The organism is Pseudomonas sp. NFACC16-2 (assembly GCF_900119205.1).
GTDB lineage: Bacteria > Pseudomonadota > Gammaproteobacteria > Pseudomonadales > Pseudomonadaceae > Aquipseudomonas > Aquipseudomonas fluorescens_Q.
Genome location: NZ_FPIX01000029.1, coordinates 1 through 57671, shown reverse-complemented (window position 1 = coordinate 57671; position 57671 = coordinate 1). Strand labels below are relative to the sequence as shown.

The window sequence follows — 57671 nt, the reverse complement described above, 5'->3', positions numbered from 1 at the left end:
AGCCTCCAGCGCGGCCTGATCGCCGGCATGCCAGCACCAGCCATGGGCCTCTGGCAAACGGCCGAGCAGGTCGTCGGCGGGCAGGCCGGCCAACAACACCGAGCCCTGGAATAACTCGGCCTGACGAAGCAGTACTTCACTGCGCGGATCCATGGTCTGCTCCTTGATAAAGCGGGTAAAAAAAAGTGCGGCAGTTTATCAACTGACGACACGCCGCGCTGTACCGCTGAAAAAGCCCTGGGCGTTTTCACTCATTTGCCCGACGATCCGTTGCCGCGCCTCGCGGCTGCCCCAGGCGTTGTGCGGTGTGACGATCAAGCGTGGAATATCGCCGGCCAGCAGCGGGTTGCCTTGGGCCGGCGGCTCCACGCTGAGCACGTCGGTGGCGGCGCCCCCCAAGTGACCGTTGCGCAGGGCTTCGGCCAGGGCCTGTTCGTCGACCAGGCCGCCACGGGCGGTGTTGACCACGAATGCGCCGGGCTTGAGCTGCGCCAGTTCGCGAGCGCCGATGAAGTTCCGCGTGTGCTCGTTGAGCGGGCAGTGCAGGGTCAAGGCATCGACTTGCGGCAACAACTGCTCCAGCGGCAAGCGGTCGGGGCGGGCCGGGCGCCCGGGGATCTGCCCCAGCAGCACACGCATGCCAAAGGCTTCGGCCAGCCGCCCGACGGCGCTGCCCAATTCACCATGGCCCAGCAAACCCAGGGTCTTGCCTGCCAGCTCGACAATCGGATAGTCCAGCAGGCAGAACTGCGAAGCCTGTTGCCAGCGACCTTCTCCCACCGCTTTTTGATAATCGGCCAGGCGCGTCGCCAGGTTCAGCAACAGCATGATGGTGTGCTGGGCCACCGACGGTGTGCCGTAACCCTGGCAATTGCACACGGTGATGCCATGGCTGCGTGCGGCGACCAGATCGACATTGTTGGTGCCGGTGGCGCTGATCAGGATCAGCTTCAGTTCGGGGCTGGCCGCCATGGCCTGTGCATCGATCACGACTTTGTTGGTGATCGCCACGGTGGCGCCCTTGAGCCGCTCGATGACCTGGTCCGGTGTGGTCCGGGCGAACAGTTGCAGGTCGCTGAAGCAGTTGCGCAGCGGGCCCAGGTCCAGGTCGCCGAGGTCCAGGGAAGGGTGGTCGAGGAAGACTGCGCGGGCGGTGTTCGTCATCAGCTGTACCTTTTATCTCAAGAATCGAAGGCGTAATGTGGCGAGCCTACCAGATGGGTTGTAGCTTTGGTCTTGCGCAATATTGGGGGGATCATGAAGAACCTTGTGGCGAGGGGATTTATCCCCGCTGGACTGCGAAGCAGTCCCAAAAGCTCTGGAAATGATTTTTGCCTGACACCCCGAGTATTCAAGTATCAGGGCTGCTTTGCAGCCCAGCGGGGATAAATCCCCTCGCCACATACCCACTTTCCAAAAAGTTGATGTTTGTTTCGAGATTGCGTTAGCCAAGGAGCTCCACCATGTACCTCACCGAATTCCTCACCGTCGCCCTGATCCACCTGCTGGCCGTTGCCAGCCCCGGGCCGGATTTTGCCGTGGTGGTGCGCGAAAGCGTGACCCATGGCCGCCGCGCCGGAACCTGGACGGCGCTGGGCGTCGGCACGGCGATTTTCCTGCATGTCGGGTATTCGCTGTTGGGTATCGGCCTGATCGTGTCGCAATCGATCGTGCTGTTCAACGCGCTGAAATGGGCCGCCGCTGCGTACCTGCTGTACATCGGCTTCAAGGCACTGCGGGCGCAACCGGCCAAGCCCACCGAGGACAACCTGCACAAGGAGGCCGGTGAACGTACCCCTCGCGGCGCGTTCACCTCGGGCTTCGTCACCAATGGCCTGAACCCCAAGGCGACGCTGTTTTTCCTGTCGCTGTTCACCGTGGTGATCAACCCACACACGCCGTTGGCCGTCCAGGCCGGTTACGGTGTGTACCTGGCTGTTGCGACGGCCGCCTGGTTCTGCCTGGTGGCGCTGCTGTTCAGCCAGCAACGGGTGCGCGCCGGTTTTGCGCGCATGGGCCACTGGTTCGACCGGACCATGGGCGCGGTGCTCGTCGCCATTGGGGTGAAGCTGGCGTTTACCGAAGCGCATTGACCGTTGCGCGCTGTCCTTTGATCGCTTCCACGCGGATGGAACGGGCCACGATCGACATTTTCTGTCAAAAAGTGGTGGCATGCTGGAGACCTGCCAGGGCATTTCCCCGCAGGTTTTTGTAACAAGCGTGATACCTGTGCTCGCTGCTGGATCCCGATGAGACAAGGTTTGGTTGCGCCATGCTTGCGAAACCTGGGGGTTAGATGGCTCAAGGCCAGTATTTGCGCGCGGATCAAATCATTCCTTTGGCTGATTTGATCTGTGTACAAGCGCTCTAGAGTGCTTGCTTCCAGCCAAGACCGTGCAGTCAGAAAAGGGACTCTTATGTTGCAGACTCGCGTTATTCCCCCAGCCGAAGGCGCCTATCAATACCCGCTGCTGATCAAGCGGCTGCTGATGTCCGGTACGCGTTACGAGAAAACCCGCGAGATCATCTACCGTGACCAGTTGCGCTACAGCTATCCGACGCTGACCGAGCGGGTCGCGCGACTGGCCAACGTGTTGACCGAGGCGGGGGTCAAGGCCGGTGATACCGTGGCGGTTATGGACTGGGACAGCCATCGCTACCTGGAATGCATGTTCGCGATCCCGATGATCGGCGCGGTGATCCACACCATCAACGTGCGCCTGTCACCGGAACAGATCGTCTACACCATGAACCACGCCGAGGACCGCTTCGTGCTGGTCAACAGCGAGTTCGTCGGCTTGTACCAGGCGATCGCCGGACACCTGACCACGGTGGACAAGACCCTGCTGCTGACTGACCTGCCGGAAAAAACCGCCGAGCTGCCGAACCTGGTGGGTGAATACGAGCAATTGCTGGCCGCCGCGGCGCCCACCTACGACTTCCAGGATTTCGACGAAAACTCCGTCGCCACTACGTTCTATACCACTGGCACCACGGGCAATCCCAAGGGCGTGTACTTCACCCATCGGCAACTGGTGCTGCACACCATGGGCGTGGCGACCATCATGGGGGCCATCGACAGCGTGCGGCTGCTGGGCACCAACGACGTGTACATGCCGATCACGCCGATGTTCCACGTCCATGCCTGGGGCCTGCCCTATGTCGCGACCATGCTCGGGCTCAAGCAGGTCTACCCGGGGCGCTACGACCCCGAATTCCTGGTCCAGCTGTGGCGCAAGGAAAAGGTTACCTTTTCCCATTGCGTGCCAACCATCCTGCAAATGGTCCTCAACGCCAAGGGCGCCCAGGACACCGATTTCGGCGGCTGGAAGATCGTCATCGGCGGCAGCGCCCTGAATCGCAGCCTGTACGAAGCGGCCAAGGCGCGGGGCATTCAGCTCACTGCCGCCTATGGCATGTCGGAAACCGGCCCGCTGGTGTCTTGCGCCCACCTCAATGAGGAACTGATGGCCGGCAGCGAAGACGAGCGCACCACCTACCGGATCAAGGCCGGCGTGCCAGGCCCGCTGGTGGAAGCGGCGATCGTCGACACCGAGGGGCGCTTCCTGCCGGCCGACGGCGAGACCCAGGGCGAACTGGTGCTGCGCGCGCCGTGGCTCACCGAGGGCTATTTCAACGAGCCGCAGAAGGGCGCCGAGCTCTGGGCCGGCGGCTGGCTGCACACCGGCGACGTCGCCACGCTGGACAACATGGGCTTCATCGACATCCGTGATCGCATCAAGGACGTGATCAAGACTGGTGGCGAATGGATCTCCTCCCTGGACCTGGAAGACCTCATCAGCCGTCACGTGGCGGTACGCGAAGTAGCAGTGGTCGGCATCCCCGATCCGCAGTGGGGTGAGCGGCCGTTTGCCTTGCTGGTGGTTCGAGAAGGGCATGAGATCGGGGCTCGCGAACTCAAGGAGCACCTCAAGCCGTTCGTCGAGTTGGGGCACTTGAGCAAGTGGGCGATCCCGAGCCAGATCGCCCTTGTTACGGAAATTCCCAAGACCAGCGTCGGCAAGCTCGACAAAAAGCGCATCCGCATCGACATCACCGAATGGCAGAGCAACAACAGCACCTTCCTGTCCACGCTTTAGGCCTTTTTGCCGTGCCCGAAAGGGCACGGCAGCCCCACCAAGCAAGCGCTTGACTTGTCAAACCGTAAATTTCAGCCATCCTTGCCGTGCCGACACCTGTCGGCCTGGCGAAAGGACTGTCCCAGAGTGGTTGAGGGCTGCAAATCACACTTTAGAGGGATCAAGCCGTACTACCTGCTGGCTATAGTCCGCTCACGGATTCTCAGGAACGGGGCGCACGCACGAAAGGGCGATGCGACTTCGACGGATGTCGGGACGCTGCCGCTCCCAGCCATCGAGGTGTTCTTGAAATGTCCACTGCCATAACAATAATGCACATGGAGTAGCGTCGATGACCTCAGCAACCACGTTCTGGCGCCGGGCAAAACTGCCTCTGGCGGTCAGTCTCGCCTCTTCGCTCGCCGGGCCAGCATTCGGCGTCAGTTTCAACATCGGTGAAATCGAAGGCCAGTTCGACTCGTCCCTGTCGGTCGGCGCGAGCTGGTCCACGGCCAACGCCAACAAGGACCTGATCGGTGTCAACAATGGCGGCAAGGGTTTGTCGCAGACCTCCGATGACGGCCACTTGAATTTCAAGCGAGGGGAAACCTTCTCGAAGATCTTCAAGGGTATCCATGACCTGGAACTGAAGTACGGCGATACCGGTGTGTTCGTGCGCGGCAAGTACTGGTACGACTTCGAACTCAAGGACGAACACCGCCTGTACAAGGACATCAGCGACAGCAACCGCAAGGAAGGCGCCAAGTCCTCCGGCGGGCAGATCCTCGATGCATTCGTCTACCACAACTATGCCATTGCCGATCAGCCAGGCTCCGTGCGCCTGGGCAAGCAGGTGGTCAGTTGGGGTGAAAGCACGTTCATCCAGGGCGGCATCAACTCCATCAACCCGGTCGACGTGTCCGCGTTCCGTCGTCCTGGCGCCGAGATCAAGGAAGGCCTGATCCCGGTCAACATGTTCTACGTGTCCCAGAGCCTGACCGACAACCTGTCGGCCGAGGCGTTCTACCAGATTGAATGGGACCAGACCGTGGTGGATAACTGCGGTACGTTCTTCTCCCAGCCGGATGTGATTGCCGATGGTTGCACCGATAACCTGCGGGTGTTGAACAAGCGTTCAAGCATTCCGTTCCCGGGGGTCCTTCTTCCGATATTGGAAGGCCAGGGTGTCGATATCAACGAAGAAGGCGTGCTGGTACGGCGTGGCCCGGACCGTGATGCTCGCGACAGCGGCCAGTGGGGCGCGTCGTTGAAGTACATGTTCGAGCCGCTGGACACCGAGTTCGGTGCGTACTTCATGAACTACCACAGCCGTGCGCCGATCTTCAGTGCCACCGGCGCGCCTCAGTCAGTCTACGACGCGGTCACTGGCTCGCCGCTGGCGCCACTGATCGTCGCGGGTAATTCCCAATATTTCGTCGAATATCCGGAAGATATCCGTCTCTACGGCTTGAGTTTCTCCACCACCCTGCCAACCGGTACGGCGTGGAGCGGTGAGATCAGCTATCGGCCGAACGCGCCGGTGCAGTTGAGCACCACCGATATCTTGTTCGCCGGCGTTCGCCCGATCGGTGGTCCTGTGTTGGGCAATGCGTCGCTGCTCCAGGGAGTGCCAGGCCAGGATCTGCATGGTTATCGCCGCAAGGAAGTCACTCAGTTCCAGACCACCTTCACTCACTTCTTGGATCAGGTCATGGGCGCCAGTCGCCTCACACTGGTAGGTGAAGTCGGCGTGACTCATGTTGGAGGCTTGGAAAGCAAGTCGGATGTTCGCTACGGTCGTGACCCTGTCTTTGGTCCGGGTCAACTGCCCAGCGGAGCCTGTAACGCGCTCAACAGCTCTACCGCCACAGGTGGCGGCCAGACCATCAACGACGTGAACAGCAACTGCAACAACGACGGCTTCACCACCTCCACCTCCTGGGGCTACCGCGCTCGCGCCATCTGGGAATACCCGGACGTGTTCGCTGGCGTGAACCTCAAGCCCAACGTGGCCTGGTCCCATGACGTCAAAGGCTACTCGCCAGGCCCTGGCGGCAACTTCGAGGAAGGCCGCAAAGCCGTCAGCCTCGGGCTCGATGCCGAGTACCAGAACACCTACAACGCCAGCCTGGCCTACACCAACTTCTTTGGTGGCGACTTCAGCACCGTAGACGATCGCGACTTCCTGGCGCTCAGCGTCGGCGTGACCTTCTAAGCACCGTATTTCAGGACGACACACTATGAAAATAACAAAGAATCTGTTGCAGGCCGGTGTTCTGGGGCTCTCCCTGCTGGCCGCCAGCGTCATGGCGGCAGTGCCCGCGGCCGAGGCCGATAAACTGGGCAAGAGCCTGACGCCGATGGGCGCCGAGATGGCCGGCAATGCCGACGGCTCGATCTCGGCCTGGAAACCCATGGCCAAGAATGCCGGTTCCGTGGACAGCAAGGGCTTCCTCGCCGACCCATACGCCAGTGAAAAACCGCTGTTCACCATCACCGCGCAGAACGTCGACCAGTACAAGGACAAGCTCGCGCCGGGTCAGTACGCGATGTTCAAGCGTTACCCGGAAACCTTCAAGATGCCGGTCTACCCGACCCATCGCGGTGCCACCGTGCCGGACGAGGTGTTCGCCTCCATCAAGAAGAACGCGGTCAACACCAAGCTGGTCTCCGGCGGTAACGGCCTGGAAAACTTCGAGACGGCCGTGCCGTTCCCGATTCCCCAGAGCGGTGTGGAAGTCATCTGGAACCACATCACCCGCTATCGTGGCGGCAGCGTAACGCGCCTGGTCACCCAGGCCACCCCGCAGCCCAACGGTTCGTACAGCCTGGTGTACTTCCGCGACCAGTTCGTGTTCCGCGACAAGATGAAGGATTTCGATCCGGCCAACCCTGGCAACATCCTGTTCTACTTCAAGCAGCAAGTGACCGCGCCGGCGCGCCTGGCCGGTGGTGTGCTGCTGGTGCACGAAACTCTCGACCAGGTGAAGGAACCGCGTTCGGCGTGGGTCTACAACGCTGGTCAGCGCCGTGTGCGCCGTGCCCCGCAAGTGTCCTACGACGGCCCGGGTACCGCCGCCGACGGCCTGCGTACCTCCGACAACCTGGACATGTACAACGGCGCGCCGGATCGCTACGACTGGAAGCTGGAAGGCAAGAAAGAGCTGTACATCGCCGCCAACAGCTACAAGATCGATTCGCCACAACTCAAGTACGCCGACATCCTCAAGGCCGGCCACATCAACCAGGACCTGGCCCGCTACGAGCTGCGTCGTGTCTGGCACGTGACCGCGACGCTGAAGGAAGGCCAGCGCCACATCTACGCCAAGCGTGACTTCTTCATCGATGAAGACACCTGGCAAGCCGCGGTAATCGACCATTACGACGGCCGTGGCCAACTGTGGCGCGTGGCCGAGGCCCATGCCGAGAACTACTACGACAAGCAAGTGCCGTGGTACGCCTTGGAAACCCTCTACGACCTGCAGTCCGGCCGCTACCTGGCGCTGGGCATGAAGAACGAAGAGAAATCGGCCTACGACTTCGGCTTCACCGCCACCACCGCCGACTTCACCCCGAACGCCCTGCGTCAGGACGGCATCCGCTAAATCGCTGCACCCGAGGCCGCATCCTCGAAACAACGCCCCGACTGGTTCGGGGCGTTTTTTTTTGTGGGGCTAAACACAAATGAGGAGGTAAACACAAAGTTGTGGCGAGGGGATTTATCCCCGTTGGGTCGCGAAGCGGCCCCTCGACCAGCCAACTCGGAGCGACAGGTAGATGCCTTCAAGCTTTGGGGCCGCTTCGCGACCCAGCGGGGATAAATCCCCTCGCCACAGAAGTGGTGCCACACACCTTTCAAGTTGAATCGGCTTGTAGTCTTTTTGTAGCCATTTGTAGCACTCCCTTCAATACCTCCTCGTTTACCGCTAGTCTGCGGACATCTGCAACGCCGCCACCCGCATTCCTACAAGAGCCGGCCATGACTGATTTGTCTTCACTTCCGGATTCTGCCCGCGCAGCCATCGCGGTACAGGACGGGCGTTTCTACCGCCCGCCCTTGCCCGACGGCCATGTTATGCGGCCGCGGTTGTGCGAGCGTTTGAGCGCAGGGCTCGGAGGCAGGTTGCTGTTGGTCAGTGCCCCGGCGGGGTTCGGTAAAAGCTCCCTGGCGGTGGAGTTCTGCCAGAGCCTGCCGGCCCATTGGCAAAGCCTCTGGCTGGGGCTCAGCGCCCGGGACAACGATCCAGGCCGCTTCCTTGAACGGTTGCTCGAAGGGCTCCAGGCCTTTTTCCCGCAACTGGGTGGCCGGGCGCTGGGGTTGCTGAAAATGCGCCAACGTCATCAACCCTTTGCCTTCGAAGAATGGCTCGACGGCTTGCTGGATGAACTGTCCACGCACTTATCGCCCCACGAGCCTTTGCTGCTGGTGCTCGACGATTACCACCTGGCCCAAAGCCCGGTGCTGGATCGCTGCCTGCAGTTTTTCCTCAATCACCTGCCCGACGGCTTGCTGGTCCTTGTCACCAGCCGCCAGCGCCCGGACTGGCATTTGGCGCGCCTGCGCCTGTCGCGGCAACTGCTCGAACTCAATGAGCAGGACCTGCGCCTGACCCATGAAGAAGCCTTGACCCTGCTCCAGCATCACAGCAGTTCGTTGCGCGGTGAGGCGCTGGAAAATCTTATCCAGCGCAGTGAAGGTTGGGTGGCCGGGCTGCGTTTCTGGTTGCTGGCCGCCTCCGAAGCCGGTACCGAAGGCCTGCTGCCCCAGGCCTTGCACGGCGGCGAAGGGCTGATTCGCGATTATCTGCTGGAAGAGGTCATCGACTGCCTGCCCGCCGAGGTGCAGGCATTTCTCTACGACACGGCCCCTCAGGAACGCTTTTGCAGCGAACTGTGCGACGCGGTGCGCGAGGCCCATGACAGCGCCGAAATCCTGCGTTACCTGGCGGCCCACCAGGTGTTCCTGGTACCGCTGGACGAGCACGGCCATTGGTACCGATATCACCACCTGTTTTCCGACCTGCTGCGCAGTCGCCCCAGCGCACCGGCCATGGTCCCGGCCGCGACCCTGCACCTGCGGGCCTGTCGCTGGTTCAACGCCCAGGGGCTGATCGACGAAGCCGTGGAGCAGGCGCTGCGGGCCGGGCACCTGGACGTGGCGGCGAACCTGGTGCAGAACCTCTCGGAGGAGCAACTGCTGGCCGAGCAGAACGTCGGCATGTTGCTGCGCTGGAAAATGGACTTGCCCGACAGCCTGCTCATCAGCACCCCGCGGCTGATCGTGCTCTACAGCTGGGCGTTGGGGCTGGCCTGCCAGTTGGACGCCGCCGAAGAGCTGGCGGCGCACTTGAGTCGTTTCCTGCCGGCCCCCTCGGCCACTGCGCAAAAATCCATGCTCGCCCAATGGCTGGCCCTGAGCGGGATCGTCGCCCGTGGCCGGGGGGATCGCGAGACCACCGTGCGGTATTGCAGCGAAGCTTTGGAGAGCTTGCCGCAAAAACGCTACGGCCAGCGCCTGATGTGCTTGTCCACGCTGTCGAACCTGGCGATTGCCGACGGCGACCTGTGGCGCGCCCGGAACCTGAACCGTGATTCCCTGGAGCTGGCGCAGCGGGTCGGTAATCCACTGTTCGAGGCCCTGGCCCATTACGATCGTGCCCGGGTCCTGCAGGCGCGGGGAGAGATCCTGCGGGCGCTGGATGAAGTGCACCAGGGCCTGCAACGTTTGCACAAGCTGTCGCCCCAGCGGCTTTATGCGGTGCGGGCGCGCTTGATCATGTACGAAGGTTTTTTGCTGACCTTGCGCATGCAGCCCCAGGCCGGCCTTGCGCGGCTGCAGGCGGGCCTCACCGAAGCCCGCGCCTGCCGCGACATCAGCGTGCTGATCGGCCATTGCGTGATCGCGCGTATCGAAGGCTACAGCGGCGAGTTCGCCCGGGCCTTCGCCGAACTGGCGGAAGCCGAGCGTCTGATGCACATCTGGGACGTTCCGCCGATCTACTATCTGGCGATGATCACGCTGGTCAAGTGCGAACTCTGGTTGGCCCAGGGTCGCACCGACCTGGCCGAAGCCTGGCTGGCCCGGCTGGGCCAGACCTACACGGGCGAACGGGCCGCCGCGCCACCGGAATTCCACCCGCAACTGCCGCTGCATGTCGAGTTGCAACAGGCGGTGCTGGAGTCCATCCGGGGCCAACCGATACTCGCGCAAGGACGACTCGATGCCTTGCTTGAACACGGTCAGCAAAGTGGCCGGCAGATGCTCAGCGTGATGGCGCTCAACCAGAAAGTCGCCTTGCTGCTGAGCATCGGGCGTGAAGCCGAAGCCCGTCGCACCCTGGCCCAGGCTTTCGAAGCTGCCAGCGGCGGGGTGTTGCAGCCCTTTGAGTGGTTGTTCGGCGAGCACCGTGAATGGTTGCGCGAACAGCTGCTGCAGGCACCGCCCAGTACCTTGCGCGAGCATCTGCTCGAACGCCTGCCCTCGACGGTGGCCCAGCCCGCCGACCCGGCGGCGCCGGTCGAAACCCTCAGCAGTCGCGAGCGGGCGGTGTTGCAACTGATTGCCCAAGGCTGTTCGAACCAAGAGATCAGCGAGCAATTGTTTATCTCGCTGCACACGGTCAAGACCCATGCCAGCCATATCAACAGCAAGCTCGGTGTGGAGCGTCGCACCCAAGCAGTGGCGCGGGCGAAGGCGTTGGGGTTGTTGGGTTGAGTGGGGCTCACTTGTGTCGAGGAGCTTTTGTGGCGAGGGGATTTATCCCCGCTGGGTGCGAAGCGCCCCTGAAGCCTGACACTAAGATGTGTCGGGCCGATTATTGGGGGGCTGCTGCGCAGCCCAGCGGGGATAAATCCCCTCGCCACAAAAAAACAGTCAGCGCCAGTAAAGGAATGTTCGATGTTGCCTCTGTACAAAACCATCCAATCCCCTGTCGGCCAACTGATCCTTGTCGCCCGACAGACACGGCTGGCGGCCATCCTCTGGGAAAACGAGCGGCTCAATCGGGTGCGGCTGGGGCCTTTGGAGGAGGACACCCAGCATCCGGTCCTCAAGGAAACCGAGCGTCAGTTGCTGGAATACTTCGCTGGCCAGCGCCGTCGTTTCGAGCTGGAGCTGGACTTCGCGGGCACTGATTTCCAGATCCGGGTCTGGCAAGCCCTGTTGACCATCCCCTTTGGCGAAACCCGCAGCTACCGTGACATCGCCATCCAGGTGGGGCAACCCACGGCGGTCCGGGCGGTCGGCGCCGCCAATGGCCGCAACCCCATCTCGATCATCGCCCCGTGCCACCGGGTCATCGGCAGCTCCGGCAGCCTTACCGGCTTCGCTGGCGGCTTGGCGGCCAAACAGTTCCTCCTGAGCCTTGAAGGTCAGCAGTCGCTGCAATTGGTGTTCTGACTGCGGGAGCGAGCTTGCTCGCGATAGCGAATTGTCAGCTTGCGTAGGTGCTGGCTGTGCCAGCGCTTTCAGGTCGGTGGTGATTTTGGGGGCAGCATCTGCGTCGGCGGTTGGCCGTTGGCATTGTGCTGGTAGATCTGCGCGGGTTGGCCCTGTTCATTGAAAAACACTTGTCCGATACCTGCGCTGTTCCACAGCCGTTCACCCGCTTCGGCGTGTTCCGGGGTGTGGGGGACGATGCGCATGCTGCGGCGCTTGGTGAACCAGTTCAGGGGCGAGCGTGGCGAGTAGAGCCAGCGGTTCAGGCGATCGAACCATTCCAGTAGCGCAGGGGGAAATTCATTCTTGATGCCGCTGCTGGTGATCTGCCAGATGCGCGGACCGCCCTTGCGGTGCGGGATCAACACTTCGTATACGAAGCAATAGTGCACGTCCCCGGACAGCACCACGTAATTACCAGGCGTACGTGAGTGGCGGAAAATGTTCAAGATCACCTGGGCAGCGCCGCGATGGGCCATCCAGTTTTCCGCATCCACCAGCAGTGGATAACCGCACCAACTGAATACCCGTTGCACGGTCTCGATCAGCTTCACACCGAAGATCGGCGCCGGTGAGACGATAATCGCCGATGGGTGATCCAACAATTCCTGCTGCAACTCGCTCAGGGCTTCCCAATCCAGCAGGCCGGAAGGTTGCTTGAGGTTGTTCTCGCTGCGCCAGCGGCGGGTGCGGGTGTCGAGCACCACCAGGGCCGGGGTACTCGGCAGCACGTAATGCCATTGCTGGAAACCCAGCAGAGTGTCGATCAGTTGGTCCTGGGGTTCGCTGTCGAGGTAACGGTCTCGGGCGGTGGCGCTCAGGGCCAGGGTTTGCGGGAGCACGTCAGCGAAGGCATCGGGGTTGTTACCCCAGCCCTGGCAGAGCATGTAGGCGATCAACGCGTTGCCGATGATGCGTTTGGAGAACGGATGGCCGTAGGCCGTTTCCTCCCACTGCGCAGACAGGTTCCAGTCATCGGTAATGTCGTGGTCGTCGAAAATCATCAGGCACGACAGGTGCGCAAACACTCGCGCCACGCCGCCCAGCCCGGTCTTGAACGCATCGATGCGCTGCTGTTCCAGGTCGTAGCGCTGGCGCCGTTCGACGGTCAGTTCAGGCGGCTGCACAGTGATCAGCGTCCAAGGCACGGGCGACCACACTAGCAGGTACATCGCCATGACCTCGGCGAAGGTCACCAGGTGATTGTCAGCGCTGCTGCTGGTGAAAATCGGCTTGCGGGCCCCGCCGAAAAAACGCTCGCGCAGGGTTTCGTTACTCTCAAGTGCGGGCAACAAATCGGCACGATGGTAATAACTGGCCGGGTGCCGATAGAGCTTGGCGCTGTCCTCCACCACGGCACCTTCCAGGCATTCCTCGAACAACCCCAAGCATTCGATCAGCGCATGAATCGCCCGCAACATGGGCCCGGCGACGTCGTCGGCATAGACCTGGTCGCCGCTCATCATCAGCAATGCCGGGCGTTGCTCAGGGGCTTGCGCCAACAGCCGGTCGACGCAGAGCAGGCCGTCGTTGGCTGGGTAATGGGGTTTGCGGCAAGAGCCGTGGACCAGTTGCTCGATGCGCGAATGCAGTATGAAGTTCGGGCACTGTGCGCCGTCAAACAGTAGGTGCGGCGCCCATTCGGCGATGGGCGCGCCGTCCACCAGCAAGTCGTAGTCAATCGTCACGTCCTGGGGCAGGGGGCTGGCGAGCCGTACATCGATCAAGTGCACAAACGCCCGCTGCCCCACCGGCACCACGGTGCAGCGTGTCGCATCCAGTGCAAGATCATCCACGCCGGCCACGCGCAACGTCATCGCCAATGCTCGCGTGCCCACCAGCCACATCACCAGCCGCGTGGGCTCCAGTCGTCGCAACAGTGGGCCGACCAGGACGGCGGGCAGGGTAGGGGTGATACCTGGGGTGGATGACAGCATCAGCGGAAAAAGCTCTGTTCAGGGAGAGGCGGGGGGATCATAACGCAATGTGTTTCGTCGCTGGGGAAGGTTGAGATTGAGGTACGGTTGTGGCGAGGGGATTTATCCCCGCTGGGCTGCGCAGCAGCCCCCAACAATTAACCAGGCACACCGTAGTGTCAGGTTTTAGGGGCGCTTCGCGCCCCAGCGGGGATAAATCCCCTCGCCACAGGATGGCTGACACCTGTTCAAGTCGCTGCATCACTGGGCATTGTTGGAAGCCTCGGCCGCCCTGATCAAATCCGGCCCGATTTCCTTCTCAAACTTCGCCCACACCGGCTTCATCTTGTCGCGCCATGCGCTGCGCTCCTGAGGTGTGAGGGTAATGATCTCGGTGGTCTTGGCGTCCAGCACATGCTGCTTGTCCTGTTGGTTGAACCGCTCCGCTTCTTGGTTGGCATAGGCGGTGGACTCAACCACGATCTTGTCCAGTTCGCTGCGGATATCCGGCGGCAGGCCGTTCCAGAAGTCCGAGGTGGTGATCAACATGTAGTCGAGTATGCCGTGGTTGGACTCGGTGACGTACTTCTGCACTTCATTGAGCTTCTGGTTATAGAAGTTCGAGTAAGTGTTTTCCGTGCCGTTGACCAAGCCTGTGCGCAAACCCTGGTACACCACCGAGAAAATCATCGGTTGTGCCTTGGCGTCCACCATCTTGAACTGTTCCTCCAGCACCGCGGAGGTCTGTATCCGGAACGTCAGGCCGCGGGCATCCTCGGGCATACGCAGGGGCTTGTTGGCCGACAGCTGCTTCATGCCGTTGTGCCAATAGGCCAGGCCGGTCACGTTCTTGCTTTCCATGGACTTGAGCAACTTCTGGCCCTCGGGGCTCTGCTGGAAACGGTCCACGGCGGAGATGTCATCAAACAAAAACGGCAAGTCGAACAACTGCACCGACTTGGTGTACTGCTCGAACTTGGCCAGCGACCGCGCAATGATCTGCACCTCCCCCAGGAGCAACGCCTCCATCTCCTTGTCATCGCCATACAGTGTGGAGTTGGGATATACCTCGACCTTCACCTTGCCCGGCAGCCGTTCTTCCGCCAGCTTCTTGAACATCAACGCGCCCTGGCCCTTGGGCGTTTGTTCACCCACCACATGGGAAAACTTGATCACTATCGGTTCAGCCGCCAGCGCGTTGGCCCCTGCACTGAGGGCGAGGGTGCAGAGGAGCGTTTTCCATATTGGCTTGAGCATTGCGAGGTTCCCTTTTTATTTGTCTTTATCGTACGGGCTCATTCAAAACCCGGCGTACAGCGGACAACGGCAAGTCTAGGGGAAAAAACGCCGGCTGCAGGATGCCTATCCAAGAGAGGGCCCCGGGCATCTGCTAGGCTACGCCGCAGCAAGGCGTTATTTTTTCAAGGACTTCTGACGTCGAGCAAATGAAACCACCGCGGGTCGCAGTGGTGATCACATCGACTTGTGGAATGGCCGGCGCCTGACGGATTGGATGAGCTACGTGCGCATACAAATGGGTTTTTCGATCGAAGGGACGTTCTCGGATTTCCATGACTCCAAAGACATATGGTTCTGGAGGGGCATATGAACTTCATCAAGGGCGCGTTGTTTGTCCTCCTGATCATTGCCCTGGCCGTTGGGGCGTTCAATCTGGTGTTCGTGGCGGTTGGCAATTACTTTGGACCGTTCTACGAGAGTGAGGCGGATCAGAGTCGTAACTTTGCAATCTGGTTGTTCGGTAATGCCGGGGTGGTGATCATCGCGGCGGTGGTCAGCGGCCTCTGGAATCGCCGGCGCAACCCCCGAATTTAACGGCGGCCACAGCGTTGCAGAAACGTGTGGCGGGGGAGCCCAGGGGGCATCCTCCCTGGGCAAAATGAAATTCGAATTCACCGGCAAGACCAACATCGGCGAAATTCCCAGTTGATTTCCAACCTCCTCCTGACCTGATTTTTTGTAGCGGTCACAGACTCTGTGCCCGCTACAAATCCCCTGTGTGCGAGCTTGCTCGCGATGACGGCGGCACATTCAACCTCACCGGCCCAGGCATGCCGCTATCGCGAGCAAGCTCGCTCCCACAGGGTTTTCTAGCCCTCAGCTCTGTCTTTTATCCCTTCAAGTCATCATCCCCTCCCGTGATAGGTGGTCTCTCTTTTGTGTCTTGTGGTATGACGACATTTGAAGATTTTTCACGAAAAATAACCTCTTCTTTCAGGAGGTTCTCATTTTAAGTGCATATTTTATTGAATTTCAGGGTTGACAGTCTGGCGTGAACGTCAGAATAATCCGACATGTTGTATGACGACATACAAATAAACAATAACAATTGGGTACTCCTCCCTATGAGAATCACAGGCGTTCACGTCGAAGTCTTTTCCACCCCTTCGCGCCGCGCTCAGGACAGTGCCGGCCATGCCCATCCCGGCGATGAGGTCATGATCAAGATGGCCTTGCTGCGCATCGGCTGTGACGATGGCTCCGAGGGCTATGCCTTCGGTCCGCCTGAGTTGATTCGTCCGCACATCATCGAATCCTTCGTGCGCAAGGTGCTGATCGGTCGCGACCCGATGGACCGTGAAAGCCTCTGGCAAGACCTTGCACACTGGCAGCGCGGCAGTGCCGGGCAGTTCACTGATCGGGCGTTGGCCCTGGTGGAGCAAGCGCTGTGGGACTTGGCCGGGCGCAAACTCAAGCTGCCGGTGCACAAGTTGATTGGTGGCTATCGCGATAAGGTTCCGGCCTACGGCTCGACGATGTGTGGCGACGATCTGCCGGGCGGGTTGTCCACGCCGGACGAGTACGGCCAGTTCGCCGAAAAGCTGGTCCAGCGCGGCTACAAGGCCATCAAGCTGCACACCTGGATGCCGCCGATTTCCTTCGCGCCGAACCCGCAAATGGACATCCAGGCCTGCGCCGCCGTGCGTGAAGCAGTGGGGCCGGACATCGCGCTGATGCTCGACGGTTATCACTGGTACAGCCGCATGGATGCGTTGACCATTGGCAAGGCGCTGCAAAAGCTGAATTTCGCCTGGTTCGAAGAGCCGATGATGGAAGACTCGGCGGAGTCCTATGCCTGGCTCGCCGCCAACCTGGACATCCCGGTGTTGGGCCCGGAAAGCATCGCCGGCAAGTTCCACAGCCGCGCCAGTTGGGTCACCCAGAAATCCTGTGACATCTTGCGCGCCGGCGTGGCCGGGGTCGGTGGTATCGGGCCGTGCCTGAAGGTGGCGCATCTGGCCGAGTCGTTCGGCATGGACTGCGAAGTGCACGGCAATGGCGCGGCGAACCTGGCGGTGGTCGGGGCGATCAGCAATTGCCGTTGGTACGAGCGCGGCCTGCTGCACCCGTTCCTCGACTACGAAGAAGTCCCGGCGCACCTCAACAGCATCGTCGACCCGATGGACGCCGATGGTTTTGTGCACCTGTCCGACCGACCGGGGTTGGGCGAGGACATCAACTTCGCGTATATCGAAGCCAACACCCTGTCACGACATTGATCCTGTTCCACGCCTGAGGCTGATGGCTGCCCGGGCGACAAGTCTTTATAAATATAAGAAAGGACTGAACCATGAATCTCTGGCCCAAGCGCCTGACCAGGCTGCTGTGTGTCGCCGTGGCCCTGTGCGCAGTGCAGGTGCCCGTCAGCCTGGCCCAAGGCGAAACGCCCCCCGACCAATTGGTGGTGGGCATGAGCATGATCAACCTGCTGTCCCTGGACCCCGCTGCGGCGACGGGTCTGGAGGTGGCCGAAGTCAACGCCAACGTCTATGACATGCTCCTGGAGCAGGACGCGGCGCAGCCGGACACGCTGATTCCGGCCCTGGCGAAAACCTGGGAGATCAGCCCCGATCGCATGCGCCTGACCTTCCAGTTGCGCGATGACGTGCGTTTTCACTCCGGCGCACCGCTCACTGCCCAAGATGTCGCCTGGTCATTGCAGCGCGTGGTCACCCTCAACCGCGCCCTGGCTTCGACCTGGAAAGCCTACGGTTTCACTGCCGACAACGTCGTCAAGTTGATGCGTGCCGAAGGGCCGCACACCTTTGTCATGGAGCTGCCACGCGTCACGGACCCGATGCTGGTGCTCAACACCCTGGCCACCTCTCCCAGTGCCTTCATCATCGATCGCTCGGTCGCCTTGCAGCATCAGGTCGGCGACGACCAGGGCGCAACGTGGCTGGCGACGCACACGGCCGGCTCCGGCGCGTTCAAGCTCGACATCTGGCGCGCCAACGACGTGATCCTGATGAGTCGCAATGACGACTATTGGCGCGGCGCGGCGAAGTTGCGCCGGGTGATCATGCGCAACATGACCGAGTCCCAGGCCCTGCGGCTGATGGTCGAGCGCGGTGACCTGGACGTCGCCCGGGGCATGGCAGCCACCGACATCAAGGCACTGGGCAAGGTCGATGAGGTGCGCATCCAGAGCATCGCCCGGGGCACGCTGTACTACGTGGCGATGAGCATGCAGCAGCCATTGTTCCAGGACATCCGCGTGCGCCAGGCCATTCGCCTGTTGATCGACTACCAGGGCATCAACGATGTGGTGATGCCGCATTACGGTGTGATCAATCAGCGGCCCTTGCAGTTGGGGCTGCCGGCACGCCTGGAAGACCCGGGTTATCGCCTGGACGTTGCCGAGGCCAAGCGCCTGTTGGCGGCGGCTGGTCACGCTGACGGCTTCAAGGTGACCATTCGTTCGCTCACCGATCCACCGTTCATCAACATCGCCACCAGCCTGCAAGCGACGCTGGCCCAGGCCGGTATCCAGGCGACGATCATCACCGGCACCGGCAACCAGATCTACGGGGCGATGCGCGACCGCCAATTCGACATCCTCGTCGGGCGTGGCGGTGGCGGGGCGGAGCGTCATCCGCATTCGAGCCTGCGCGCCCTGGTGTACAACCCGGACAACCGCACCGAAGCCAAGCTGAGCAACTTCCAGGGCTGGCGCACCTCGTTCTTCGACCCGCAGCTCAATCAGTTGATCGAGCAGGCCGAGCGCGAGCGTGATCCTGGGCGCCAGCGCGAAATCTACGCACGGATCCAGACCCTCTACGACCAACAGGCCGGGGCGATCATGCCGGTCTCACAGATGGTGGACGAAGTGGTGATCCATGCGGATGTGCGCAACTACATCGGCCACACCGCCGCCACCACGCGTCTTCGGGACGTCTACAAGCAGCGCTGAAATCGACGGCCACAGGGCCAAGGCAGGAATGAACATGTCGACTGCATCCTTTTCAATCTGGACCACCCGGGCCGCTTCGGCGACCCGGCGCGGCGGCTCGGTGGCGGTGACGCTGCTGGGGTTGCTGCTACTGACCTTTTTCATCGGGCGAGTGATGCCCCTGGACCCGGTGCTGGCCATCGTCGGCCCGGACGCCGACGCCTCGGCCTACGCCCAGGTCTACAAAGAGCTGGGCCTGGACAAACCGTTGTGGACCCAGTTCGCGATCTACCTCGGCGACCTGCTCCACGGAGACTTCGGCATGGCCTTGCTGACCGGCAACCCGGTCATCACCGACATCGCCCGGGTCTTCCCGGCCACCTTGGAACTGGCGACCCTGGCCATTCTGTTCGGCGTGTTGGCGGGCTTGCCGCTGGGTGTCTACGCGGCGACGCATCAGGGCCGTGCCGGTGACCATGTCGCACGGCTGATCACGTTGTTCGGTTACTCCACGCCGATTTTCTGGATCGGCATGATGGCCTTCCTGGTGTTCTACGCCTGGCTGGGTTGGGCCGGTGGCGTCGGGCGCATTGGCCTGGCTTATGACGGGCTGATCCCGAAACACACCGGGCTGTTGTTGATCGACACCGCCTGGTCCGGCGACTGGGAGGCCTTTCGCAGCGCCCTGCGGCACATCCTGTTGCCGGCGGTGATCCTTAGCTTCAACTCGGTGGCCTACATCAGCCGCATGACCCGCAGCTTCATGCTCGAGCAACTGTCCCAGGAGTACATCATCACCGCCCGGGTCAAGGGTTTGTCCCAGCGGCGGATCGTTTGGGGGCATGCCTTTGGCAACATTCGCGTGCAGTTGTTGACCATCGTCGCGTTGGCCTATGGCGGCCTGCTGGAAGGCGCGGTGTTGATCGAAACCGTGTTCGCCTGGCCGGGTTTCGGCCAGTACCTGACCAGCAGCTTGCTGCTCGGTGACATGAACGCGGTGATGGCTTGCGTGCTGCTGATCGGCCTCATCTTCGTGACGCTGAACCTGATCAGCGACGCGTTGTACAAGATCTTCGACCCGAGGACTCGCTAATGAACCTGCCCCTGGCTTCCAGCGCACCCGCCGCGCTGCCCGCCTCCAGTACCGCAGCGATGGCCGCCAGTACCCTGCGCCTGCTGCGTTTCCTGCTGCGCAACCCGATGACCTTCGCCGGCCTGATCGTCGTCGCGACCCTGATGCTGGTCGCGGTCTTCGCGCCCTGGATCGCCGGCCACGATCCGCTGTTGCAGAACCTCGCCGGGGCCTTGCAGGCACCCAGCGGCGTGCACTGGTTCGGCACGGACGAATACGGTCGCGATGTCTTCGCGCGGTTGGTGTATGGCTCGCGCATCACCCTGTACATCGTCCTGCTGGTGACGGTGATCGTCGGCCCCATCGGCCTTCTGGTCGGCACGGTTTCCGGCTACTTCGGCGGTTGGGTCGACAGCCTGTTCATGCGCATCACCGACATCTTCATCTCGTTCCCCAGCCTGGTCCTGGCGCTGGCCTTCATCGCCGCCCTCGGCCCGGGCCTGGAGCATGCGGTGATCGCCATCGCGCTGACGGCCTGGCCGCCGATTGCCCGGCTTGCCCGCGCCGAAACACTGCCACTGCGCAACGCTGACTTCGTTGTTGCGGTGCAGCTCCAGGGCGCGTCGAGCACCCGCATCATCCTGCGCCACATCATTCCGATGTGCCTGTCGTCGGTGATCATTCGCCTGACCATGAACATGGCGAGCATCATCCTCACCGCCGCCGCCCTGGGCTTTCTCGGCCTCGGCGCCCAGGCACCGTTGCCGGAGTGGGGCGCGATGATCTCCACCGGGCGGCGCTACATGCTCGAAAGCTGGTGGCTGGTGGCGGCACCCGGTGCGGCGATCATGCTGGTCAGCCTGGCCTTCAACCTGTTGGGCGACGGCTTGCGCGACGTCCTCGACCCACGCAGCCAATCCTGAGGAACAGGCCATGACTGAGATAAAACTTGCGGTACAGGACTTGTGCGTGGAATTTCGCAACGCCGGCAAAACTTCCCTGGCGGTGCGCGACGTGTCGTTCACCCTGGGCCGGGAAAAACTCGCCATCGTTGGTGAATCCGGCTCGGGAAAATCCACCGTTGGCCGCAGTCTTTTGCGTCTGCATCCGCCGACCGCGCGGGTCACCGCCAAGACCTTGCGCTTCGCCGACATCGACCTGTTGGCCGCCAGCGAAAAGCAGATCCAGGCGATTCGCGGCGCGCGCATGTCGATGATCATGCAAGACCCCAAGTACTCGTTGAACCCGGTGGTGCGCGTCGGCGAACAAATCGCCGAGGCCTACCTGGCCCATCACAAGGTGCCCCATCGCGAAGCCCGCGAACGCGCCTTGGACATGCTCGCCAAGGTGCATATCCGCGACCCACGGCGGGTCTATGACCTGTACCCGCACGAGGTCTCGGGCGGCATGGGCCAGCGGATCATGATCGCCATGATGGTGATCACCGATCCCCAGGTGATCATCGCCGACGAACCGACTTCGGCGTTGGATGTGTCGGTGCGCCGCCAGGTGCTCAATGTGCTGGAGGAGTTGGTCAGCGAACGTGACCTGGGGCTGATTTTCATCAGCCACGATTTGAATCTGGTGCGGCATTTCTGTGATCGCGTGCTGGTGATGTACGCCGGTCGCGTGGTCGAGTCGATTGCCGCCGCCGACCTGGATAACGCCGCCCATCCCTACACCCAAGGCCTGTTGGCCGCATTGCCGAGCCTGGACCATCCGCGCGCCACGTTGCCGGTGCTGCAGCGCGACCCACTCTGGTTGAACGCTTGAGGAGCCTGTCATGAGCATGATTGAAATCGCCGGCCTGAACCTCAGTTTTGGCACTGGCGCGGCACTGAACGCGGTACTGCACGACGTCGATTTGAGCGTCGCCGAAGGCGAGGCATTCGGCCTGGTGGGGGAGTCCGGTTCGGGCAAGACCACCGTGTTGCGCTGCCTGGCCGGGCAGTACCAGCATTGGAGCGGACAACTGCGGGTCGCCGGCCAAGCCGTGACGCGCAACCTGCCGCTGAATCACTATCGCACGGTGCAGATGGTGTTCCAGGACCCGTATGCCTCGTTGCATCCGCGCTACACCATCGATGCCGCGCTGCAAGAGCCGCTGCGCATCCATGGCATCGACGGGCGTGCGCAGAAGGTCAGCGAGATCCTGCGCAAGGTCGGCTTGAATGACAGCTTTCGCTTCCGCTATCCGCACCAGTTGTCCGGTGGCCAGCGCCAACGCGTGGCGATCGCCCGGGCGCTGATCCTGCGTCCCCGGGTGCTGTTGCTGGACGAGCCGACCTCGGCGCTGGATGTCTCGGTGCAGGCAGAAATCCTCAACCTGCTGGCCGACTTGCGTCGCCAGGAAGGGCTGACCTACCTGATGGTCACCCATGATCTGGCGGTGGTGGCGCATTTGTGTGATCGGCTGGCGGTGATGCAGCAGGGCCGGGTGGTGGAGACCCTCGACAGCCATCTGCTGGCGAGCGATGGCGCCACGCACGCGTACACCCGTTTGTTGGTGCAAGCCAGTCGGGACATACAACGCGTGCCCATCGCTGTTTGAGGTTCCATTAATTAGTTGTACTTGTTTTAACCCGTAAAAAACGTTGGAGCCCAGGTATCAATGCCGCGCACGCGCTCGCCTGTGATTTAGCGTCTGCCCTAACTAACCTTTCAACCAACAAGAATAAAAAACATGAAAAAGACACTTGTATTAGTTTCCCTCGCTGCATTGTTCACTTCGGTTGTTGCAGTGGCCGATACCGGCTACATCAATGTGCGTCACCAATATGCGGAGAAAACTCGCATGCACGCCGACCGCGCCAAGTTCGGTATACGACTGGACAACGGCGTGGGCCTGGAAGGTGAACTCAAATACAAGACCGCCGGTGACCGGCAAGACGTCGCCTTCGACAATACCGTCGGTAGCGGCCATGAATTTACCGTCAACTACCAGCACAAGATCGATGACCGCTGGACGCTGACGCCTTCGCTGGCCCTGGATAGCGACGAGGAGTCCACCACCTACAAATTGGGCCTGCGCCTGGGTTACCGCGTGACCAAAGAGCTGAGCATCGCCGGGCGCTACCGTTTTGATTCAGCCAAGCTTGACCGCGACCAGATCGACCGTGACGTGCCGCATAATGGCCAGGACGATCAGAAGGTCAACCGTTACGATGTTTATATCAACTATGGCCCTCAAGGACCGTGGGCCTATGAATATCAATTGACTTATTTCGATGCCGACTACATTCGCTATAACGGCGGTACCGACGACTATGAACAGAATGCCGTGGTTAAATACCAGTGGGACAAACGCTGGGCGCCGTTCTTTGAAGTGGGCGATATCAAAGTCAACTCGGTCGACAGTGATCGCCAGTTGCGACTGCGGGTCGGTGTTAAATACAGCTTCTTCTAAATTGTGAGAGCAAGCGCCCCCAGACAGCACTGCTCGTTCAAGGGGGCGATGAATCCGTGGCGAGGGAGCTTGCTCCCGCTTGAGTGCGAAGCGCTCACAAAAATGGGCCTGCTGCGCAGTCCAGCGGGAGCAAGCTCCCTCGCCACAGTGAGTCATGCAAACCTTAAGTGAACAGCATTGGGCTTACTCGTTGTAGAACGCCTGGCGCTGTTGCGTTTCACACAGGCGCATGCGGCTATTGCTCAAATGCAGGTACATGGCTGCCCGCGCCGCGTCGACATGGCCGCTGGCGATGGCATCGAAGATCTGCTGGTGTTCGGCGTTGATCCCTTGCAGGTAAGCGCTGCGATCACTTTGCCCGGAGTAGGCGGAGTTCATGCGGGTACGCGGGATCAGCTTCGTGCCCAGGTGCTTCATGATGTCGATCAGGTAGTAATTGCCGGCCGCCTTGGCGATTTTCAGATGGAACTGGAAATCGGCATTGATGGTGGTGCCGGATTTTTCCGGCCCTTGCAGCAACGCCTCCAGCGCTTGGGCCAGTTCGGCCAGGGCCTCGGGCGTTGCGCGTTCGGCGGCCATGCCGGCGGCCTGGACTTCCAGGCTCAGGCGAAACTCCAGCAGGTTGAGCACATCCGGCAACGTGGCAATCGTCGCCGGCCCCAGGGTGAAGCCCTCGGGTGCCGGCATGTCCAAAACAAAGGTGCCGACGCCATGGCGCGTCTCCACCAGCCCCGCCGCCTGCAAGCGCGACAGCGCCTCACGCACCACCGAACGACTGACGCCCTCGGCCTCCATGATATGCACTTCGGTGGGGAGCTTTTCGCCGCACTTGAGAATGCCGTCGCGCATGCGCTGGGCAAAGCGGTCGACCAGGGTTTCGGCGAGGCGGCGCGGCTTGTTCAGTGGAGATAACGCTTGATCCGTCATCGGCGTGCTCTTGGGTGATCAGCGGGCATTATAGTGAGTTTTAGCGCAAGGTCGCGGCTATAATGCCGCGATCGTCTGGCTTTAATGGATAGGTGCAATGGACCGTGTCACACCCGATCGACGCCTGAGCATGACCCAGCAACTGGTGGTCGACCTGACGCAGCAGATACTGGCCGGCGAACTGCCCGCGGGCAGTAAGTTACCCACCGAACAGGTCATCATCAAGGACCGTGGCGTCAGTCGGACGGTGGTTCGCGAAGCCATGTCGCGGCTTCAGGCCGAAGGTCTGGTGGAGACCCGCCACGGCATCGGCACCTTCGTGGTCGACACCGCTCGCCCGGGAGATTTCCAGGGCAGCAAACACGTCAAGGGTGGCGCCTACGACGCGCTCGCCGTGATCGAACTGCGCCTGAGCCTGGAAGTGGAAGCCGCCGGCATCGCCGCACAACGGGCCACGCCGGAACAGTTGCAGGCCATGCGCGAAGTACTCGACGCGGCGAATGCCCTTGAGGCTGCCGATGACGAAAGCGCCCGGGTCGATTTCGAATTCCATTTGCAGATCGTCCAGTGCACCGACAACAGCTTCTTTATCGATGCCATGGCGCATGTGGGCAACACCTTGATCGCGGTGGTGCAACAGGCCGGGCCTGTGGTGACGGACGAGAACCGAGCGTTGCTGGTTCGAGAGCGCGAGCAGATCTATGCGGCGTTGGCGCGGCGTGATGCCGAAGCGGCGCGGGCGTCGATGCGCTTGCACTTGATCAATATGCTGCAGCGGGTTCGAGGTGTGGTTGAGTCAGCGGCGTAATAACACGTCCACCAGTTGCAGCGGCGCCCTGAGGGGGCGCCGCTGCTAGGCTCAGGTTCACACCTTTGCAGGGTTCTGCTTTTGCGGATCAATGCCGTAAAGCCTGATCGCCTCGGCTACTTTTTCCCGAGGTATTTTTCCGTCGTCGGCCAGGGCCTTCAACGCCGCGAGGGCGATGAAGTGCCGATCCACTTCGAAAAATCTGCGCAGCGACTCGCGGGTATCCGACTGGCCGAAACCGTCGGTGCCGAGGGCCACGAAGCGGCGATTGGGTACGAACGGGCGAATCTGGTCGGCGAATATCTTCATGTAGTCAGTCGCGACCACCACCGGCCCCTGTTTGTCCTGCAGGCAACTTTCCACATAACCGATACGCGGCGCATGCTCTGGGTGCAGCAGGTTCCAGCGTTCGGCTTCCTGACCGTCGCGGCGCAGTTCGGTCAGGCTGGTCACGCTCCAGACTTCGCTGCCGACGCCGAAGTCCTGTTCCAGCAACTGAGCTGCCGCGACCACTTCCTGAAGAATCGAACCACAGCCCATCAGCTGGACGTGCTTGCCTTCGACAGTTTTTTCAGGCGCCGAGAGCCGGTACATGCCCTTGAGGATGCCGTGCTCTACGCCTTCGGGCATCGCGGGATGGGCGTAGTTTTCGTTCAGCACGGTGATGTAATAAAAGATGTCTTCGTTTTCGGCATACATCCGCCGCATGCCGTCCTGGATGATCACGGCCAGTTCATACGCATAGGTCGGGTCATAGGACACGCAGCATGGGATGGTCGACGACAGCACATGGCTGTGACCGTCGTCATGTTGCAGGCCTTCGCCCATCAGCGTGGTCCTGCCGGAGGTGGCGCCGAGCAGGAAGCCGCGGGCGCGTGCGTCACCTGCCGCCCAGGCGAGGTCGCCGACGCGCTGGAAGCCGAACATCGAATAAAAGATGTAGAAGGGCACCGTCATCACACCGTGGGTGCTGTAGGACGTACTGGCGGCGATCCACGAAGAAATCCCGCCGGATTCGTTCAGTCCCTCCTGCATGATCTGGCCGTCCCGGGCTTCTTTGTAATAGCTCAACTGGCCGGCGTCTTGAGGCGTATACAGCTGGCCGACGTGGGAATGAATACCGATCTGGCGGAACAGGCTTTCCATGCCGAAGGTACGTGATTCGTCCGGGACGATGGGCACGATCAGCTTGCCGATGTTAGGGTCCTTGAGCAGCGTGCCGAGAATGCGCACGAACGCCATGGTGGTGGAGATGGCCCGTTCGCCGGTGCCTTTGAGCTGTGTGTCCAAGGCCGACAAGGGTGGAACCTGCAAGGGGGCCACGGCATTGAAGCGGGCCGGGATGTAGCCGCCCAATTGGTTGCGCCTGGCTTGCAGGTAAAGGGCCTCGACGCTGTCCGCAGCCGGCTTGAGGTAAGGCATGTCGCCCAACTGGTCATCGCTGAGTTCCAGTCCGAACCGATCACGGAACGCCTTGACCGCGTCGTCGCCCATTTTTTTGAGTTGGTGATTGATATTCTGGCCTTCACCAGCTTCGCCCATGCCAAAACCCTTCACGGTCTTGGCCAGGATGACGGTCGGCCCGCCGGTATGGCGCATGGCGGCGGCATAGGCGTTGTGGACCTTCTCCGGGTCGTGGCCGCCGCGAGACAGCTTCCAGATATCGTCATCGCTCAGGTCGCTGACCAGCTCCAACAGCTCGGGGTACTTTCCAAAGAAGTGCTCGCGCACATAGGCGCCGTTCTGGGATTTGTAGTTCTGGTAGTCGCCGTCCACGCACTCCATCATCCGCTGGCGCAGCAGGCCGCTCTTGTCTTTTTCCAGCAGGACATCCCAGCCGCTGCCCCAGATCACCTTGATCACATTCCAACCGGCCGCCCGGTACAGGCTTTCGAATTCCTGGATTACCTTGCTGTTGCCACGCACCGGGCCGTCCAGGCGTTGTAGGTTGCAGTTGACGACAAAGATGATGTTGTCGAGTTTCTCCCGACCCGCCAGGGAAATCGCCGCCAGCGATTCCGGCTGGTCCATTTCACCGTCTCCGAGGAACGCCCAGACTTTGCGGCCCTGGTGTTCCTTCAGGCCGCGATCCTCCAGGTAGCGCATGAATCGCGCCTGGTACGCGGCCGTGATGGGCCCGAGCCCCATGGACACCGTCGGGAACTGCCAGAAGTCCGGCATCAGCCGTGGATGCGGATAGGACGACACGCCATCGCGGTCGGTCTCGCGACGAAAGTTATCCAGCTGATCCTCGCTCAGGCGGCCTTCCAGATAGGCGCGTGCGTAGATGCCAGGAGAGGAGTGGCCCTGGATGTACACCATGTCACCGGCGAACTGCTCGGTGCGGCCACGGAAAAAATGCTCGAAGCCAACGTCATACAAAACCGCCGCCGACGCGTAAGACGCGATGTGCCCGCCCACGTTCGAATGTTTGCCGGCGCGCAGCACCATGGCCAGCGCGTTCCAGCGAATGTAGGCGTTGATCCGGCGCTCCACGGCCAGGTCGCCGGGGTAAGGCTGCTGGCGGTCTACCGGGATCGTGTTGACGTAGGGCGTCGTTACGCGACCGTAGAAATCACCGTGGCGGTTGGCGTCGAAATCAAGCATCTGATCGATCAGGAAGTGGGCGCGAGGGCGCCCTTCGACACTCGCCACCGATTCAATGGATTCGAGCCATTCGCGAGTCTCTTGTGGATCCTCGTCGAGAAACATGGATTGTTGTGCCATCGTTGTCGTCTCCTGGACAGTGCTGCAGCACCGAGTCGTTTGGTGCTTGACTAAGGGGCGTGGGTCGACGCCAACCTTCGAGAGTTTTGTAGTTGCAAATGCAACTACGTGCGAGAACTTAGCCTGCCGCGCGCTACAATTGCAACTAAATCGATTTCTAAAAAAGGTGCTGCATGTCTTCCAGCGAGCCGGATACCTGGTTCAGATTCGTCAGGGCCCACCGGTGCCTGATCCGCGAAATCGAGCGCCGACTGGCGGCCGCCGGGCTGCCTGCCTACGCCTGGTACGACGCGTTATGGGGCCTGGAAAGCGGCCCGGACGGCGCACGCCGCATGAGCGAGCTGGCCGATGTCATGGCCATCGAACGCTACAACCTCACCCGCCTGGTGGACCGCCTGGAGGCGGAAGGGTTGGTCACCCGTAGCCGCGCCAGCGATGACGGTCGAGGCGCGTATGCCGCCATTACCGAGAGCGGAAAAGCGCTGCGCAAGAAGATGTGGGAAATCTACGAAGGAGCGGTGGACGAATTGTTCTTGTCCCAATTCGACGACGACCAGCAGCGGGTCTTCAGCCAAGCGTTGGAACGCGCGGCCAATGCTGCGCGCAGCCGCGGTCGAGTGAAATGAGCCCCCAGCAAGCGAACCTGGGGCGCTCCGACATCAGATCTCGATCTCGGTGGGCTTGTACATCCCCTTGAGCGCCTGGCTCGCACGGATGTTGCCGACGGGGCCGAGGAAATCGTTGGGCTCATCGTGAAGCGCCAAGCGGAGTGCCTCATGACCCTCTTCGCTTGGAAATATCCCGGGTAAAGTGTTCCTGCTAGTTGCGCTTCCAGCACTCCGCAAACCGTGCACATACCCCATAACGCTCATCCATCTGCGCCATTCTTTCCAAATGATGATCCACGGCTTCGACGGTCACGCCACTGCCGATGCGGAAATACTCAACCATCATCGCGACGTCCAGGTCGATCTCGGCTTTTTCCGGCTTGGCATTGGCGGTTTTGGGCAACGCCCACTGTTCCAACTGTTCGTCCTTCAACTGCCGCAGGCGCACCTGGTATTCGTCCCTGAAGCGTTCCATTGAGCGCGCCTTGTTCTGCGCCATGTCATCGCCAAACGTCTTCAGGTTTTCCCGGTACAGCGTCCAGTAGTCAGCCGGCAGCTCGAAGCCGAGCTTGGCCTTGCGTTCGCTGATCAGGGTATCCAGCTTCTCTGGTGAATAGCTCTCGATTTTTTCCTTGGCCGGATCGGTTTTCACGGTGACGACCAGGCTTTTCTCGATGACGCGGTTCATCAGCTCCAGGCGATGGGGCGTGTCCGGGTAGGTCTTGGGGAACAGCGCATTGCGACCGGCGCAGGCGGGAAAGTCTTTTTTCAGGATCGGGATCGGTGTGCGCACATCCTTGCCGTCGACCCGTTGCAAGCGTTGCAACTGAGTCAGGCAGAAGTTCTTTTCGGACTTGAACGTCACCTCGTATTCGGCATTGGCTTCGGGCGTAAAGTTGAAGCCCTTGCCGCACACGGCATAACCGCTGTTCATGTTGGTGCGCAAGTGAATCTGCTCACCCGGCTTGAGCTTGACCTCCAAATAACCCCTGGCATCCTTGGGCGCCGGAACGCTCATCCCCACCCGCCGCGCGGTATCGCTCAGCAGCATATTATTGAGGATGCCGGTGGTTTGCCCGTCGCAATGGGCCGCGTCGAAATAGTCCAGCGTGGCGTTGCTGGTATTGGCGACGAACCGCAACTTGGCGGCGTCCGGTTCGATGGCATCGGGGTAACTGCCATTGACGCTGCAACCACCGAGCAATACAAACAACGCGGACAATGCTAACAACGGGGCAGGGCAGTGAGGCAGGGCGAGCATAGGTCATCCTTGAAGGATCGATAAAGTGGGTGAATGCTACTGAAGTGCCACTATTGCGTCCATCACCGACCTCCTGTGGGAGCGAGCTTGCTCGCGATGACGCCGGCACTGTCAACATCACTGATCCAGATAGACCGCTTCGCGAGCAAGCCCGCACAGGGGATTGCCTGCCAGTTGAAGCTCAGGACTCCAGCGCCGGGCCCTTCAACTCGATCTGGTTGCCATCCGGATCGAAGCAGTAGATCGACCAGCCCTTGCCCTCCGCGCCATAGCGCATCTGCGCCTTCTCGACCTCCAGTCCAGCTGAAGCCAAATGAGCGAGGAGGGCCTGTTCATCAAACGGCTCGATCCGCAGGCAGAGGTGATCGACATTGTGCCCCTGCTTTCCCGCTGCCGGCCCACCCTGGCGACCGAGCGGACCATCAACCGCCACCAGGTCAATCATCGAAACACCGGTGCCCAGATGAAGCATGCCTAGATCGTCCCGGCGCTTCTTGAGCTCGCAACCAAGCACCGACGTATAGAAAGCGAGGCTGCGCTCGATGTCTTTTACGCGCAGGACGATGTGGTCGATACGTTGAATCGTGAAGTTGCGCATACAGGCCTCCTGGTTCGGTGATGGTGCTATGGGTTATTTCACCCTAGCTACTCATGCGGGAATGTCATAACGGCACAAAGCTCTGTGTGAGCGAGCTTGCTCGCGACTTAGCCGATGAACCTTTCCATCAACCGCAAACGCAACTCTGGTTTGTCTTGCCTGGGCCCGATATCGGCCCAACCATGATGACTGTAGAACTGTGCCGCCCTTGGGTTCGTCTCGCTCACCGACAATCTCATCCGGTCGCACCCCAGTCCTGCAAGAAAATGGGTCGCATAAGCCAGCAGCAACTTCCCGGCACCGCGGGACCGCCACTCGGGGACTAGATAGAAAAAGTGTATGTAGCCCACCAAGGGGTCTTTCTTTGTCAGTGACATCTCTATCTGGCCCACAATTCGTGTTTCATCCCAGACATGGACAATGCTGCCAGGAATCACGGCTGCCTTTTCTCGAAGCGACTCAAGGTAATGCCGTCCCCCATCGGGACCACCAAACTGTTGTGCAGAACCGAACGCACAAAACAACATGTCGTTGAAGAAACGAACGCAGATGTTGCTGTCCTGATCAAGATTTATGGGATGAAAGCTCAGCAGGGCGTCTGGCATGGTTCCTGTGACCATCAGTGTTATTCCTGAACTCGCGACCTAGCCCTGAAGACCTGGATGGACTGTCAATGTTGCTTCAACGCTTAGCTGAAGAACTATCATTGAACAACCGATCACCAGCAGACGCCAGAGTCATGCAAAAACAAGAACATGACAAACTCCTCCAAGCCCTGAAAAAACGATTCGAACAAAATACCCATCGCCATCCAGGCATTCCATGGGCTGATGTTCAGAGCAGGCTGGAAAGCAACCCTGACGCCCTGGAGTCGCTCCAGGCGATGGAAGCCACCGGCGGCGAGCCAGACGTGATAGGCCTCGATCCGAAAACCGGTGTTGTCACCTTCTGCGATTGCGCCAAAGAAAGCCCAACCGGTCGCCGAAGCCTCTGCTACGACCGCGCCGCCCTGGACGCACGCAAGGAGAACAAGCCCAAAGGCAGTGCCGTCGAAATGGCCGAAGAAATGGGCATCGCCCTGCTGACGGAAGAGCAGTACCGAGCCCTGCAAACGCTCGGCGAGTTTGATGCCAAGACATCCAGTTGGCTGGCAAGCCCTCCAGAGCTTCGCTCGCTCGATGGGGCGATTTTTGGCGACTACCGTTATGGCCGGGTGTTCATCTACCACAATGGCGTGCAGTCGTATTACGCGGCGCGGGGCTTTCGTGGGTTGCTGCGGGTCTGAGCCCTTTCACCGGAGGGCGCTAATGAACTGTGGCGAGGGGATTTATCCCCGTTGGGCTGCGCAGCAGCCCCCAACTGCAACCCCGGTATGCCTGGATAATCGAGTTGCCTGCATTGGGGCTGCTGCGCAGCCCAGCGGGGATAAATCCCCTCGCCACAAATCACTCATGCCTTTGAAAAATGGTAGCGAGGCAGTCCGCTGTGTTTTTCCTGCGAGCCGGCAAGTGCACTTCACTTGAAAACCAATACCTCACACTCCTTGGCCTCAACCATCTCACTGAACACCGGCAACCTCGCCACGAACGCCGTCTCGAACGCCAGGTACCGATCCTGCGCCGGCACATAACGAACATCCGGTTTGATACGCGGGATGTCCTTGGTCGACAGCTTCACCACCTCATCACTCCCCTGATTCCAAAACCACGCCAGCGTCTGTGTGCCAAAGGTGTTGGCGCGGTAACTCCACACCCACCAATCCCCATGCCCCCGGGCAACCTGAAGCTGCCCATGAAACGTGCGCAACGTAATGACCTGCTTGGGCTGCGTGACAAGCAGGCGTGTGTCCTGGCGCAGCTCACTGCCAAAACCGTCCAACAGCGCCTTCGTCGCAGCGCCGGTCACGAAGTTGAAGCGCCACGCCAACAGCACCGTCTCTTGGTAACCCGAATGCTCGACGTTCTGCCGCGCGCCTTCGCTGAACAGCAAAATTTCATCGCCCCCCAGATACGCGCTTGCCGCCCTGAGCTTGTAAGCCTCGACGGGCATTGGTTTGGCGGCGATGGTTTGCTGGGGAGCGTCCTGATTCCAGATCCAGCACAACGGCCCGTTGTGTTGCATGAACAGCAAGCGGCGCGGGCCGACGGGCAGGATCGTCAGTTCATCCGCGTGCTCGAAAATCACCTCGCTGCTGTCCGCCGTGATCCGCCAGATCCGCGTCAAATGCTCGGGCTCATAGAGGCGCTGGCGTTCAAATATCGCTGAGTCCACCACCACGCAAGGCTGTTCAAATTCCGGCCACTGCACCTGGGCAGGTCCGAACGCCGCGATCTCATCGTCGTGACGAATTTCGTATTGGTAGCGGTCGTCCGCACTGTAATCGCCGCGTATGACCTGACGTTTCCACAGGCTGCGCCGGGCGTTGGCATCGATGAGCTGCAAGTCCGCGCCGTCCACGCCATCGGTCCGGTGCTCGAGCATGTCCTGCTCGGCGGGTGGCCACTGGTTGTAATCGATCAGAAAGCACAACCACTGGTCTTCGTCCTGCTCGGTGATGGCGGCCCAACCGTTGCGGTAGTTGTATTCATGCACATAGGTGGCGCCGGGATAGTCATGGACTTCCTGCAGCCACTTCACCTTGCCGCGCTTGGGTTTGGCCGGTTTGCGTGCGGGGGCGGCAGGCTTGGGCGGTTCGATCAGGTTCGCGGTGAATCTCGGTTCGCCACGCTGGCCCTGCCAATACCTTGCAAACGCCTCGCGCTGATCGGTCGCGACAATGACCGGCCGGTAATCGTCGCCACCGGCATCCAGGTTCCACAGGTCGTAGCCGTGACTCGCCAACACTGGTGCCAACGCCTCGAAGCAGACCTCGGGCATCTCGTTGGACAGCTCATCCAGCAGCATCTCGAATACCGGCCCGGCAAACACGCCGATGTCGGGATAGTAGTGCTGCAACAGCCCAAGCAAGTCGCCGCCCGGTGTTTTCCAGTCGATATGAACCAACGGATCAAATTGCGCTTGCATCACGCCTGCCTTCCTTGTGATTTCCCTGCGCGCCATCTTAGCCGCACCCCTACCGAAAAGAACAATCACCCCCCACCACCGGATCGTTCCCACGCTCTGCGTGGGAATGCATCCCGTGACGCTCTGCGTCACCACCAGAAGCGGAACGCGGAGCGTCCCTGGCGGCATTCCCACGCGGAGCCTGAGGAACGATCGAACACTGCCGAACTTCCGGTCGAAATGGGAGCGTTCCAGCATAGCTCGCCCACGAAGGCGACCAGCCTCCACCCGATGCACGTTACCCACTCACCGTGAAAAAAGTTCATTCGATCCCTTCAATCAAAAGCCGCGGGCGCTCAAGCAAAAGCGCGATCGGCAAGCCGCAGAGATGATGGCGCGGAGCATTGTGGGATTTTCAAGCCGTCATCCGTCCGGATGCGGTTTTCCATTGATTTGTCGACGCGAACCGCCTGGTCGTCATGGCACGACCCGTCGTATTAAGGATGAGTGAACAAAAATGAATAGAGTTTACCGAGTCGTCTGGAATGCCGTGATGGGCGCGTGGCAGGTGGCATCCGAGTTGGTCAAGAGTCACGGCAAAGACAAAAGCCGTACATCGCTCAGCCTCGTCATCGGTGTAGGCGGCAGTGTCTTCGCCTCGGTCGCCGCTGCGGGGGCGTTGCCTTCCGGCGGCAACATCGTGGCGGGTAACGGCAGCATTCATCAGAACGGCAACAACATGGCCATTCATCAGGGCAGCGATAAGCTCGCGATTGACTGGCAAAGCTTCTCCATCGGCAAAGGCAACACCGTCCAGTTCGTCCAGCCGGGCGCGGCGTCTGTCGCATTGAACCGCGTGCTGGGCTCGGATGTGTCGGTGATTCAGGGCGCACTGAAAGCCAACGGCCAGGTATTTTTGGTCAACCCCAACGGCGTCCTGTTCACACCCAGTGCTCAGGTTGATGTAGGCGGCCTGGTCGCGTCCACGCTCAACATGACCACGGAAGATTTCCTCGCGGGCAACTACCGTTTCAGTGGCAACAGCGCCGCCTCGGTGGTCAACCAGGGCAACATCAATGCCGCACAAGGCGGCACCATTGCCCTGATTGCCGCAAAAATCGTCAACGAAGGCAACCTCACCGCGAACAAGGGCAATGTGCTGCTGGGCGCCGGCAGTGTCGTGACGCTTGACCTCGGCGGGCCGGTGCAGCTGGAAGTGAAAGAAGGTGCGCTTCAAGCGCTGATCGAAAACGGCGGCGCCATTCGTGCCGATGCCGGCCGGATCCTGCTGACCGCCCGTGCAGCCGAAACCCTGGCGAGCACGGTGATCAACAACACCGGTTTGATCGAAGCCCGTTCCCTGGATATCGGTGAAAACGGCGTGGTGACGCTGATGGGGGATCAGGGCGGTGTGCAAGTCGCCGGGCGAATCGATGTGTCCTCCGAGACCGGCAAGGGCGGCAAGATTGTCGTGACCGGCGACCGTGTCGCGATCAACGGCGGCGCTGAGCTCGACGCCACCGGCGCCAAGGGCGGCGGCGACATTTATTTAGGCGGTAGCTGGCAAGGCAAGGACCCGGCGATCAAACAAGCCAGCCAGACCACCATCGCCGCCGGTGCCGTGCTCGATGCATCGGCGACCGACAACGGCAAGGGCGGGACCGTGGTGGCCTGGTCGGATACCAAGAAGCCGGGCAGTGTGACGCGGGTGGATGGCACGCTGAAAGCCACCGGCGGTGCCAAGGGCGGTGACGGCGGCAAGATCGAGACCAGCGGTGCCAAGTTGGCGGTGAGCAAAGCCGCCGATGCTTCGGCCAAGAACGGCAAGGGTGGCTTGTGGTTGCTCGACCCGGACAGTGTCACCGTGGGGCCGGGTAATGGAGGGCTGACGGGCGGCGCCAACGGACAAGCCGCCACGGTCGGTTTCGACGCGATCGACACCGCCCTGGCCGGCGGCACCGATGTGGCAATCAAGGCCGACAATACCATTCACTGGAACGGCGACTACACACCGCAGGGCATCAGCGGTGACCGGACGCTGACGTTGCAGTCGGGACACGACGACGGCGCAACAGGCCGTTATGTCTTCGGCAATATCTTCCTCAACGGTGACATCGACGCCAGCGGCGCAGGCAATGGCAACAGCCTGGCGTTGATTCTCAACGGCAAAATCGCGCTCAACACCGACGTCAGTTTGAAGAGCAACGGCGGCAATGTCGTATTTGCCGGTGTGGTGGACTCCGATGCGGTGGCCAACAACCGCCAACTGCGCGTCGACGCCGGTTCGGGCTCGATCATCTTCAGCGACATGGTCGGCGGTAACAGCGCGCTGGGCGCCCTGTATGCGACCACCAGTGGCACCGGCAAGACGTTTATCAACGGCGCAAAAGTCTTCACCCGCGGCGAGCAGGTCTACACCGGTGCGGTTGAGCTGGGCACTTCGCAATTTCTGAACGCCGACTTCGAAAATGGCCTGGTCGGTTGGAAGACCTCCATCGACCAGTTCTTCACGGGCGTCACCGTGGTGGATGGCGTGGTCTCGCCCAATGACCCGACGTTGCCGACGACCGCGCCAACGAACGGCAATGCGCCGAGCGTTTCCCCTGGCGACCAGGGCGACATGAATTACAAACCCCTCACCCCAGTCGCTGCCGCTGGCCAAGGCAAGGACGGCGGCGCCGCGCTGCTGCTGGGGACCGAGAATAACTCCAACTGCCTCAACGCACCCGCCGGTTGCATCATGCGGGGGCCTTCGGTGGTGAGCGAGGGCACGGTATCGCTGGCGGCAGGGGAAAAGGTCAGCTTTGACTACAAACCGGTCGCGGGCGGCGATACCTACGATGTCTTCGGCTATCTGTTGAACGTCAATACCGGCGAATACCAAATCATCTTGAATGAAACGGGCAACGGCACGGGGGCGGTGAATTGGCAAAGCCACACGGCAACGGCTGACAAGGCCGGCACGTACAAATTCGTGTTCGTGTCGGGCAGTTTCGACCAGACCGCCGGCAAGCAGGTCGGCGGCTCGCTGTACGTCGACAACATCAAGACCGAGACCTCGGGCAGCAAGGGCCTGCAAGGCAGTTCCATTACGTTCAACGGCAGCCTCAACAGCACCGACAACAACCTGGCCATCAAGGCGGACGACATCAACTTCAACGGCGGCGTCGGCAGTGTCACCGGCAATGGGAACATCACCCTTGAGACCAACACGCCGAGCAAAGACATCGCAGTGGGCGGCAGCACGGGCGATGCCCCCGGTTCGTTGGAACTGACCGGCACCGACATCGGCGCACTGGGCGACGGGTTCACCTCCGTCAACATCGGCGGCGCGGACATGACCGGTGACATCAACATCATCGAAGCAACCCGCATCAACGACAACCTCGTCCTCAATGCCGGTACCGGCAATATCCACATCAATGACCAACTGACCGTGGCCGACGCCCCGGGCAGCGGCGACGATGACAACAAGCCGGCCCCCGTCCTGGTGTTGCAGAGCAACGGTGGCAAGGTCGACCAGACCGCCGGCGGCGCCATTGTCGCCGATGGTCTGGTGTTGCTGGGCGATGGCGCCACCCATGATCTCGACAACGCGGCCAACGACGTCAACACCATCGCCAGCGACACCGGCACGGTCAGTTTTGCCGATGTCGATGATCTGACCGTCGGCGTCGTAACTATTCCCGATAGCCAGACCCCGACAAACCCGCAAGGCGTGCCGGTCGCCGGCATGACCCAGACCGGTGACCTGAACCTTGTCGCGGACAAGCTCACGGTCGGCCAGGCCCTGCTCACCCAGGGCGATACAAGCCTGACCGCCGACGAAATCGATCTCGCCGCGAGCGTTTCCGGTAGTGGCAGTCTCACCCTGCAGCAGAAGACCGATGGCCTGGACATCCACCTGGGCGGCAGCGATGACCCGGAGGTGACCGGGCCTAACGATCCGTTGGTGCTGTCCGGCGCTGACCTGGCCAACATCCAGGATGGCTTCGACAAGGTCGTCATCGGCAACGACAAGACGCGCAACATCACCGTCGACGATGAAGGCGCGACATTCAAGGACGATCTGGCCCTGGTCGCCAACGGCGTCCTGGACCTGCTGGGCGATCTGATGCTCAAGGATCCCGAAGGCACCGACGAAGACGGCACGACCGGCAAGGGGCTGACACTGAGCGTCGACGCGGGCAAAGGTGCGACGCAGGGAACTGGCGCGACCATTACCGCAGACGAATTGGCCTTGCGCGGCGAAGGTGACTTCCAGCTGGGCAAGGGCGGGCATGACGTGGGTGTCATCGCCGCCGATGTCGGCAGCCTGGCATTTGCCGGCAACGGCAACCTGACGGTGGGCACTGTGGACGGTACCGTGGGGATTACCTCCGATGAGGCGGTCACCCTGAAAACCGATCACGACCTGACGTTGGTAAAAGGCATCACCATAGAAAACGGCCCTCGAGACGATGCCAGCCAGGGCCAGACCCGTGCCGACGACATCATCACGTTGGAAGTGGCGGGCAACACCACCCAGTCCGGCGACGCCGGGGCCAAGCTGGATGCCAGCGGCCTGGTGCTGCTGGGCGGCAATTACGCGCTGGGCAACACCGGCAACGTGATTGGCGATATCGCCAGCGTGGCGGGCAAGGTCCAGTTCAACAACAGCGCAGACCTCAAGGTAGGTTCGCTGACCGCGACCCATGCCGACGGCACGCAGACAACCATCACCGGCGTGAACAACACCGGCGACGTCAGCATCGGCACCCGAGGTGACTTGGCGATCAACGAGGCATTGGCCACCAGCGGCAACGTGTTCCTCAATGTCGACGGCAAGACCACTCAGAGTGCTATCGGCAACATCACCGCTGATGGCCTGGCCCTCAACGGTGGCGACTTCGAGTTGCGCAACAACGGTAACGTGGTGGGTGACATCGCCAGCGAGGCAGGCAAGGTCGCCTTCAACAACACTGGCAACCTGAAGGTCGGCACGCTGACCGAAACCGATGGCAACGGTAATGTGGTCAAGGTCACCACTGGGGTGAATAACACCGGCGACGTCAGCATCGGCACCCAAGGTGACTTGGCGATCAACGAAGGGCTGGCTACCAGCGGCAACGTGTTCCTGAACATCGGCGGCAAGACCACCCAGGATAGCAACGGCAACATCACCGCCGATGGCCTGGCCCTCAATGGCGGCGACTTCGAGTTGCGCAACCGTGGCAACGTGGTGGGTGACATTGCCAGTGAAGCGGGCAAGGTCGCCTTCAACAACACCGGCAACCTGAAGGTCGGCACGCTGACCGAAACCGACGGCAACGGCAACGTGGTGAAGGTCGCCACGGGTGTGAACAACACCGGCGACGTCAGCATCGGCACCCAAGGTGACTTGGCGATCAACGAAGGACTGGCCACCAGCGGCAACGTGTTCCTGAACATCAGCGGCAAGACCACCCAGGATGCCAATGGCAATATCACCGCCGATGGCCTGGCGCTCAAGGGTGGGGATTTCGATCTGCGCAACGCCAGCAACTGGGTCGGCGATATCGCCAGCCGAGCGAAGGATGTCAGCTTCGTCAATCGGGCGGACGTCACCGTCGGCAGGCTGACCGAGACGGCGCTGGACGGCACCCGGCTGGATCAGATCGTCGGTATCGGCAACACCGGCAAAGTCCAGGTCGTGACGACCACCGGCAACATCACCCTGACCGAGAACGTCAGTACCACCAGCAATGCCTCCGATGCGATCGTGCTCAACGCCGGTCAATCCGCTTCGGCGGGCGTCGCTGCGGGCGGTGACGTGAAGGCCGACGCAGGCGTGACGGTGTCGACCGGCGCCGGCGGCCGGGCGGTGATCTACACCGGCAGTCTCGCTGGCAGTACCGGCGTGGTGGATGTGGTCGGCAGTGGCAGCGGCAATTTCCGCTACAACAGTGACGAGCAACAAAGCAATTTCGGCAGGGCCCTGGGCAACACGGGCGTGCATGCCGTTTACCGCGAGCAACCCGTCCTGGTGGTGTCCACCAACGGCGCGACCACCCAGACCAAGGTGTTCGATGGCCAAACCACGTTCAACGGCGGCGGTATCGCCGGTTATGACGCCAACGGCCTGTGGAACGGCGACACCAAGCCGATGCTCGGCAACCCACTGTATTCGGTAGGTACTCAAGGCCCGGGTTCGCACCTGATCAACATCGGCGGGCTGGCTGACCTCGGTTACCTGATCGTGAGCAGCCCGGCCAACGCCAATCTCACCGTGACGCCGTCGGTTGATTATGACGCTGTGCGACAGAGCGTCGCCGATGCGACACGCGTCGGCGCAGAGGTGAGTTCGCCCCATGCACCGGAGCTCAACCCGGCCCAGGCGAAACCGGTCGACTGGTCTGATCACGGAGTCGATGACGGCGGCCTGTTGCTGGTGGACCAGGGCGGCACGCGTGCCAACGGGAATGCGGGCGACGGCGCGGGCAACGCCCTGGCGCAAGGCGACAGCGATTCGGCTGCCCAGGCCGAGGACACCGCCAGCGAGCGGGAACTGGCCGGGAACGTCTGCTCCGATGGTGGCGTGTCCGATGGCGGCGCCTGTGCGGCCTACCCACCACAGACCGTGTTCGTCGTGCGCGGCGGCGTGCGCTTGCCGGGCCTGGCCATGCGTCCCTGATCCCTGACATCCACCTTTTCATTTGAAGGAACCCTTGGCCACGTCTCCGGACGTGGTCATGGGCTCAGGCAACCCGAATTACTCGAGATTGATTCCATGCATAACAAACTGATGTCCTGCGCGGCTGGTCTGGCGTTGTTGTCCACTTCCCCGGTTTGGGCAGCGACCCTGCCGGCACGCCCGATCCCCGACGCCGGCCGTATCCTCCAGGAACTGCCGATTCCGCAGCAGGAATTGCCGCAAAGCATTCGCCTGGATGTGGAAGCACCGCTACCGGAGCAGGAAAAAGTCGGCGGCGCCAAGGTCCAGCTCAACGCCGTCCACTTCACCGACAACACGCGCATCGACGAGGCCAGCCTGCAGCGTGTCGTTGCCCCGGCTATCGGTCGAGCCCATGACCTGGACGAGCTGCGGGAAGTGGCCCGGCAGGTCACGCTTTATTACCGTGAACAGGGTTACCCGTTCGCACGTGCCTATTTGCCGGCCCAACGCATGGCCAACGGGGAACTGACCATCGCGGTGATCGAAGGCCGTTATGGGAAAGTCACCGCCACCAACGACGATGCGAAACTGGCCGCGCAGGCGCAGCCGTTCCTGGACGACTTGCAACCGGGCGACGTGATCGAGCGTGATCGGCTGGAGCGCAGCATATTGGTGCTTTCGGACTTGCCGGGCGTAGCTGTTCGTCCGGTGATCCGGCCAGGTGAGGCCCTCGGCACGGGCGATCTCGATGCCAAAGTGAGCAAGACCGAGGCATTCGAGGGCAAGGCCACCCTGGACAACCATGGCAATCGTTATTCGGGGCGCAATCGCCTGACGGTACAAGGCGACTGGAACAGCCCGCTGATGCTGGGCGACCGGCTCAGCGCCGCGGTGATGGCCACCGATGAAGACTTGTATTTCGGCAGCCTCGGCTACTCGATGCCATTGGGCACCTCTGGCCTGCGTGGCAACGTGGGTTATGCCCAGAGCGCCTATGACCTGGGCGCGGAATTCGCTGACCTGGGGGCCACCGGTACCGCTGAGGTCAGCAGCATCGGCTTGAGCTACCCGCTCCTGCGCAGCAACCAGGCGAACCTCATGTTGGCTGGGCAGTACCAGCACAAGGAGCTCGAGGATAAGTACGAAGTGCTGGGCCTCAGTTTTGAAAAAAGCAGCAATACGCTGCCCATCAGTTTGCAATTTGACGTGAGGGACACGGTATTGGGCGGCGGCATCACCTATGGCGGCGCAACGCTGACCTACGGTGACCTGAAACTGGATTCGGCCCTGCGCGAGGGCGACCGTCAGACCGCCCAGACCGAGGGCAACTTCAGCAAAGTGAACGTCGACCTCGCCCGTCTGCAAGCGCTGCCGGCCAACTTCACGCTCTTCGCCCGTTTCCTCGGCCAGTGGAGCAACGACAACCTCGACTCCTCCGAAGACTTCAGCCTCGGCGGCATCGATGGCGTACGGGCTTATCCGCAAAGCGAAGGTTCGGGCGACGAAGGCATGCTGACCCAGATCGAGCTTCGCTACCCGATCGACAAGCTCACGCCCTACCTGTTCTGGGACGCCGGCAAGGTGCGCATCAACCACAACGAGTGGGCCGATGAGGAAAACACCCGCAGCATCTCCGGCGGCGGTGTGGGCCTGCGCGCTCAATACGGTCAGCTCTCGTTCGACGCAACGGTCGCCTGGCGCCACTCCGGCGGCGAAGCGCAGAGCGATACACGCCAGGAAAACCCGCAACTGCTCGCGCAGATCGGTTACCAGTTCTAAACGTTTCAAGGCGACCTGAAGGCATTACTGTTCATTCAAGCCGTTCAACAAACCTGTGGCAAGGGGATTTATCCCCTCGCCACGGTCAAGTGAACAGCATCCACCGCTTTAGCCATCTCGCCTGGGCTTTTGTCCGGGCACAGCCATCCCCTGTTTTCCCTCGCCACATGCCTCTGTGCCCCGCCCATAACGTCCCGCATCAATGGCCGCCCCAGACGAGACGACCATTTATCGCAGATTAAGAATTTGATAGCTTCAGTTCTCATTCGATCTGCCGCTATATCGGTTTGTTGCCGGCCCGAAACGTGCTTCCTCGCTTGGCAATTGCGCGACAGCGATCTGGCTAAACATAAAAAAGAGATCTGGCGAATGGACAACGGACGATACGAAAGGCAGGTATTGACGGCGGCAGGCGCGGCGGCGTCCGAGCCGTTGCCGCATATTCTGCTGATCGACGATGTCCCCGAAGACATCCGCGCCACGCTCATCCTGTTGAAGACCCAGCCCTGGCGCATTTCCCTGGCCAGCGATGCCTACCAGGGCTATCAGCGAGCCCTCGCCCTGCGCCCGGACCTGATCGTCCTGGATGTGCATATGCCGCAAATGGACGGTTTCAGCCTATGCCGGTTATTACGCGAGGCACCGGCCACCCGGCATACTCCGATCCTGTTTCTGTCCTCGGCCAATACGTCATTGGAGCGGTTGGAGGGGTTGACCGTGGGCGCGGTGGACTACATCCCCAAATCCTGCGCCCCCGAGGAAGTCCTGGCGCGCATCAGAATCCATCTGCAGTTGACCTGGCGAGCGCCGCCGGCCATTGCGGACAACCCGGCCGATCCGCAACCGCAAGGCGATGAAATCGTGCTGCGCGCGGCGATGCGACTGATCGAAAACCAGCTGGACAACATACCGTCCCTGGGCATGCTCGCGCAAAAAGTCGGCACTCATGAAAAACGCCTCTCCGCCATTTTTCGCGAACACCTGGGGATGACGGTGTTTGCCTACATTCGCGACGCGCGATTGCGGCGCGGCCAGGAACTGCTCTGCGAAAGCGCCATGAGCGTGCAGGATGTCGCCGAAGTGGTGGGCTTTCGCAATGCCTGCAACTTCACCACGGCGTTTCGACAGCGAATCGGCATGACCCCCAGCCAGTTTCGCCAGCAAACCCTGGGCTTCGTTGATGCAGAGTCGGTCGGGCGCGCCTGATGCGGCTCCTACGGTTCCTGGTGCTGACGATTGCCTTGTTGTCCGCTGGCCTGCTACACGCCGCACCCGTGGAGCTGTGCCGGGCTGAACGTCTGGACCTGATGCCCGCGGCGCAGATTTTCGAAGACGCCCAGGCCCGCTTGAGTCTCGAAGAAGTCGCCCGACTGCCCGACGCCCGTTTCAACCCCGCAACCCCGAGCTGGCCGAGCCAAGGCCACAGCCGCTCCGCCTTCTGGTTGAAATGGCAACTCACCAATTCCAGCGATGCGGCGTGTTCGCGCTTGCTGGTGGTCGGGGCGCCGCGCCTGGACGACATCCGCGTCTTTCAATCTTCAGCCGGGCGCTGGCGTGATGCCCACGCCGGAGCTGCCTATCCCTTGGCCGAATGGCCCCAGCCGGCGGCGCGTCAACCGGCGTTCCCGGTGTCGTTGGCGGCGGGGGAGAGCGTCACGGTGTTCGTCCGTGTGACGAGCCATTTCCAGCTGTTGCTGGAACCGGAAGTGTGGTCCGAACCGGCGCTGCTGCGCAGTCAGCAACAGACTTACCTCAGCGACGGGCTCGCCCTCGGTATTGTCCTGCTGGTCGTCCCTTTCGGCCTGATCGTCGGCAGGATCCTGCGTTCGCGACTGCTCACCGTGAACGCGGGTGCGGTGCTCAGTTATATCCTGCTGACCTGCATCGTCAACGGCTATCTGATCTACTGGCCCACCGCGCTGGGCTGGACCCGGGAGCTGCTGACCTGCGCCAGCGCAATCTCGTTCGTCCTGTTTCTCGCCTACTTCCGCGTGCTGTTGCAGGTGTCCGCATTGCCCAACGTCATTGGCTGGAGCTATTGGCTGCCGCTGTCGGGGTGTGTGCTCGGCCGGCTCTGGTGGCTAAAAGTCGATCCCGTCCAGGGCGCGCAGATCGTCCAGATATCCCTCATGAGTTTCTATGGGGTGCTACTCGTCACGCTGTTCATGGCCTGGCGCAGGCGACTGAGCTACAGCTGGCTGGCCTGGCTGGTGTCGGGGCTCTTGCTTGCACAATTGCTGATACGGATGTTTTTCCCCCAGGAGCAATTGCCCTGGCAGTCGCCCCAAAGCAAATACAGCTTGTCGTCCACACTGCCAGGCGTGGCGTTGCTGGTGTGCACGTTGATCATGGAAGTGGCCCGCAGCCGCAACCGCGAAAAGCACGCCCTGGCCACCCTCGAACAACAACGCCAGGCCGAGCACGAACGCCTGGAAAGCACCGTGGCGCTGCGCACGTCGCAGTTGCGCGACTCCCTGGCGGCCCGCAGCGCGTTGATGGCCCGCATCAGCCACGACCTGCGCTCGCCGCTGGTGCGCATCATCGACTATGCGCGCCTGTTGCATGCCGGACCGAACCGCGACTATCAGGCCACCATCGAGCGCAACGCGCGCCAGCAACTGGAACTGATTGACGAGATGCTCGAGTTTTCCCGTGGCGAGTTGGAGCAAATGCAACTGACCCTCGCGCCGGGCTACCTGTACGGTTTCCTCAACGAGATTGCAGGCGAAGCGGGCTTTCTCGCCGCACGCCAGGGCAACACCTTCGAAGTTGTGCTGGCCGATGACCTGCCACCACTGGTGGAGGCCGACTTCAAACGCCTTCGGCAGGTGCTCATGAACCTACTGGCGAACGCGGCGAAATTCACCCGCAACGGCCAGATCCGCTTTGAAGTGGATTGGGCCCCGGGCGCGACCACAGATACCGTGGAACTGCGCTTCAGCGTGATCGACACCGGCATCGGCATCGACCCGCAAGAATTCGAACAACTGCTGCAACCGTTCCGCCGCGGCCGCAATGCCCAGCGCTACGAAGGCAGCGGGCTGGGCCTGTCCATCGTCACGCAACTGCTGGAACGCATGGACAGCCGCCTCGAACCCCAAGCCACCGGGCAGGGCAGCCACTTCAGCTTTCGCCTGCAATTGAATTGCGCCCAAGAACACGACCTGGAAAACGGCATCGTCGACAACAACGCCACGCCGTTCGATGGCCAGGGCAAACACGTTCTGCTGGTGGACGACCTCGAGCAGAACAGCGAATGGCTCTACGACCTGCTGGCCGGTTACGGTTTCGATGTCAGCATCGCAACGAACGGTCAAGACGCCTTGGCCTGCCTGGCGCAGCAGCCAATCGACCTGCTGATCAGCGACCAGATGATGCCTGGCATGGACGGTTGGGCGCTGCTGCGCCAGGTGCGCGAGCGTTGGCGCCCTCTGCCGGTGATGCTCTATTCGGCGGTGCCGCCCCGCAGGCCGCAGGATTATCCCGAGGGCCTGGCTTTTGACGCGGTTCTGCTCAAGCCCGCCGACAGCCGTGAATTGCTGGCGTGGGTCAAGGCACTGGCCTGCCCGGACACCACGCGTCGCGCGCTGGCACGGGAGCACTAGATGCCGGGTCTGGGTTATCGGCTGCTCTTGCTCGGCAGCCTTTCGATGTTGCCTTGGGCGTCGGTCCAGGCCGAGCAAGCGGCGCCCAGCGCTCTCACGCTCGACGCCACCACCGTCACCGCTCGCCGCCGCGAGGAAGACCCGCAAGACGTGCCGATCCCGATCAACGTCCTCTATGGCGAGCAACTGGACGAGGCCGGCCTGCACTCTCTTCGAGACATCCAACAGCGGGTGCCCGGCCTGGTGGTCTCCGGCCACGACGCCCGTTACGCCGGCTTCGGCCTGCGCGGCTTCGGCGCGACCGCCTACAATGATGGCCTGGAAGGCAGCGTCGGCACCTACGTCGATGGCGTCTACCAAGCGCGCCAGGGCATGGCTTTCACCGAGTTGATGGACATCGAGCGCATCGAAGTGCTACGCGGGCCACAAGGCACCTTGTTCGGCAAGAACACCACGGCGGGCGCGCTGAACATCATCACTCGTCAGCCAACCTTTCAGCCCGAAGCCAACCTCGAAGCCAGCTATGGCGAGCTCGGCTTGCGGGAATATCGCGGAACGGTTTCCGGGCCGTTGCAGGACGATATGCTGGCCGGCCGACTCAATGTCTTCGACAGCGCCACCGATGGCGCCGTGGAAAACCTGCAAGACGGCGCCCGCCTCGGCGACGCCGACAGCCATGGCCTGCGCGGGCAATTGCTGTGGACGCCAACCGCCGAATTCAGCGCCCGCCTGATCGCCGACTATGCCGAGCAAAACGAAGCCGGCAACGTCCTGCTGGTCAATCACTACAGCCAACAGACCCGCAAGCGCGCCCAATTCCTCGGCTATCCGTTGTCGGAGCCCGACCCTTACAAGCGCGAGACACGCATCGACGCGCCGGGTCATCCGCAGACCCTGCAGAACGGTGTCTCACTGGAATTGAACTGGGACCTGGACGAGGCGATACGCTTGACCAGCATCACCGCCTACCGCGACTGGGACTACCGCGCCACCCGCGACAGCGACAGCACCGCGCTGTCCGTGGCCGAGTCCGAAACCGAGTTGGGCCACCGGCAGTTCAGCCAGGAATGGCGCCTCTCCGGCACGGTCGGTTCGTCCGTCGACTATGTGGCCGGGCTCTATTACTTGCGCCAACAGCTCGACCGCGAGATCGACGCCGAATTCGGCAAGGACGCCGCGCCCTGGTTCGTCGGCGATCAGTTGGAAGCCTTGCGCAAGCTCTACGGCATCACCTTCACCGATCCGAAGCAGGTGCCGGCGATGCTGCTGGACGGCGCCCGGCAACGTTACGACGGCGAGCAGAAGGGCGACAGCCGAGCCATCTTCGGCCAGGTTTCCTGGCGCCCGATCGAACCACTGGAACTCACCGGCGGCCTGCGCTACAGCCAGGAGCGCAAGGACGGCTGGATCTCACGCGACGTCAGCAACCTTGCCCCGCTGACGGGGTTGCCAGCGGTGTTCCAGTCCGGTGGGCTATTGCTGCGCAACATTGCCCTCGGTAGTGCTTATTACCGCGAGGATTCGATAAAAGAAAACAACGTCTCCAGCCTCCTCAGCGCCAGCTACCGCTTCAGCGGTGCCGTGATGGGTTACGTCAGTTGGTCGCGGGGCTACAAGGCCGGCGGCATCAACTTCGACGTGGTCGGCCCGTTCACCGCGCCCACCTTCGAGCCGGAGCGCGCCACGTCCCTGGAACTGGGCATGAAGACGCGCTTCTGGGATGAGCGCGCATTGCTCGACCTCGCCGTCTACCAGACCGACGTCGACAACTACCAGGCGCTTACCTACAGCCCGCCGACGTCCATGTTCGCGCCACCGCTGCGGGACAACCTGATCAACGTCGGCAAGGTCCGCCTGCGCGGCATCGAACTGGATTCCGCCTGGCAACTCACCCCCCGCCTCACCGGGCGCCTGGGCCTGGCCTGGAGCGATGCGCGCTACCGCAGCTTCCCCAACGCCCCATGCCCACCGGCCTCGGGCGAATGGACCTGCGACCTCAGCGGCGACCGCCTCTACAACGCGCCGGAATGGAACCTCAGCAGCGGCCTGGACCATACCCATCCATTGCCGTACGGGCTGGAGGTCTACAGCGGCATCGACTACAGCTTCCGCTCCGGCTACTACGGCACCCTCGAAGGCGGCGAAGGCAGCTATCAGCCCAGCTACGGCCTCACCAACCTGCGCCTCGGGTTGCGCAGTCAGGACCGTGCGTGGGAAGTGGAAGGCTGGGTGCGCAATCTCTTCGACCGTCAGTACATCACTGCTGTCTATTCGCTGCTAGGGGCGGGAGATTACGGCGTCATGACCGGCAGCGAAAGAACCCTCGGCACCACCGTCAGGCTCCGTTATTGAGCGAAATAAACCGGGTCGGACAAAACGCCAGACGATTACCGCCGGCCTTTTTCGACAGGTACATCGCCTGGTCCGCCTTGCTGATCAGCCCATCGACCTCCTGCCCATGCTCCGGAAAAAACGCCACGCCGATACTGGCGGCAATCTCCACCGTTTGCGCACCGATCAAGATGGGCGCATTGGCCGCTTGCAGCATGCGCTGGAGCAATGGCTCGCAGTCTTGCACCTCCTGCAAACCCACCATCCCCGCGACAAACTCATCGCCGCCGAGCCGCGCCAGCGTGTCGCTCTCCCGCAGCGTCGCATTGATCCGCGCGGCGACAATTTGCAGCACCCGATCCCCCCAGTCATGCCCATAACTGTCGTTAAGCGCCTTGAACCCATCCAGATCAATGAACGCGATGGCCACCTTATGCTGATGAAGCCGCGCCTTGCCCAATGCCTGACGCATCCGCTCGGCCAACAGCAACCGATTGGGCAGTTGCGTGAGCGCGTCATACCGGGCATCGCGCTCCAGTAACTGGAGGCGTTGCTTCACCTGTGTCATGTCGCTGAGCAACGCCACATAGTGCTGCACATTACCGTGACAGTCATGCACGGCACTGATGCTGATGCGCGACGTCATCTCGCGGCCATCCTTGTGGTTGCTTTGAATTTCACCGGACCAATGCCCGTGGAAATCCAGCGCGTTCTTCATCGGCGCATAAAACGCCGCGAGCCGACGCACCATGCGATGGGAGTTCAACTCGCGGCCCTTCACTTCCTCTTGCCCGTAACCGGTGAGACGGGTGAAGGCCTCGTTGACACTGATGACTCGGCCGTACGGATCGACGAGGACGATGCCTTCGCGGGCGTGGCTGAACACGGTGGCGGCCAGCTCTGGGCAGATGGTGTTGAGGCGACGGTCCAGGGTGGCTTCGTCGCGGGTCGCCGGCCAGGTGTTGGAGTCAAAGCCTTGCTGCGCCAGATAGCCACCCACGGAAGAGAGCAACCTGTGCAGATGGGTCAGGGCATTCGTGGCGAGCCGGGAATTGAGGCAGTAGCCGCGAATGAAGGTGCGTAGGTTCATGGGGTTTATAGGGTGCTGGCGGTGAGGGGCGGGCTAGCGAAGTGGGTATTATCGAGGCGCGGATTGGCCGGGGGCTTTTCTGGAGCGGATGGGAGCTTTGCGGGAAGGGATGAAACGGAAAGTTTTTTATGCCGGGTCTGTCAGACGTTGGACGGCCAGGCTCATGAGCCGACGTCGTCTTGCGCCATTGCCTACAACTACGCCAGAATCCGCCGGCTTGTTCGCCTGGGGCTGCGTCGGTAGTTTGGGACCTGTCACTGCTCATCAGTGATCGGGTTTAGTCGCCCGTCGTTGCTAAGTCGCTCAAGCGTTCATCAGTCAGGTATCCCCATCCCTGCACTCGATGGTGGCTGTGCGCAGGGCGCCCTCGGGCGCGCCGATTTCTTAGCTCGTCGGTCGACTAACCTGCGTACAGCTACCTCCCAATCGTTTAGTCGCGAGCGGGACGTAGCCCAACCCAAAGAGAGCTAAGGCTATGGTCAAAATTACACCGAATCCTCCAGTTACAGATACAGATGAACCCACATCACGTGCCCAATCGGCTCGCAACAAAAAGCTCGACGAAGCGGCCACTCGTGCCCTGGATTACTACCTGAAGCCCAAGCCTAAGGGCGAAACGTCTGATAAGTCGGACTCCATTTTACGGATCGACCCTGGGGCTGATTCTGAATGTTTGCTTGCGAACCTCAGTGAGAACCTGGCGTCGGCGAATGCCATGATCAACGATTTGGCGTTTGATCTGGATGGGTCTCGGCGGCATGTGGCGTTGGGTATTTTGCAGGTGATCGAGGTGAGTGAGCTGTTGGCGAATCGGGCGTTGGATATTGTTGAGGTGAGGTAGCCGAGGCGCTTGTCTCAGTACAGGAAAGGTCTTGCAACAGCTAGGCCTTTCCTGCCGCCTTGGCGCGGGCGGCAAAGCACACCGCTGACCTGCAGCGTGTTTGGAATAAACAGAGTCGAAGAGGCTGACCCATGATCAGCGAAGTCAGAATCAACGGCGTGAAACCTGTCCTCGGCAAACATGCCTTGCAAGTGGAGTTTGCCAAGGGTAAGCGTTACGACGTTGACCTGCGGGAATACATCCGACAATTCCCGGTGCTCAAGCCCCTGGAAGATCTGACGTTGTTCTCTACCTCCCAAGTGGCTGAATGGGGCTTCGATGTGAGCTGGGGCTATAATCTGGAACTAGCAGCCGTCACCTTGCATCGGTTGGCACTGGAGCAAGCTGGTGAGGTGATGCTTACCTAGGCATTCAAACGCTGGATGGCGCCCAACAAGCTCTCGCTGACGACCGCCGCGCTTCGACATTTTACGCCGCCATCACGTACGAATGTTATGGATGAGCTGGTGACGAATTGTCTTTTACCAATTGGTTCGGTACCGAAATGCAATTTGATAGTCGAATTTTTCTGGTTCGATTGGATGGTCAAAGAAGGGCTGGATGATTGGTATCCATCCAGCGAGCACATCAAAGCCTCCGTCATATATTTCTGGTTCGCTTCCCAGCTTCAACGCGGTGATCACCGACAAATCATCTCCCATATCCTTCGAATACTCTTTGCCTCCAGCCAGTTCGGTTTTTTTGTCATACCAATCCAATCTCAGTTTCAAGCCCATTGAACCCTCACAAATACTTTTTGATGTTGCGGTTTTTTCTAGCCTGACCTACCTGCAGACCCGTCCTATGATCGAACGCGCCTAAATGACTTCCATCGCTTGCGCGATATGCCTCTAGCTCACCATGTCTGGAGTCCCATTCATAAATGGTCCTTCCTTTAGGATCAATCCATCGTTCTCTAAGTCCTGCCCCTGCTTGTTTTGGTGTTTTCTTTTTTACCGACTCGAGATTTGAGAAACCGGTAATTTCTTCGGTTTCTGGAGCGGGATGATAGTCATGATCGGCGTTACCGCTTCGCCTGACAGAGGCGACCACATAAACCGGCCGAACCCCCGAATCCGCCGGAAACACCAGAATGAAATCCCTGTACTCCGGCGGATAGATCGGATCGACGATAATGCTGTCGGCCACAGGCGTCGGGGGATAGATCCAGATGTTAGGTGCCTGTGGCGCCGCTTCCAGGGCGGGGATGCCAAGGGTGTCGGACGGGTCGGTGGCCGGGGTCCAGATCAGTTCGATGCCATCACCCAGGTCGGCGATGAATTGGTCGGCGCGAGGGATGAACTGGACAACGTCGACCATTTCCCAGTCGCGGTTCTGGCCGGTGTAGAAGCCGTAGCCCTTGAGGCTGCCATCAGCCTGCTGCTCGATGCTCAGGCGCATGCGACTGCGAGCCTGCTTGAGGTGACGTAGCTGGTCCTCGCTGTAGAGTGCGCTGTCACCCAGGCTGGACGGCCAGAGCAAGGCGACGATGCCTGTCAGCAGGGCCGCGCCAACGGTGCCGCCGGCAGCGGCTGCCGTAGAAGTTGCCGACCCGCCCAGCGCGAGCCTGCCCAGCGTAACGGGTACCGTGCCAGCGCCGATCTGCTTGAGGGGGATCGTGCCGGATGGGTCGGCGCTCCTGCCGCCGAGCCACATGAGATCGCCGTACTGCTTGACCAGATCGGCAGGGACGTAGCCGTTGGGGTTGTTGTAATCGATGATGCCGTTGGGGAGCTTGCAGCTCTTGGCAAACACGCTTCCGGTTACGGTGGGTAGCGGCTTGTTAGCCGCCGTGGCCCAGCGCTCTCGTTCATAGGCTGCCTGCCGGGCAAGCATGGCTTCATAAGCTTGCTGCCGGGCTTCGCGCTCGGCCAGTTCGCTGGCGGTCATGTCCCGGTAAGTGACGTGATGCCCGTCACCACCGGGCGGGTTTCGAACCTGAGGGATGTCTTTTTTGCGTGTCGCCACATAGTGAGTCTCGTCCAGTGAGTGCGGGACAGACGCTAACGTGGAAGGACAGGGGCGCGATGTAGGAGGTTTCTTGAAGTGGCTGCTCCGGTTTCATCAATACAGGTAGGGCTGGCTGTTGAGGGGCGGAATAAGCTGAAGCGTCAGCGGGGGATGTCAGTCATTGGGCGGCAATCAGACTGCGGACCGGCAGCGTGTATGGAATTAACAGAATTGGAGGCGCTGACTCATGATCAGCAAAGCCAGAATCAGCAGCGTGAAGCCTGCCCCCGGCAAACATGCCTTGCAGGTGGAGTTTGCCAACGGTAAGCGCTACGACGTTGACCTGCGGGAACACATCCGACAATTCCTGGTGCTCAAGCCCTTGGAGGACCTGTCGTTGTTCGGCACCGCCCAAGTGGGCGAATGGGGCTTCGATGTGAGCTGAGGGGATGGCTTGGAACTGGCGGCTGTCACCTTGTATCGCTTGGCGTTGGAGCAAGCGGGTGAAGTAGTGCCAACCTAGACACTCTCGGTTGGATCTTATGAACCCGTGCCGTCATGGAACACCCCCCCGCGCCAGACAGCTAAACTCTCTACTTATCTTTGACCAGATAGGGTTTAGGAGACGCTGATGCTGATTCGGCGTTACCAGCCAAGCACGCGTGGAGTAGCGACCATGGATTACGACGACACTTTGATAGAAGAAGCTGTGCTTGCCTTGTTGGCAGCCTTCAGCTCCGACGATGGCAACGCTTGGAAAGGTTTCGACTTCGAAGTCATGAACCGATTGCATGAACAAGGCCTCATCAGCAATCCGGTAAATAGAAACAAATCGATCTGGTTGACGGACGAAGGACTGGAGCGAGGTCGGCAGCTTGCCGAGCGGTTGTTTGGAAAAGAGACTTGAGGGTGCGTGGCGCCCTGTGATGCTGGAAAGCCACGGCATAATGCAGTGATCAGTGATCAGTGATCTGGTTCGATCTGGATGGTTCGCGGCGGCATGTGGCGAATGAACCGTTGGCGAATCGGGCGTTGGATATTGTCGAGGTGAGATAGCGGGCCGGCGGCGTTCAACAACAAGAAAAAGGTCTTGCTCAGCAAGACCTTTTTTCAACTCAATCCGTGTATCTGACGTCAGACGTGCGCTGCGCGCTCAAACACCTCATCAGCCCACTGGTTCAGGCTTTTGCCGGCGGTTTGGGCTGCAATGGTGGCGGCAGCGTGCACTTCAGGACGAATGCGTAGCATCACCTTGCCGGAGGCAGGCTTCTCAGGGCTGACGCCTTGCTCGGCACAGTCCGCCAAGTAATCCTCGACAGCACTGGCAAATTCCGCTCGTAGCTCGGTCACGGAGTCGGCGTGAAAACTGATGATGTCACGCACACCCAGAATCCGACCGACGAAAATGTCGTCACGCTCATCGAACTCAATTCGGGCTGTGTAGCCCTTATAAGTCATGCTGTTCATAGTTCAACTCCTGCCCGCTGGAGAAATTCGCGAGCCTCTTCTACCTGATATTTCTTGGCTTCTTTCCCAGGGTGTGGCCGATGGCAACGCCATTGGGCCTCCCCCAGGATCAGCTTGACCCGAGAACCTTCGCGCTCCAGCACTTGGCCACCCAGATGAACGACCAAGGCTTCAATGTCAGCAAACACTATCGCCGCACTCGTTGGCGTACGGTGGATCGCTTCAAGGGTTTTCCGGTGTCTGTTTTTCATGGGGCTGATGCTATCAAAAGAAGATAGCACTATCTAGCCCGCTCGGCGCGTTGCCACTCTCAGCATTTTGTCCCCTTGCTCTTTAGTGCCGTGGAATGGAACTCGTCGCCCGACCAACGAATGGTTCTCGCAGACTACCCGGCAGATTCCACTACGCCAGCACCACCCTGCCAAACCGGGCGTTGTGATCCTGCGGCGTAATCGCCAGCAACTGATCGAGACGAATCTCCTGGCGACCTTCCGCAGTCTCCACATCGAGAAACTCCTCCCGCGTGGGGGCGGTGCGCGTGGTGATCGCACGGGCTGTCAGGCGTTGGCCGTCAATCAGCTCAATGTCCAACGTGTAGCCGTACAGGCAGGCAATCTCCAGGTAATCATGCAAGTCACAGTTCAACGGTTGATAGGTCTTCATCTCATGCCTCGCAACCTTGCAGCTTGAGGATGAAAAAGCCCTGTCTGGCGATGGCCTCGCCTATCTCGGGATTGCCCGGCTCGACATGGCAGAAGCGGCATTCGCTCAAGGTGATGTCCTGGTCTTCAATGCCCTGTTCGGCCAGGAAACGTTGCGCGCAGGCTTGGGCGAATTCCTGGTCGATACGGTCGATCAGCACATCGAAAATGCAGGTAGCGCCCGTCTTGGGTGCGTACGTGGGTGTCATAGACTTTAATGGTCATGGTGTTCTCCCGATGACAGCTAATGGAGCGACCGGACAGGTTGGGACGCCACCTGCCCGTCGCAAGATTAGAACTCAGCGCCCTTCGCGAATCAGAGCAGTTGTTTCAACATCGTCTGCAGTTGCTTGTTACGCGCCTCATCCAATGGAAAAACCGGAAGGCGCGGATCGCCAACCTCCAGGCCAAGCGTACGCAAACCGGCCTTGATGGTGGCGGGCAAACCGCCCTTGAGGATGAAGTCCAGCAGCGGCAATTGACGATAGAACAACGCCCGGGCCTGGCTCAGGTCGTTCGCCAAGACGGCGGCGTACAGATCGAGGTTGAGCTGCGGGATCAGGTTCGGCGCGGCGGTGCACCAGCCCTTGGCGCCGGCCGCGAAGGCTTCCAGCGCCAGGGGGTTGCAACCGTTGTAGAACGGCACCTGGCCTTCGCCCAGCAATTGCAGCTTGTGCATGCGCTGAATGTCGCCAGTGCTTTCCTTGACCATGGTGACGTTATCCACCGCGTTGAAAATCCGCAGGATCAGTTCCACCGACATGTCGATGCCGCTGGTGGCGGGGTTGTTGTAAAGCATGATAGGCAGGTCGATGCTGGCGCCGATGGCCTGGTAATGCGCGAGGATTTCTGCCTCGCTCAGTTTCCAATAAGAGGCTGGCAACACCATCACCACATCGGCGCCCTTCGCCTGGGCAAAACGTGCGCGGCGCACCGCCTTGGCGGTGGTCAGGTCAGACACGCTGACCACGGTCGGCACCCGGCCGGCGACGCGGGCGATGCTGAACTCGCTGACCTGGTCCCACTCGGCGTCGCTCAGGTAGGCGCCTTCGCCGGTGCTGCCCAGGGGCGCGATGGCATGCACGCCGCTGTCGATCAGACGGTCGATGGACCGGCCCAGTGCGTCCAGGTCCAAGCCCTGGCCGTCGGTGGAGAAGGGCGTGATGGTGTAGCCGATGATGCCGTGGATGTTGGGGGTAGACATGGCTTCGCTCCTGGTGGGTTCAGTTCAAGCAATCGGCGTGTTGACGCAAGGTCTGCCGGGCGTAGTAGTTGAAGGCGGCCGCGTGACGCTTGGGCCGGGCGATCCAGTCGTGGGCTTCGCGGCCCAGGTGAGGCAGGATCGGTTTCACCTCGCCGGCGGCCATGGCCAGCAATTGCAACTTCGCGGCGCGCTCGATCAGTTGGGCGATGTTGCAGGCTTCTTCCACGGTGGCACCGGTGGACAACTGGCCGTGGTGGGAAAGCAGGATGGCGCGCTTGTCACCCAAGGCACCGGCGATCAACTCGCCTTCCTCGTTGCCCACCGGCACACCCGGCCAGCCCTCCAGGAAGGCGCAGTCGTCGTACAGTGGGCAGAGGTCCATGTGGGAAATCTGCAGCGGCACTTCCAGCATCGACAGCGCGGCGATGTGGGTGGGGTGGGTGTGAATGATGCAGTTCACATCCGCCCGGGCGCGGTAGACCCAAGTGTGAAAGCGGTTGGCCGGATTGGGCATGCCATGGCCCTCCAGCACCTCGAGGTCTTCATTGACCAGCAGCAGGTTGCCGGCGGTGATTTCATCAAACCCCAGGCCCAATTGCTGGGTGTAATAGGTGCCCGGTTGCGGCCCGCGGGCGGTAATCTGCCCCGCCAGCCCTGAGTCGTGGCCGTTCTCGAACAGGATGCGGCAGGTCAGGGCCAGCTTTTGTCGTACAGTCCACGTATTATCCGGCAGTGTTTTCTGCATCTGGTTAACAGCATGCTGGACCAACTGGTCCTTGGGCGTCGCCAGTGTCTTGCTCATATCCGTTCTCCTGATTCGTGCTTTGACCGTTCTTGATCCGCGTCATGGAAGCTGTGAAAGGAAGGTGCTAATGACACTAAATAGACTATATGACACAAAGTGTCATTTGCAATCGCAGATTGTCCGTTTCCCTGGAAATGTTGGTTACCTATGTCCATTCGCTTGAAATTGCTCAGGAAAAAACTCGGCATGACACTGGACGTCCTGGCCGAAAAAACCGGGATGACCAAGAGCTACCTGTCCAAGGTGGAGCGGGGTTTGAGCACACCCTCCATCGCCACGGCGCTCAAGCTCGCCAAGGCCCTGAGCGTCAAAGTCGAGGAGCTGTTCTCCGAAGAAAACGTCTCCCTCGACAGCTACAGCCTGGTGCGCAGCGAAGACCGCCAATCCCTGGCGGCGAGCAGCGGCAGCTCCGAATACGCGGTATTGGCCCACCAAGTGTCCGAACGCAGCCTGCTGCCCTTCATCCTCTATCCGGCGACCGAATTCACCGCGCATCACGCGTTCAAGGAACACACGGGAGAGGAGTTTCTGTTCGTGCATGAGGGGCAGGTGGAAGTGGACTTCATGAACGAGCGCGTGCTGCTGAACCGCGGCGATGCCCTGCATTTCAATGCGCAGAAACCCCATCGCCTGCGTTCGGTGGGGGATGTTCAGGCACAGTTGCTGGTGGTGGTGCACAGTGATGAGACGTCGGAGAAGGGCGAGGGCGCCTAGTGGCTCCAATCGCAGGTAACCAACGTGGCGAGGGAGCTTGCTCCCGCTGGGCTGCGCAGCAGCCCCCTTCCTATGAACGCCTCGCCACAAATCTTCCGACAGCCCCATTGAACGGCATCGAGCATCTGCCCGGACCAGTCGAGTGGCGTCTGTCAGTACAGACCGACAGACAACGACGACGAAGGCCCGCCAAGCCACAGCGCCTTGCGCCTTTGCCTACAACTACGCCAGAATCCGCCGGCTTGTGCGCCTTGGGTTGCGTCGGTAGTTTTGGGCCTGTCACTGATGGTCAGTGATCGGGTTTAGCAGCTCGCCGAGTTAAGTCGCACAACGCGTCATCAGACAGGAATCCCCATTCCTGCACTTGATGGTGGCTGTGCGCAGGGCGTCCTCGGACGCGCCGATTTCTTAACTCGTCGGTCTGCTAACCTGCGTACAGCTGCCTCCCAATTCGTTTAGCAGCGAACGGGTCGTGGCCTCAACCAGAGAGTTAAGACCATGGTCAAAGTTACACCGAATCCTCCAGTTACAGATTCAGACGAACCCACATCCCGTGCCCAGTCTGCCCGCAACAAAAAGCTCGACGACGCGGCCACCCGTGCGTTGGATTACTACCTGAAACCCAAGGCTAAGAGCGAAACGTCTGACAAGTCGGACTCCATTTTTCGGATTGATCCTGGGGTTGATTCTGAGTGTTTGCTTGCGAATCTCAGTGAGAATCTGGCTTCGGCGAATGCCATGATCAGTGATTTGGCGTTTGATTTGGATGGGTCGAGGCGGCGGGTTGCGTTGGGGATTTTGCAGGTGATTGAGGTGAGTGAGCTGTTGGCGAATCGGGCTTTGGATATTGTTGAGGTGAGGTAGCCGAGGCGTTTGCCCTCAGGACAAGAAAGGTCTTGCGCAGCTAGGCCTTTCTTGTCGTGCGCCAGGCATGGCGCGTAGCGCCGTGACTGGCGCTGTTCGGTTCACTGTGGTGGTGAGTCGAACGACTTGGAGGTGAAAGTCCTCTACACACCCGGCAAGGGGAAGTGTTAGCCGAAGGCAAGGGTGTCGCGGGTGACTGCGAATCTGAAGGAAGCTCGAGGCAAAATGCTGGCCTGACGAACAGGAAGCGGATAGAGGCGGCGCAGCGGGGTAAGACGGCGATAATCGTCAAAGCCCGATACTTGCACGGAACGCTGTGACGTAGATCCGACAGGCATAAGCAGGAAGGTCGCGCGAATTACCCTGGGAGATCTGTACGCTTGCCAGTGTGCTACCGAGCGTCGAGAGGCGACGGGATGAGCGTGCAGAAGTCAGCTGAAGCCGTAGTAAGTGGCGGTTAACCGCGTCACCAAGGGCCGAACAGGTTGTGCCGCCGGTAGGCGTCAGAGTCTCGTTGAATATCGAAATGCAGAAATTTCTCCCAGAGAAGACTGTGACTCCGAGTCCTGGACAGAATCCGAGGATGACGGCTGACAGCGCACAGGTATCGACG

At 60.9% G+C, this 57671-nt stretch carries 47 protein-coding genes (1 of these 47 running past the window's edge); 28 read left to right on the top strand and 19 right to left on the bottom strand.

All coding sequences use genetic code 11. The annotated features are described in order from the left end of the window. A protein-coding gene (locus BT116_RS21195) for a class I SAM-dependent methyltransferase (RefSeq protein WP_072346964.1) crosses the window boundary here: on the bottom strand, positions 1-153 show its start. Its footprint begins 846 nt before the window's first position; the window shows 153 of its 999 coding nt (coding positions 1-153); its start codon is at positions 151-153; the stop codon falls past the left edge of the window. A 45-nt stretch (positions 154-198) separates the two neighbouring features. Beyond that, positions 199-1164 (bottom strand): 2-hydroxyacid dehydrogenase, encoded by a 966-nt coding sequence (locus BT116_RS21190; RefSeq protein WP_072346962.1) that lies wholly within the window; start codon positions 1162-1164, stop codon positions 199-201. Positions 1165-1463: 299 nt separating this feature from the next. On the opposite strand from BT116_RS21190, the gene BT116_RS21185 reads away from it, so the two are divergent. The 6 genes from BT116_RS21185 to BT116_RS21160 all read left to right on the top strand — a co-directional run bounded on the left by BT116_RS21185 (position 1464) and on the right by BT116_RS21160 (position 11478). After that, on the top strand, positions 1464-2093 hold the full coding sequence (locus tag BT116_RS21185; protein WP_072346960.1) for a LysE family translocator: 630 nt from the start codon (positions 1464-1466) through the stop codon (positions 2091-2093). 324 nt (positions 2094-2417) lie between these two features. After that, complete coding sequence (locus BT116_RS21180; protein WP_072346958.1) at positions 2418-4100, top strand: fatty acid--CoA ligase; 1683 nt, start codon at positions 2418-2420, stop codon at positions 4098-4100. A 331-nt stretch (positions 4101-4431) separates the two neighbouring features. Beyond that, complete coding sequence (locus tag BT116_RS21175; RefSeq protein WP_072346956.1) at positions 4432-6294, top strand: DUF1302 domain-containing protein; 1863 nt, start codon at positions 4432-4434, stop codon at positions 6292-6294. 25 nt (positions 6295-6319) lie between these two features. Continuing rightward, positions 6320-7684 carry a DUF1329 domain-containing protein gene (locus tag BT116_RS21170; RefSeq protein WP_072346954.1) on the top strand — a complete coding sequence of 455 codons (1365 nt, stop codon included), beginning with the start codon at positions 6320-6322 and terminating at the stop codon, positions 7682-7684. Positions 7685-8058: 374 nt separating this feature from the next. Then, positions 8059-10794, top strand: coding sequence for a winged helix-turn-helix domain-containing protein (locus tag BT116_RS21165; RefSeq protein ID WP_063322894.1), 2736 nt, complete (start codon positions 8059-8061; stop codon positions 10792-10794). Positions 10795-10977: 183 nt separating this feature from the next. Then, a complete protein-coding gene (locus BT116_RS21160) occupies positions 10978-11478 on the top strand; it encodes a methylated-DNA--[protein]-cysteine S-methyltransferase (protein WP_063322893.1) in 501 nt (166 codons plus the stop codon). A gap of 68 nt (positions 11479-11546) precedes the next feature. Here the strand turns inward: BT116_RS21160 and BT116_RS21155 are convergent, their stop codons facing one another. Further along, complete coding sequence (locus BT116_RS21155) at positions 11547-13454, bottom strand: alkaline phosphatase D family protein (protein ID WP_072346952.1); 1908 nt, start codon at positions 13452-13454, stop codon at positions 11547-11549. A gap of 240 nt (positions 13455-13694) precedes the next feature. Next, on the bottom strand, positions 13695-14690 hold the full coding sequence (locus tag BT116_RS21150) for a TRAP transporter substrate-binding protein (RefSeq protein ID WP_072346950.1): 996 nt from the start codon (positions 14688-14690) through the stop codon (positions 13695-13697). A 348-nt stretch (positions 14691-15038) separates the two neighbouring features. Between BT116_RS21150 and BT116_RS21140 the strand changes: the two genes are divergently transcribed. The 8 genes from BT116_RS21140 to BT116_RS21105 all read left to right on the top strand — a co-directional run bounded on the left by BT116_RS21140 (position 15039) and on the right by BT116_RS21105 (position 23102). Beyond that, entirely contained in the window at positions 15039-15266 is a 228-nt protein-coding gene (locus tag BT116_RS21140) for a hypothetical protein (RefSeq protein ID WP_072346948.1), read from the top strand. A 530-nt stretch (positions 15267-15796) separates the two neighbouring features. Then, positions 15797-16951, top strand: a complete 1155-nt coding sequence (locus BT116_RS21135) for a mandelate racemase family protein (protein ID WP_072346946.1) — start codon at positions 15797-15799, stop codon at positions 16949-16951. A 71-nt stretch (positions 16952-17022) separates the two neighbouring features. Continuing rightward, the gene (locus tag BT116_RS21130) at positions 17023-18645 is read left to right on the top strand and encodes an ABC transporter substrate-binding protein (RefSeq protein WP_072346944.1); all 1623 of its coding nucleotides are present in this window, start codon (positions 17023-17025) and stop codon (positions 18643-18645) included. A 34-nt stretch (positions 18646-18679) separates the two neighbouring features. Then, positions 18680-19717 carry an ABC transporter permease gene (locus BT116_RS21125; RefSeq protein WP_025211956.1) on the top strand — a complete coding sequence of 346 codons (1038 nt, stop codon included), beginning with the start codon at positions 18680-18682 and terminating at the stop codon, positions 19715-19717. Next, positions 19717-20619, top strand: a complete 903-nt coding sequence (locus BT116_RS21120; RefSeq protein WP_063322887.1) for an ABC transporter permease — start codon at positions 19717-19719, stop codon at positions 20617-20619. The genes BT116_RS21125 and BT116_RS21120 overlap by 1 nt, the downstream gene beginning before the upstream one ends. A gap of 10 nt (positions 20620-20629) precedes the next feature. Continuing rightward, the gene (locus tag BT116_RS21115) at positions 20630-21469 is read left to right on the top strand and encodes an ABC transporter ATP-binding protein (RefSeq protein ID WP_072346942.1); all 840 of its coding nucleotides are present in this window, start codon (positions 20630-20632) and stop codon (positions 21467-21469) included. Positions 21470-21479: 10 nt separating this feature from the next. After that, on the top strand, positions 21480-22247 hold the full coding sequence (locus tag BT116_RS21110; protein WP_063322886.1) for an ABC transporter ATP-binding protein: 768 nt from the start codon (positions 21480-21482) through the stop codon (positions 22245-22247). A gap of 132 nt (positions 22248-22379) precedes the next feature. Then, a complete protein-coding gene (locus BT116_RS21105; protein WP_072346940.1) occupies positions 22380-23102 on the top strand; it encodes an oligogalacturonate-specific porin KdgM family protein in 723 nt (240 codons plus the stop codon). Positions 23103-23285: 183 nt separating this feature from the next. Here the strand turns inward: BT116_RS21105 and BT116_RS21100 are convergent, their stop codons facing one another. Then, positions 23286-24029 carry a FadR/GntR family transcriptional regulator gene (locus BT116_RS21100; RefSeq protein ID WP_072346938.1) on the bottom strand — a complete coding sequence of 248 codons (744 nt, stop codon included), beginning with the start codon at positions 24027-24029 and terminating at the stop codon, positions 23286-23288. Positions 24030-24126: 97 nt separating this feature from the next. On the opposite strand from BT116_RS21100, the gene BT116_RS21095 reads away from it, so the two are divergent. Beyond that, the gene (locus tag BT116_RS21095; protein WP_072346936.1) at positions 24127-24837 is read left to right on the top strand and encodes a FadR/GntR family transcriptional regulator; all 711 of its coding nucleotides are present in this window, start codon (positions 24127-24129) and stop codon (positions 24835-24837) included. 57 nt (positions 24838-24894) lie between these two features. On the opposite strand, the gene aceE is transcribed toward BT116_RS21095, so the two are convergent. Further along, positions 24895-27564: a pyruvate dehydrogenase (acetyl-transferring), homodimeric type gene (gene aceE, locus BT116_RS21090; RefSeq protein ID WP_072346934.1), complete on the bottom strand. Its 2670-nt coding sequence runs from the start codon at positions 27562-27564 to the stop codon at positions 24895-24897. A 173-nt stretch (positions 27565-27737) separates the two neighbouring features. Between aceE and BT116_RS21085 the strand changes: the two genes are divergently transcribed. Further along, positions 27738-28190, top strand: coding sequence for a MarR family winged helix-turn-helix transcriptional regulator (locus BT116_RS21085; RefSeq protein WP_072346932.1), 453 nt, complete (start codon positions 27738-27740; stop codon positions 28188-28190). A gap of 193 nt (positions 28191-28383) precedes the next feature. Here BT116_RS21085 and BT116_RS21080 read toward each other — a convergent pair whose 3' ends face one another. From BT116_RS21080 to BT116_RS21070, 3 genes are all read right to left on the bottom strand, one after another. Continuing rightward, positions 28384-29433, bottom strand: a complete 1050-nt coding sequence (locus tag BT116_RS21080; protein WP_072346930.1) for a hypothetical protein — start codon at positions 29431-29433, stop codon at positions 28384-28386. Between the two features lie 181 nt (positions 29434-29614). Beyond that, entirely contained in the window at positions 29615-30031 is a 417-nt protein-coding gene (locus BT116_RS21075; RefSeq protein WP_072346928.1) for a VOC family protein, read from the bottom strand. Positions 30032-30138: 107 nt separating this feature from the next. Further along, a complete protein-coding gene (locus BT116_RS21070; protein WP_072346926.1) occupies positions 30139-30651 on the bottom strand; it encodes a GNAT family N-acetyltransferase in 513 nt (170 codons plus the stop codon). 119 nt (positions 30652-30770) lie between these two features. Between BT116_RS21070 and BT116_RS21065 the strand changes: the two genes are divergently transcribed. Next, positions 30771-31316 carry a DUF4256 domain-containing protein gene (locus BT116_RS21065; protein WP_072346924.1) on the top strand — a complete coding sequence of 182 codons (546 nt, stop codon included), beginning with the start codon at positions 30771-30773 and terminating at the stop codon, positions 31314-31316. A 230-nt stretch (positions 31317-31546) separates the two neighbouring features. Here the strand turns inward: BT116_RS21065 and BT116_RS21060 are convergent, their stop codons facing one another. Next, positions 31547-33055, bottom strand: coding sequence for a DUF6630 family protein (locus BT116_RS21060; RefSeq protein ID WP_072346922.1), 1509 nt, complete (start codon positions 33053-33055; stop codon positions 31547-31549). A 496-nt stretch (positions 33056-33551) separates the two neighbouring features. Here BT116_RS21060 and BT116_RS21055 point away from each other — a divergent pair, with 496 nt between their 5' ends. From BT116_RS21055 to BT116_RS21035, 5 genes are all read left to right on the top strand, one after another. After that, positions 33552-39686: a two-partner secretion domain-containing protein gene (locus tag BT116_RS21055; protein ID WP_072346920.1), complete on the top strand. Its 6135-nt coding sequence runs from the start codon at positions 33552-33554 to the stop codon at positions 39684-39686. Between the two features lie 96 nt (positions 39687-39782). Beyond that, positions 39783-41447: a ShlB/FhaC/HecB family hemolysin secretion/activation protein gene (locus BT116_RS21050; RefSeq protein WP_218189680.1), complete on the top strand. Its 1665-nt coding sequence runs from the start codon at positions 39783-39785 to the stop codon at positions 41445-41447. A 369-nt stretch (positions 41448-41816) separates the two neighbouring features. Continuing rightward, a complete protein-coding gene (locus BT116_RS21045; protein ID WP_083569171.1) occupies positions 41817-42653 on the top strand; it encodes a response regulator transcription factor in 837 nt (278 codons plus the stop codon). Beyond that, positions 42653-45052: a hybrid sensor histidine kinase/response regulator gene (locus tag BT116_RS21040; protein ID WP_083569170.1), complete on the top strand. Its 2400-nt coding sequence runs from the start codon at positions 42653-42655 to the stop codon at positions 45050-45052. Before BT116_RS21045 ends, BT116_RS21040 begins: the two co-directional genes overlap by 1 nt. Further along, the gene (locus tag BT116_RS21035; protein ID WP_072346918.1) at positions 45053-47404 is read left to right on the top strand and encodes a TonB-dependent receptor; all 2352 of its coding nucleotides are present in this window, start codon (positions 45053-45055) and stop codon (positions 47402-47404) included. Here BT116_RS21035 and BT116_RS21030 read toward each other — a convergent pair. Further along, positions 47388-48473: a sensor domain-containing diguanylate cyclase gene (locus BT116_RS21030; protein ID WP_072346916.1), complete on the bottom strand. Its 1086-nt coding sequence runs from the start codon at positions 48471-48473 to the stop codon at positions 47388-47390. The two genes, BT116_RS21035 and BT116_RS21030, sit on opposite strands and share 17 nt — an antisense overlap. A 475-nt stretch (positions 48474-48948) precedes the next feature. Between BT116_RS21030 and BT116_RS21025 the strand changes: the two genes are divergently transcribed. Together BT116_RS21025 and BT116_RS21020 are read left to right on the top strand one after the other, a co-directional pair. Beyond that, positions 48949-49314 carry a DUF6124 family protein gene (locus tag BT116_RS21025; RefSeq protein ID WP_072346914.1) on the top strand — a complete coding sequence of 122 codons (366 nt, stop codon included), beginning with the start codon at positions 48949-48951 and terminating at the stop codon, positions 49312-49314. 131 nt (positions 49315-49445) lie between these two features. Then, positions 49446-49721 (top strand): DUF2442 domain-containing protein, encoded by a 276-nt coding sequence (locus BT116_RS21020; protein WP_072346912.1) that lies wholly within the window; start codon positions 49446-49448, stop codon positions 49719-49721. Positions 49722-49835: 114 nt separating this feature from the next. Here the strand turns inward: BT116_RS21020 and BT116_RS21015 are convergent, their stop codons facing one another. Both BT116_RS21015 and BT116_RS21010 read right to left on the bottom strand, forming a co-directional pair. Beyond that, a complete protein-coding gene (locus BT116_RS21015; RefSeq protein ID WP_072346910.1) occupies positions 49836-50090 on the bottom strand; it encodes a colicin E3-like toxin immunity protein in 255 nt (84 codons plus the stop codon). 7 nt (positions 50091-50097) lie between these two features. Continuing rightward, the gene (locus BT116_RS21010) at positions 50098-51321 is read right to left on the bottom strand and encodes a colicin E3/pyocin S6 family cytotoxin (RefSeq protein WP_072346908.1); all 1224 of its coding nucleotides are present in this window, start codon (positions 51319-51321) and stop codon (positions 50098-50100) included. 229 nt (positions 51322-51550) lie between these two features. Between BT116_RS21010 and BT116_RS21005 the strand changes: the two genes are divergently transcribed. Both BT116_RS21005 and BT116_RS21000 read left to right on the top strand, forming a co-directional pair. After that, positions 51551-51748 (top strand): DUF2442 domain-containing protein, encoded by a 198-nt coding sequence (locus tag BT116_RS21005; RefSeq protein ID WP_072346906.1) that lies wholly within the window; start codon positions 51551-51553, stop codon positions 51746-51748. Between the two features lie 231 nt (positions 51749-51979). Further along, positions 51980-52210 (top strand): DUF6429 family protein, encoded by a 231-nt coding sequence (locus tag BT116_RS21000; protein WP_072346993.1) that lies wholly within the window; start codon positions 51980-51982, stop codon positions 52208-52210. A 227-nt stretch (positions 52211-52437) separates the two neighbouring features. On the opposite strand, the gene BT116_RS20995 is transcribed toward BT116_RS21000, so the two are convergent. The 6 genes from BT116_RS20995 to BT116_RS20970 form a co-directional block, all read right to left on the bottom strand. Beyond that, positions 52438-52770 carry a type II toxin-antitoxin system HicB family antitoxin gene (locus BT116_RS20995; RefSeq protein ID WP_072346904.1) on the bottom strand — a complete coding sequence of 111 codons (333 nt, stop codon included), beginning with the start codon at positions 52768-52770 and terminating at the stop codon, positions 52438-52440. After that, positions 52767-53021, bottom strand: a complete 255-nt coding sequence (locus BT116_RS20990; RefSeq protein ID WP_072346902.1) for a type II toxin-antitoxin system HicA family toxin — start codon at positions 53019-53021, stop codon at positions 52767-52769. Before BT116_RS20990 ends, BT116_RS20995 begins: the two co-directional genes overlap by 4 nt. Before the next feature lie 151 nt (positions 53022-53172). Then, positions 53173-53433, bottom strand: a complete 261-nt coding sequence (locus BT116_RS20985; RefSeq protein ID WP_072346900.1) for a Rho-binding antiterminator — start codon at positions 53431-53433, stop codon at positions 53173-53175. A 1-nt stretch (position 53434) separates the two neighbouring features. Beyond that, positions 53435-53680, bottom strand: coding sequence for a DUF2024 family protein (locus tag BT116_RS20980; protein WP_256574484.1), 246 nt, complete (start codon positions 53678-53680; stop codon positions 53435-53437). A gap of 107 nt (positions 53681-53787) precedes the next feature. Then, positions 53788-54675 (bottom strand): dihydrodipicolinate synthase family protein, encoded by an 888-nt coding sequence (locus BT116_RS20975; protein ID WP_072346898.1) that lies wholly within the window; start codon positions 54673-54675, stop codon positions 53788-53790. Between the two features lie 19 nt (positions 54676-54694). Further along, positions 54695-55477, bottom strand: coding sequence for an aldolase (locus BT116_RS20970; RefSeq protein ID WP_072346896.1), 783 nt, complete (start codon positions 55475-55477; stop codon positions 54695-54697). Between the two features lie 150 nt (positions 55478-55627). On the opposite strand from BT116_RS20970, the gene BT116_RS20965 reads away from it, so the two are divergent. Both BT116_RS20965 and BT116_RS20960 read left to right on the top strand, forming a co-directional pair. Next, entirely contained in the window at positions 55628-56194 is a 567-nt protein-coding gene (locus BT116_RS20965; RefSeq protein WP_072346894.1) for a helix-turn-helix domain-containing protein, read from the top strand. A 498-nt stretch (positions 56195-56692) separates the two neighbouring features. Next, on the top strand, positions 56693-57058 hold the full coding sequence (locus tag BT116_RS20960) for a DUF6124 family protein (RefSeq protein WP_072346892.1): 366 nt from the start codon (positions 56693-56695) through the stop codon (positions 57056-57058). Positions 57059-57671 lie beyond the last annotated feature (613 nt).

What these genes read in the sequence shown, in the direction of transcription:
- BT116_RS21190 (WP_072346962.1), bottom strand. Translation starts at nt 1,164, where the DNA reads ATGACGAACACCGCCCGCGCAGTCTTCCTCGACCACCCTTCCCTGGAC.
- BT116_RS21185 (WP_072346960.1), top strand. Translation starts at nt 1,464, where the DNA reads ATGTACCTCACCGAATTCCTCACCGTCGCCCTGATCCACCTGCTGGCC.
- BT116_RS21180 (WP_072346958.1), top strand. Translation starts at nt 2,418, where the DNA reads ATGTTGCAGACTCGCGTTATTCCCCCAGCCGAAGGCGCCTATCAATAC.
- BT116_RS21175 (WP_072346956.1), top strand. Translation starts at nt 4,432, where the DNA reads ATGACCTCAGCAACCACGTTCTGGCGCCGGGCAAAACTGCCTCTGGCG.
- BT116_RS21170 (WP_072346954.1), top strand. Translation starts at nt 6,320, where the DNA reads ATGAAAATAACAAAGAATCTGTTGCAGGCCGGTGTTCTGGGGCTCTCC.
- BT116_RS21165 (WP_063322894.1), top strand. Translation starts at nt 8,059, where the DNA reads ATGACTGATTTGTCTTCACTTCCGGATTCTGCCCGCGCAGCCATCGCG.
- BT116_RS21160 (WP_063322893.1), top strand. Translation starts at nt 10,978, where the DNA reads ATGTTGCCTCTGTACAAAACCATCCAATCCCCTGTCGGCCAACTGATC.
- BT116_RS21155 (WP_072346952.1), bottom strand. Translation starts at nt 13,454, where the DNA reads ATGCTGTCATCCACCCCAGGTATCACCCCTACCCTGCCCGCCGTCCTG.
- BT116_RS21150 (WP_072346950.1), bottom strand. Translation starts at nt 14,690, where the DNA reads ATGCTCAAGCCAATATGGAAAACGCTCCTCTGCACCCTCGCCCTCAGT.
- BT116_RS21140 (WP_072346948.1), top strand. Translation starts at nt 15,039, where the DNA reads ATGAACTTCATCAAGGGCGCGTTGTTTGTCCTCCTGATCATTGCCCTG.
- BT116_RS21135 (WP_072346946.1), top strand. Translation starts at nt 15,797, where the DNA reads ATGAGAATCACAGGCGTTCACGTCGAAGTCTTTTCCACCCCTTCGCGC.
- BT116_RS21130 (WP_072346944.1), top strand. Translation starts at nt 17,023, where the DNA reads ATGAATCTCTGGCCCAAGCGCCTGACCAGGCTGCTGTGTGTCGCCGTG.
- BT116_RS21125 (WP_025211956.1), top strand. Translation starts at nt 18,680, where the DNA reads ATGTCGACTGCATCCTTTTCAATCTGGACCACCCGGGCCGCTTCGGCG.
- BT116_RS21120 (WP_063322887.1), top strand. Translation starts at nt 19,717, where the DNA reads ATGAACCTGCCCCTGGCTTCCAGCGCACCCGCCGCGCTGCCCGCCTCC.
- BT116_RS21115 (WP_072346942.1), top strand. Translation starts at nt 20,630, where the DNA reads ATGACTGAGATAAAACTTGCGGTACAGGACTTGTGCGTGGAATTTCGC.
- BT116_RS21110 (WP_063322886.1), top strand. Translation starts at nt 21,480, where the DNA reads ATGAGCATGATTGAAATCGCCGGCCTGAACCTCAGTTTTGGCACTGGC.
- BT116_RS21105 (WP_072346940.1), top strand. Translation starts at nt 22,380, where the DNA reads ATGAAAAAGACACTTGTATTAGTTTCCCTCGCTGCATTGTTCACTTCG.
- BT116_RS21100 (WP_072346938.1), bottom strand. Translation starts at nt 24,029, where the DNA reads ATGACGGATCAAGCGTTATCTCCACTGAACAAGCCGCGCCGCCTCGCC.
- BT116_RS21095 (WP_072346936.1), top strand. Translation starts at nt 24,127, where the DNA reads ATGGACCGTGTCACACCCGATCGACGCCTGAGCATGACCCAGCAACTG.
- aceE (WP_072346934.1), bottom strand. Translation starts at nt 27,564, where the DNA reads ATGGCACAACAATCCATGTTTCTCGACGAGGATCCACAAGAGACTCGC.
- BT116_RS21085 (WP_072346932.1), top strand. Translation starts at nt 27,738, where the DNA reads ATGTCTTCCAGCGAGCCGGATACCTGGTTCAGATTCGTCAGGGCCCAC.
- BT116_RS21080 (WP_072346930.1), bottom strand. Translation starts at nt 29,433, where the DNA reads ATGCTCGCCCTGCCTCACTGCCCTGCCCCGTTGTTAGCATTGTCCGCG.
- BT116_RS21075 (WP_072346928.1), bottom strand. Translation starts at nt 30,031, where the DNA reads ATGCGCAACTTCACGATTCAACGTATCGACCACATCGTCCTGCGCGTA.
- BT116_RS21070 (WP_072346926.1), bottom strand. Translation starts at nt 30,651, where the DNA reads ATGGTCACAGGAACCATGCCAGACGCCCTGCTGAGCTTTCATCCCATA.
- BT116_RS21065 (WP_072346924.1), top strand. Translation starts at nt 30,771, where the DNA reads ATGCAAAAACAAGAACATGACAAACTCCTCCAAGCCCTGAAAAAACGA.
- BT116_RS21060 (WP_072346922.1), bottom strand. Translation starts at nt 33,055, where the DNA reads ATGCAAGCGCAATTTGATCCGTTGGTTCATATCGACTGGAAAACACCG.
- BT116_RS21055 (WP_072346920.1), top strand. Translation starts at nt 33,552, where the DNA reads ATGAATAGAGTTTACCGAGTCGTCTGGAATGCCGTGATGGGCGCGTGG.
- BT116_RS21050 (WP_218189680.1), top strand. Translation starts at nt 39,783, where the DNA reads ATGCATAACAAACTGATGTCCTGCGCGGCTGGTCTGGCGTTGTTGTCC.
- BT116_RS21045 (WP_083569171.1), top strand. Translation starts at nt 41,817, where the DNA reads ATGGACAACGGACGATACGAAAGGCAGGTATTGACGGCGGCAGGCGCG.
- BT116_RS21040 (WP_083569170.1), top strand. Translation starts at nt 42,653, where the DNA reads ATGCGGCTCCTACGGTTCCTGGTGCTGACGATTGCCTTGTTGTCCGCT.
- BT116_RS21035 (WP_072346918.1), top strand. Translation starts at nt 45,053, where the DNA reads ATGCCGGGTCTGGGTTATCGGCTGCTCTTGCTCGGCAGCCTTTCGATG.
- BT116_RS21030 (WP_072346916.1), bottom strand. Translation starts at nt 48,473, where the DNA reads ATGAACCTACGCACCTTCATTCGCGGCTACTGCCTCAATTCCCGGCTC.
- BT116_RS21025 (WP_072346914.1), top strand. Translation starts at nt 48,949, where the DNA reads ATGGTCAAAATTACACCGAATCCTCCAGTTACAGATACAGATGAACCC.
- BT116_RS21020 (WP_072346912.1), top strand. Translation starts at nt 49,446, where the DNA reads ATGATCAGCGAAGTCAGAATCAACGGCGTGAAACCTGTCCTCGGCAAA.
- BT116_RS21015 (WP_072346910.1), bottom strand. Translation starts at nt 50,090, where the DNA reads ATGGGCTTGAAACTGAGATTGGATTGGTATGACAAAAAAACCGAACTG.
- BT116_RS21005 (WP_072346906.1), top strand. Translation starts at nt 51,551, where the DNA reads ATGATCAGCAAAGCCAGAATCAGCAGCGTGAAGCCTGCCCCCGGCAAA.
- BT116_RS21000 (WP_072346993.1), top strand. Translation starts at nt 51,980, where the DNA reads ATGGATTACGACGACACTTTGATAGAAGAAGCTGTGCTTGCCTTGTTG.
- BT116_RS20995 (WP_072346904.1), bottom strand. Translation starts at nt 52,770, where the DNA reads ATGAACAGCATGACTTATAAGGGCTACACAGCCCGAATTGAGTTCGAT.
- BT116_RS20990 (WP_072346902.1), bottom strand. Translation starts at nt 53,021, where the DNA reads ATGAAAAACAGACACCGGAAAACCCTTGAAGCGATCCACCGTACGCCA.
- BT116_RS20985 (WP_072346900.1), bottom strand. Translation starts at nt 53,433, where the DNA reads ATGAAGACCTATCAACCGTTGAACTGTGACTTGCATGATTACCTGGAG.
- BT116_RS20980 (WP_256574484.1), bottom strand. Translation starts at nt 53,680, where the DNA reads ATGACACCCACGTACGCACCCAAGACGGGCGCTACCTGCATTTTCGAT.
- BT116_RS20975 (WP_072346898.1), bottom strand. Translation starts at nt 54,675, where the DNA reads ATGTCTACCCCCAACATCCACGGCATCATCGGCTACACCATCACGCCC.
- BT116_RS20970 (WP_072346896.1), bottom strand. Translation starts at nt 55,477, where the DNA reads ATGAGCAAGACACTGGCGACGCCCAAGGACCAGTTGGTCCAGCATGCT.
- BT116_RS20965 (WP_072346894.1), top strand. Translation starts at nt 55,628, where the DNA reads ATGTCCATTCGCTTGAAATTGCTCAGGAAAAAACTCGGCATGACACTG.
- BT116_RS20960 (WP_072346892.1), top strand. Translation starts at nt 56,693, where the DNA reads ATGGTCAAAGTTACACCGAATCCTCCAGTTACAGATTCAGACGAACCC.